Source organism: Nonomuraea sp. H19 (assembly GCF_052068215.1).
In the GTDB taxonomy this organism is placed as follows: Bacteria; Actinomycetota; Actinomycetes; order Streptosporangiales; family Streptosporangiaceae; genus Nonomuraea.
Genome location: NZ_JBQHCV010000011.1, coordinates 221507 through 277640 on the forward strand (window position 1 = coordinate 221507; position 56134 = coordinate 277640).

52 protein-coding genes, 1 pseudogene and 1 riboswitch (2 of these 54 cut by a window edge) are annotated in these 56134 nt (G+C 69.4%); of the genes and pseudogenes, 27 read left to right on the plus strand and 26 right to left on the minus strand.

The features are described 5' to 3' along the window. The 4 genes from ACTMTI_RS25560 to ACTMTI_RS25575 all read left to right on the plus strand — a co-directional run. On the plus strand, positions 1-246 hold the 3' portion of the coding sequence (locus ACTMTI_RS25560) for a hypothetical protein (RefSeq protein ID WP_441123035.1). The gene continues 117 nt to the left of window position 1, outside the view; only the last 246 of its 363 coding nucleotides appear in the window; the start codon falls outside the window, past its left edge; it ends in the stop codon at positions 244-246. 404 nt (positions 247-650) lie between these two features. Further along, the gene (locus tag ACTMTI_RS25565) at positions 651-1193 is read left to right on the plus strand and encodes an AAA family ATPase (protein ID WP_441123036.1); all 543 of its coding nucleotides are present in this window, start codon (positions 651-653) and stop codon (positions 1191-1193) included. Between the two features lie 247 nt (positions 1194-1440). Next, on the plus strand, positions 1441-1911 hold the full coding sequence (locus ACTMTI_RS25570; RefSeq protein WP_441123037.1) for a GNAT family N-acetyltransferase: 471 nt from the start codon (positions 1441-1443) through the stop codon (positions 1909-1911). A gap of 432 nt (positions 1912-2343) precedes the next feature. Then, on the plus strand, positions 2344-3039 hold the full coding sequence (locus ACTMTI_RS25575; protein ID WP_441123038.1) for a class I SAM-dependent methyltransferase: 696 nt from the start codon (positions 2344-2346) through the stop codon (positions 3037-3039). 202 nt (positions 3040-3241) lie between these two features. Here the strand turns inward: ACTMTI_RS25575 and ACTMTI_RS25580 are convergent, their stop codons facing one another. The 3 genes from ACTMTI_RS25580 to ACTMTI_RS25590 all read right to left on the minus strand — a co-directional run bounded on the left by ACTMTI_RS25580 (position 3242) and on the right by ACTMTI_RS25590 (position 5548). Further along, a complete protein-coding gene (locus tag ACTMTI_RS25580) occupies positions 3242-3928 on the minus strand; it encodes an SRPBCC domain-containing protein (protein WP_441123039.1) in 687 nt (228 codons plus the stop codon). A gap of 177 nt (positions 3929-4105) precedes the next feature. Next, positions 4106-4651 (minus strand): dihydrofolate reductase family protein, encoded by a 546-nt coding sequence (locus tag ACTMTI_RS25585; RefSeq protein ID WP_441123040.1) that lies wholly within the window; start codon positions 4649-4651, stop codon positions 4106-4108. Between the two features lie 195 nt (positions 4652-4846). Then, positions 4847-5548, minus strand: a complete 702-nt coding sequence (locus ACTMTI_RS25590; protein WP_441123041.1) for a helix-turn-helix domain-containing protein — start codon at positions 5546-5548, stop codon at positions 4847-4849. A gap of 446 nt (positions 5549-5994) precedes the next feature. Between ACTMTI_RS25590 and ACTMTI_RS25595 the strand changes: the two genes are divergently transcribed. After that, on the plus strand, positions 5995-6330 hold the full coding sequence (locus ACTMTI_RS25595) for a hypothetical protein (protein ID WP_441123042.1): 336 nt from the start codon (positions 5995-5997) through the stop codon (positions 6328-6330). Positions 6331-6728: 398 nt separating this feature from the next. Here the strand turns inward: ACTMTI_RS25595 and ACTMTI_RS25600 are convergent, their stop codons facing one another. The 5 genes from ACTMTI_RS25600 to ACTMTI_RS25620 all read right to left on the minus strand — a co-directional run bounded on the left by ACTMTI_RS25600 (position 6729) and on the right by ACTMTI_RS25620 (position 14544). Continuing rightward, complete coding sequence (locus tag ACTMTI_RS25600; RefSeq protein ID WP_441123043.1) at positions 6729-9614, minus strand: hypothetical protein; 2886 nt, start codon at positions 9612-9614, stop codon at positions 6729-6731. Positions 9615-10635: 1021 nt separating this feature from the next. After that, the gene (locus tag ACTMTI_RS25605) at positions 10636-11109 is read right to left on the minus strand and encodes a GNAT family N-acetyltransferase (protein ID WP_441123044.1); all 474 of its coding nucleotides are present in this window, start codon (positions 11107-11109) and stop codon (positions 10636-10638) included. 115 nt (positions 11110-11224) lie between these two features. Further along, the gene (locus tag ACTMTI_RS25610) at positions 11225-13087 is read right to left on the minus strand and encodes a PA domain-containing protein (RefSeq protein WP_441123045.1); all 1863 of its coding nucleotides are present in this window, start codon (positions 13085-13087) and stop codon (positions 11225-11227) included. A gap of 153 nt (positions 13088-13240) precedes the next feature. Next, a complete protein-coding gene (locus ACTMTI_RS25615; RefSeq protein WP_441123046.1) occupies positions 13241-14158 on the minus strand; it encodes a M48 family metalloprotease in 918 nt (305 codons plus the stop codon). Further along, entirely contained in the window at positions 14134-14544 is a 411-nt protein-coding gene (locus tag ACTMTI_RS25620; RefSeq protein ID WP_441123047.1) for a BlaI/MecI/CopY family transcriptional regulator, read from the minus strand. Before ACTMTI_RS25620 ends, ACTMTI_RS25615 begins: the two co-directional genes overlap by 25 nt. 182 nt (positions 14545-14726) lie before the next feature. Here ACTMTI_RS25620 and ACTMTI_RS25625 point away from each other — a divergent pair, with 182 nt between their 5' ends. Next, complete coding sequence (locus ACTMTI_RS25625; protein WP_441123048.1) at positions 14727-15266, plus strand: GNAT family N-acetyltransferase; 540 nt, start codon at positions 14727-14729, stop codon at positions 15264-15266. Here the strand turns inward: ACTMTI_RS25625 and ACTMTI_RS25630 are convergent. Continuing rightward, on the minus strand, positions 15259-15786 hold the full coding sequence (locus ACTMTI_RS25630) for a GNAT family N-acetyltransferase (protein WP_441123049.1): 528 nt from the start codon (positions 15784-15786) through the stop codon (positions 15259-15261). The genes ACTMTI_RS25625 and ACTMTI_RS25630 overlap by 8 nt on opposite strands. Positions 15787-15986: 200 nt before the next feature. On the opposite strand from ACTMTI_RS25630, the gene ACTMTI_RS25635 reads away from it, so the two are divergent. After that, positions 15987-16325, plus strand: coding sequence for a hypothetical protein (locus ACTMTI_RS25635; RefSeq protein ID WP_441123050.1), 339 nt, complete (start codon positions 15987-15989; stop codon positions 16323-16325). Positions 16326-16328: 3 nt separating this feature from the next. Then, positions 16329-18449, plus strand: coding sequence for a carbon starvation CstA family protein (locus ACTMTI_RS25640; protein ID WP_441123051.1), 2121 nt, complete (start codon positions 16329-16331; stop codon positions 18447-18449). Positions 18450-18480: 31 nt separating this feature from the next. On the opposite strand, the gene ACTMTI_RS25645 is transcribed toward ACTMTI_RS25640, so the two are convergent. The 3 genes from ACTMTI_RS25645 to ACTMTI_RS25655 all read right to left on the minus strand — a co-directional run bounded on the left by ACTMTI_RS25645 (position 18481) and on the right by ACTMTI_RS25655 (position 20343). Further along, positions 18481-18672: a hypothetical protein gene (locus ACTMTI_RS25645; protein ID WP_441123052.1), complete on the minus strand. Its 192-nt coding sequence runs from the start codon at positions 18670-18672 to the stop codon at positions 18481-18483. Positions 18673-18960: 288 nt separating this feature from the next. After that, positions 18961-19635 carry a TenA family protein gene (locus tag ACTMTI_RS25650; protein ID WP_441123053.1) on the minus strand — a complete coding sequence of 225 codons (675 nt, stop codon included), beginning with the start codon at positions 19633-19635 and terminating at the stop codon, positions 18961-18963. After that, positions 19624-19719: riboswitch (TPP riboswitch) on the minus strand. Its footprint overlaps the gene before it by 12 nt. Positions 19720-19734: 15 nt before the next feature. Beyond that, positions 19735-20343 carry a histidine phosphatase family protein gene (locus tag ACTMTI_RS25655; protein ID WP_441123054.1) on the minus strand — a complete coding sequence of 203 codons (609 nt, stop codon included), beginning with the start codon at positions 20341-20343 and terminating at the stop codon, positions 19735-19737. A 163-nt stretch (positions 20344-20506) separates the two neighbouring features. On the opposite strand from ACTMTI_RS25655, the pseudogene ACTMTI_RS25660 reads away from it, so the two are divergent. The 3 genes and pseudogenes from ACTMTI_RS25660 to ACTMTI_RS25670 all read left to right on the plus strand — a co-directional run. Beyond that, positions 20507-20587, plus strand: a pseudogene (locus ACTMTI_RS25660) (hypothetical protein); the annotation flags it as partial. 8 nt (positions 20588-20595) lie between these two features. Next, the gene (gene ligD / locus ACTMTI_RS25665; protein WP_441123055.1) at positions 20596-21327 is read left to right on the plus strand and encodes a non-homologous end-joining DNA ligase LigD; all 732 of its coding nucleotides are present in this window, start codon (positions 20596-20598) and stop codon (positions 21325-21327) included. A 108-nt stretch (positions 21328-21435) separates the two neighbouring features. Next, the gene (locus ACTMTI_RS25670; RefSeq protein WP_441123056.1) at positions 21436-22917 is read left to right on the plus strand and encodes a M28 family metallopeptidase; all 1482 of its coding nucleotides are present in this window, start codon (positions 21436-21438) and stop codon (positions 22915-22917) included. 125 nt (positions 22918-23042) lie between these two features. On the opposite strand, the gene ACTMTI_RS25675 is transcribed toward ACTMTI_RS25670, so the two are convergent. The 3 genes from ACTMTI_RS25675 to ACTMTI_RS25685 all read right to left on the minus strand — a co-directional run bounded on the left by ACTMTI_RS25675 (position 23043) and on the right by ACTMTI_RS25685 (position 25679). Continuing rightward, positions 23043-24560 carry a M28 family peptidase gene (locus ACTMTI_RS25675; RefSeq protein WP_441123057.1) on the minus strand — a complete coding sequence of 506 codons (1518 nt, stop codon included), beginning with the start codon at positions 24558-24560 and terminating at the stop codon, positions 23043-23045. A gap of 102 nt (positions 24561-24662) precedes the next feature. Continuing rightward, positions 24663-25274: a hypothetical protein gene (locus tag ACTMTI_RS25680; RefSeq protein ID WP_441123058.1), complete on the minus strand. Its 612-nt coding sequence runs from the start codon at positions 25272-25274 to the stop codon at positions 24663-24665. A gap of 24 nt (positions 25275-25298) precedes the next feature. Beyond that, a complete protein-coding gene (locus ACTMTI_RS25685) occupies positions 25299-25679 on the minus strand; it encodes an FAD-dependent monooxygenase (RefSeq protein WP_441123157.1) in 381 nt (126 codons plus the stop codon). On the opposite strand from ACTMTI_RS25685, the gene ACTMTI_RS25690 reads away from it, so the two are divergent. Beyond that, positions 25635-25832: a hypothetical protein gene (locus ACTMTI_RS25690; protein ID WP_441123161.1), complete on the plus strand. Its 198-nt coding sequence runs from the start codon at positions 25635-25637 to the stop codon at positions 25830-25832. The two genes, ACTMTI_RS25685 and ACTMTI_RS25690, sit on opposite strands and share 45 nt — an antisense overlap. 134 nt (positions 25833-25966) lie before the next feature. On the opposite strand, the gene ACTMTI_RS25695 is transcribed toward ACTMTI_RS25690, so the two are convergent. Next, positions 25967-26398 carry a MarR family winged helix-turn-helix transcriptional regulator gene (locus ACTMTI_RS25695; protein ID WP_441123059.1) on the minus strand — a complete coding sequence of 144 codons (432 nt, stop codon included), beginning with the start codon at positions 26396-26398 and terminating at the stop codon, positions 25967-25969. A 73-nt stretch (positions 26399-26471) separates the two neighbouring features. On the opposite strand from ACTMTI_RS25695, the gene ACTMTI_RS25700 reads away from it, so the two are divergent. The 7 genes from ACTMTI_RS25700 to ACTMTI_RS25730 all read left to right on the plus strand — a co-directional run bounded on the left by ACTMTI_RS25700 (position 26472) and on the right by ACTMTI_RS25730 (position 33532). After that, positions 26472-26849 carry a VOC family protein gene (locus tag ACTMTI_RS25700; RefSeq protein ID WP_441123060.1) on the plus strand — a complete coding sequence of 126 codons (378 nt, stop codon included), beginning with the start codon at positions 26472-26474 and terminating at the stop codon, positions 26847-26849. A 159-nt stretch (positions 26850-27008) separates the two neighbouring features. After that, the gene (locus tag ACTMTI_RS25705) at positions 27009-27779 is read left to right on the plus strand and encodes a hypothetical protein (protein WP_441123061.1); all 771 of its coding nucleotides are present in this window, start codon (positions 27009-27011) and stop codon (positions 27777-27779) included. Next, the gene (locus ACTMTI_RS25710) at positions 27772-28059 is read left to right on the plus strand and encodes a hypothetical protein (RefSeq protein ID WP_441123062.1); all 288 of its coding nucleotides are present in this window, start codon (positions 27772-27774) and stop codon (positions 28057-28059) included. Before ACTMTI_RS25705 ends, ACTMTI_RS25710 begins: the two co-directional genes overlap by 8 nt. Next, a complete protein-coding gene (locus tag ACTMTI_RS25715) occupies positions 28059-28205 on the plus strand; it encodes a hypothetical protein (RefSeq protein WP_441123063.1) in 147 nt (48 codons plus the stop codon). The genes ACTMTI_RS25710 and ACTMTI_RS25715 overlap by 1 nt, the downstream gene beginning before the upstream one ends. Further along, positions 28198-28794 (plus strand): hypothetical protein, encoded by a 597-nt coding sequence (locus ACTMTI_RS25720; RefSeq protein ID WP_441123064.1) that lies wholly within the window; start codon positions 28198-28200, stop codon positions 28792-28794. Before ACTMTI_RS25715 ends, ACTMTI_RS25720 begins: the two co-directional genes overlap by 8 nt. Before the next feature lie 6 nt (positions 28795-28800). Further along, positions 28801-29103, plus strand: a complete 303-nt coding sequence (locus ACTMTI_RS25725) for a WXG100 family type VII secretion target (RefSeq protein ID WP_103961595.1) — start codon at positions 28801-28803, stop codon at positions 29101-29103. A gap of 4 nt (positions 29104-29107) precedes the next feature. After that, positions 29108-33532, plus strand: coding sequence for an RHS repeat-associated core domain-containing protein (locus ACTMTI_RS25730; protein ID WP_441123065.1), 4425 nt, complete (start codon positions 29108-29110; stop codon positions 33530-33532). Between the two features lie 442 nt (positions 33533-33974). On the opposite strand, the gene ACTMTI_RS25735 is transcribed toward ACTMTI_RS25730, so the two are convergent. Further along, positions 33975-34880, minus strand: a complete 906-nt coding sequence (locus tag ACTMTI_RS25735; protein WP_441123066.1) for a LysR family transcriptional regulator — start codon at positions 34878-34880, stop codon at positions 33975-33977. A gap of 111 nt (positions 34881-34991) precedes the next feature. Between ACTMTI_RS25735 and ACTMTI_RS25740 the strand changes: the two genes are divergently transcribed. Both ACTMTI_RS25740 and ACTMTI_RS25745 read left to right on the plus strand, forming a co-directional pair. Next, positions 34992-35789 carry an alpha/beta fold hydrolase gene (locus tag ACTMTI_RS25740; protein WP_441123067.1) on the plus strand — a complete coding sequence of 266 codons (798 nt, stop codon included), beginning with the start codon at positions 34992-34994 and terminating at the stop codon, positions 35787-35789. Positions 35790-35791: 2 nt separating this feature from the next. Next, entirely contained in the window at positions 35792-36256 is a 465-nt protein-coding gene (locus tag ACTMTI_RS25745; RefSeq protein ID WP_441123068.1) for a hypothetical protein, read from the plus strand. A gap of 154 nt (positions 36257-36410) precedes the next feature. On the opposite strand, the gene ACTMTI_RS25750 is transcribed toward ACTMTI_RS25745, so the two are convergent. Together ACTMTI_RS25750 and ACTMTI_RS25755 are read right to left on the minus strand one after the other, a co-directional pair. Beyond that, a complete protein-coding gene (locus tag ACTMTI_RS25750) occupies positions 36411-37004 on the minus strand; it encodes a hypothetical protein (RefSeq protein ID WP_441123069.1) in 594 nt (197 codons plus the stop codon). A gap of 263 nt (positions 37005-37267) precedes the next feature. Beyond that, a complete protein-coding gene (locus ACTMTI_RS25755; RefSeq protein WP_441123070.1) occupies positions 37268-41458 on the minus strand; it encodes an FtsK/SpoIIIE domain-containing protein in 4191 nt (1396 codons plus the stop codon). Between the two features lie 161 nt (positions 41459-41619). On the opposite strand from ACTMTI_RS25755, the gene ACTMTI_RS25760 reads away from it, so the two are divergent. Further along, complete coding sequence (locus tag ACTMTI_RS25760; RefSeq protein ID WP_441123071.1) at positions 41620-42144, plus strand: sigma-70 family RNA polymerase sigma factor; 525 nt, start codon at positions 41620-41622, stop codon at positions 42142-42144. Next, on the plus strand, positions 42141-42836 hold the full coding sequence (locus tag ACTMTI_RS25765; protein ID WP_441123072.1) for an anti-sigma factor family protein: 696 nt from the start codon (positions 42141-42143) through the stop codon (positions 42834-42836). The genes ACTMTI_RS25760 and ACTMTI_RS25765 overlap by 4 nt, the downstream gene beginning before the upstream one ends. Here the strand turns inward: ACTMTI_RS25765 and ACTMTI_RS25770 are convergent. The 7 genes from ACTMTI_RS25770 to ACTMTI_RS25800 all read right to left on the minus strand — a co-directional run bounded on the left by ACTMTI_RS25770 (position 42787) and on the right by ACTMTI_RS25800 (position 53539). Further along, positions 42787-45111 carry a hypothetical protein gene (locus tag ACTMTI_RS25770; RefSeq protein ID WP_441123073.1) on the minus strand — a complete coding sequence of 775 codons (2325 nt, stop codon included), beginning with the start codon at positions 45109-45111 and terminating at the stop codon, positions 42787-42789. The two genes, ACTMTI_RS25765 and ACTMTI_RS25770, sit on opposite strands and share 50 nt — an antisense overlap. After that, the gene (locus ACTMTI_RS25775; RefSeq protein WP_441123074.1) at positions 45108-46781 is read right to left on the minus strand and encodes an ABC transporter permease subunit; all 1674 of its coding nucleotides are present in this window, start codon (positions 46779-46781) and stop codon (positions 45108-45110) included. The genes ACTMTI_RS25770 and ACTMTI_RS25775 overlap by 4 nt, the downstream gene beginning before the upstream one ends. Continuing rightward, the gene (locus tag ACTMTI_RS25780) at positions 46778-47998 is read right to left on the minus strand and encodes a hypothetical protein (RefSeq protein ID WP_441123075.1); all 1221 of its coding nucleotides are present in this window, start codon (positions 47996-47998) and stop codon (positions 46778-46780) included. Before ACTMTI_RS25780 ends, ACTMTI_RS25775 begins: the two co-directional genes overlap by 4 nt. Further along, positions 47982-48542 (minus strand): ATP-binding cassette domain-containing protein, encoded by a 561-nt coding sequence (locus tag ACTMTI_RS25785; protein WP_441123076.1) that lies wholly within the window; start codon positions 48540-48542, stop codon positions 47982-47984. The genes ACTMTI_RS25780 and ACTMTI_RS25785 overlap by 17 nt, the downstream gene beginning before the upstream one ends. A 282-nt stretch (positions 48543-48824) precedes the next feature. Next, the gene (locus ACTMTI_RS25790) at positions 48825-49193 is read right to left on the minus strand and encodes a hypothetical protein (protein WP_441123077.1); all 369 of its coding nucleotides are present in this window, start codon (positions 49191-49193) and stop codon (positions 48825-48827) included. Positions 49194-49297: 104 nt separating this feature from the next. Continuing rightward, positions 49298-52744 (minus strand): tetratricopeptide repeat protein, encoded by a 3447-nt coding sequence (locus tag ACTMTI_RS25795; RefSeq protein ID WP_441123078.1) that lies wholly within the window; start codon positions 52742-52744, stop codon positions 49298-49300. Positions 52745-52846: 102 nt separating this feature from the next. Then, the gene (locus ACTMTI_RS25800) at positions 52847-53539 is read right to left on the minus strand and encodes a response regulator transcription factor (RefSeq protein ID WP_441123079.1); all 693 of its coding nucleotides are present in this window, start codon (positions 53537-53539) and stop codon (positions 52847-52849) included. 177 nt (positions 53540-53716) lie between these two features. On the opposite strand from ACTMTI_RS25800, the gene ACTMTI_RS25805 reads away from it, so the two are divergent. The 4 genes from ACTMTI_RS25805 to ACTMTI_RS25820 form a co-directional block, all read left to right on the plus strand. Continuing rightward, positions 53717-53968, plus strand: coding sequence for a MoaD/ThiS family protein (locus ACTMTI_RS25805; protein ID WP_441123158.1), 252 nt, complete (start codon positions 53717-53719; stop codon positions 53966-53968). Between the two features lie 70 nt (positions 53969-54038). Next, complete coding sequence (locus ACTMTI_RS25810; RefSeq protein ID WP_441123080.1) at positions 54039-54704, plus strand: LmeA family phospholipid-binding protein; 666 nt, start codon at positions 54039-54041, stop codon at positions 54702-54704. A gap of 109 nt (positions 54705-54813) precedes the next feature. Next, entirely contained in the window at positions 54814-55326 is a 513-nt protein-coding gene (locus ACTMTI_RS25815) for a sigma-70 family RNA polymerase sigma factor (protein ID WP_441123081.1), read from the plus strand. Further along, on the plus strand, positions 55323-56134 hold the 5' portion of the coding sequence (locus ACTMTI_RS25820) for a zf-HC2 domain-containing protein (RefSeq protein ID WP_441123082.1). It continues 4 nt past the right edge of the window; only the first 812 of its 816 coding nucleotides appear in the window; the start codon lies at positions 55323-55325; its stop codon lies off the right edge, out of view. Before ACTMTI_RS25815 ends, ACTMTI_RS25820 begins: the two co-directional genes overlap by 4 nt.

Genomic DNA, 56134 nt, shown 5'->3' on the forward strand with positions numbered 1-56134 from the left:
ACGTCGGTTCTCTTCTCCATCGACCCTGCGGCAGGTGAGGCGTACATCAGCCTCTATGCGAACGAGAAGGAGATCGCTCATGTAAGCAGACTCCGGCCTCTCGGGCGGCTCTCCGTTGACGGGCACCAGCCAGACTATGAAGGTCTTACGTTGTGGTTCAGGGATGCAAGCGAAGAGCCCGTCAGGCTCCAAACCAAGCCATCGATCCGGCTGGCATGGGATGTGAACGGCCTCGGGGAGTGGTAGCACGCGTTACTGTGGCGCGCGTCGACGGGATGATCGTGGGCCATTAGCGGGCCACTGACCAGGGTGACGAGCGGTCGACCACGGTCACTCACGATCCCATCGCCACAGTCTGTGACCAGCAACGCCCTGCTACACATCGCGATCGGTGAGTTCCCGAACTGACGGCGCGGGTTCGATTCCCGTCACCCGCCGCACTCAGTACGAAAGCCAAGTCTGGCGTTGATTCCCGACCTGGCTTTGATCGTTTCCAGAGCCCTTTCGAGCTCCTATGCGCCTCAGGTGCCCGATCCGCCCGGATCTTGCTCGTCCTCTGACTCCAGCGCTTCCTCGGCGGCCTGCCGAGAGCGATCGCGATGTCCCAGGGTTGCACGGTTGGATCGCGGACGCGGCGATAAGGTCCAGGCGTGAACGATATTGCTGGTGGGGCTGAAGATGAACGGTTCTCGGATGGTTCGCAAGACGCGTCGGCGCGATCTGTCGTGATGATGTGTGGGATCGCGGGGTCAGGCAAGTCGACCTATGCACAGGCATTGGAACGACGCGGCTATGTCCGGCTGTCGATCGATGAAGCGATCTGGACCCGGTTCGGACGCGATGCTGCCGAGTTCGATCCGGCAGAGTACGAGGACCACAAGGCGGCTGCCGAGGAAGCATTGAGGAAGCGGCTCGTAGATCTGATGGAAGCCGGCCAACCGGTGGTCTTGGACTACAGCTTTTGGCGCCGGACGACTCGTGACTACTACAAGGCCCTGATCGAGAGTCATGGGTGTCGGTGGGAGCTGATCTATCTCAAGGCGAGCCCAGAGACGCTGCGCCAGCGACTGGCCGTACGCAACAAGCTGCACGGGGCCAACTCTGTGACCGTGTCCGAGGATCTCCTCAACAGGTACCTGGCCGGATTTGAGGAGCCCGTTGACGAAGGGCAGCTCACGATCACGCAGGACTGAGACGACCGATGGCGAGAGGCGTGCGACATCCTTCATGATCACGCCGACAAGAAGCGTGGTTCTTCGTGTCCGTTGCGTGGCCGTTCTCAGAGCGATTAGCGCTGGGCCTTGATCTTTTCTAGGATTGTTGATCTCGGCGTGCCATTAGCGTGCCTTGGAGGTCTGTCTGACAAACGATCAGCTGCTCGCTTCGCCTGGCGGGAGACTGTCGGGGATTGCCGCAACGCAGCGCGATAACATCACGATCGTGGCGGATTGGGAACTTCGGCCGGCTTCGGCGGCGGATGTCGAAGCTGTGGCCGAGGTGCGGGCCGTAGTGCTGAGGCCGGATCTCGAGCGGCTCGGACGATACGACGAGCAGCGGGTGCGGCAAAGGCTGAGGGACGGGTTCGCACCAGCGCACACCTGGATGATCGAGGTAGGTGGTGTCTTGGCCGGCTGCGTGGCGCTGCGGCCGGCGAAGGACACCTACTGGCTGGAGCACTTCTACCTGGACCCGGATTTCCAGGGCAGGGGCATCGGTTCTGCCGTGCTGCGCAGGCTGCTGGAACGGTGCGACCGCGAAGACGCCGTGGTCCGACTGAACGTGCTGCAGGGCAGTTCGGCCCGCCGACTGTACGAGCGGCACGGGTTCACGGTCGAGACCGAGGACGAGGTGGACGTCTTCATGGTGCGCGACCCGGTCTTCGGCTCGCCAACGTCCGGCGGGAACCAGTAGGCCAGGTGGATCGTCCTCATCATCGCCTGCCCGCTCGTGCCCCCGGGCGGAAAGCCGGTCCTGAGTGATCGTGATTGACCCCCCGTTACCCCTCTTAACGGCCCTTCAATGGTCCGGCGATAGCTCACTACCTGGCTTTTCGCACGGGCCGCGCACCCTGCCCGCACTGAGCTCATCCCGTCCGCCCGTCGACCCGGGACAATCAGGTCGTGGAGATGAAGCTCAGGCAAGCCCATCTCCGTGACGACATCCATCCACCGTGTACGGCTATCAAGGGCGACGCTCCGCGCCTCTACGCGGACCGAGCCTGGCCACACGCTGCGTGTGCGGCGTGGGGCCGCGTAGAGGAATCATCACCAGGCGAGGACGCCGTCCGCCGTCTCGGCTGAAACCTGCTAGAGATGAACTCGAGGTCACCGCGATGATGTCCCGATGCACAAGGCGACCGCTTACCATGACGCACTCGGCGACTTCTTCGCCAAGAACGCAGATACGAGCCCCTACAACGCCTACACCGACAGACCCGCAATGCTTCAACTCGCGGGTGATGTTTCCGGAGCCAGAATCCTGGATGTCGGCTGTGGAGCAGGTCACTATGCGGCCGAGCTCTCGGCCCGCGGCGCCCAGGTGGTGGGAATCGAGGGCAGCGCCACACTGCTGCGCCACGCGCAAGCACGCGTGAACGGCCAAGCAGAACTACTTCTCCATGATCTAGAAGAGCCACTCGGTTTCGCCGCTGACGCATCGTTCGACGGGGTGGTCTGCGCCCTCGTATACGAGCACGTCAGGAACCGTGTGCAACTGCTGGGCGAACTGCGCCGCGTCCTGCGACCAGGTGGATGGCTCCTGGTATCGACCACCCACCCCACAGCCGACTGGCGCCACTTCGGAGGCTCGTACTTCAGCCACGACTGGAGAGACCTGCCTCTCGGAGACAGCGGGCTCTCGATCCACTACCAGCGCATGCCATTGGAGACATTCTTGGGCGAGCTCTTGGCCGCAGGGTTCCTGCTGGAGCAACTGATCGAACCGCGCCCCACGACCAACCTTCGGGATATCGACGAAGCCGCCTACGACAAGCTTCACCAAGCGCCATGCTTCCTCGCCGTAAAGCTTCAGCGTCCTTGATCACAAGAGTCGTTGAGAAAGACTCATTCCCTGTTTACCATGGCCCGGGCTGTTCCAGGGGTTCATCCTGTACTACGCGAAGCGTCCGGGACGGGGCGCTGGGGCCACCTCTGCGATTGCGCCGGGCCTCGATGAATCAGCGCGGCACGGCACAAACCCCCGAGAAAGCTCGCCAAGCCGATCGTGTATCACCGCGGCGGGCTCACGGGTATCCCAGGATCGCCTGGGCCGTGAGGAGGGTTCCGTCACGGACGAAGGTGACGCTGACCTCCGTACCACCCGTATGCTCCCGGCAGAAGAGCCAGACGTCGGCGATGTCGAAGACCGGCGCGGCGCCGAGCCGGACGACGATATCGCCTGGGCACAGCGCGGCCTGGTCGGCGAACCCGCCGGGTGCCACGCTCACCACCTCGGGCCCGGCCGGTGTGTCGACCAGGTGTGCACCAAGCTCGGCCCTGAAGGTGTTCATACGGTCGAACTTGACGCCCGTTCGCAGGTAGAGATGCAGGCCCGCCAGGTTCTGGGTCCAACCGTGGCGGGTGCCGTCGAGATGTCCCCGCCATGCGGCGCTCTCACCGAATCCGGCCTCTTCGATGCGCACCACGGTGCCTTCGGCGGTCTCCTCGAAGCTCACCGTCGTTCGACGCTCGCTAGGGACCGCCGCGGGCGGCTCCAACCACACCAACCTCTTGTGCTCTTCCACCTGTTCGATCGACCAGGTCAATTCGCCATGACCAGGGATGGTGAACCTGATCCGGCCACCGGGCCGGATATCGCACTCCACGATGGTGCCGAGCCAAGCCTCCAGGTAATCAGGCGTGGTGAACACCTGCCACGCCTGCTCGACCCGCAGGTCGAGGACGAAGGTCATCTCGAAGACGCCACCCATGGCAGTCCTTCCGAGCCGAGAACGCCGATATCGATGTCGCATGCTTCAACGCGTGTGGACTGATCGGCTACTTCACGCCGACGGCGCTGACGTGGGGTTCATCGCGGGACGCCGTCATGGTTCGGAGTTCGTCATCGTGGCGGTGCCACTGTCCGCTGGATCGGGTGTCGGCATTGTTCAGCCGGCGTCCGGAACGTAGGTCAGGTTGAGCACGCCCGTCTGGAATGTTTCGGACTTGACCAGTTTCAGCGGGTGGGTGGGGGTGTCCTCGAACAGCCGCTGGCCATGGCCGACGACGATCGGGTGAACGAGCAGCTTCAGCTCGTCGAGCAGCCCGTTGGCAAGAAGCCACCGCACGGTCGTCGCGGAGCCGGACATCTGGATGTCGCCGTCGGTCTCCTTCTTGAGTTCGCGCAGCTTGGCCGCGACGTCCCCGGAGATGATCGTGGTGTTGTTCCAGTCCGCCTTCTCCAGGGTGCTCGACACGACATACTTGCGGACGTTGTTGAGGGACATGGCGACGTCTTGGTCGGTGTCCGTCGTCTGCCAGTACGCGGACCACTCCTCGTACAGCTTGCGGCCCATCAGCATCGCCGCCGCGCCCTGCATGCCCGCCTCGACTACGGCGCCCATCTCGTCGTTCCAGTACGGGAAGTGCCACTGGTCAGGCGACTCGACCACGCCATCCACGGAGATGAAGAAACTCGAGATGATCTTAGCCATTGCTCTGCTCCTTGGTCGTTGGGATTAAGAGGAGTGGTTCACAATATCGAGATGAGCAAGTCGATGACGATCTTGCACGCGCGGGCACCCGTCCCGTTGCCGGGTCGGCGCGCTCTTTGGCATGTTTCTCGGGCCGGTGCCTGGCTTGAGCCCGCCCCGAATGCCGCGACTGGGAGGTTATGTGGGAACGAGCGCTCAGGTCTTGTACAGAAGCGACAGCGGCTCCGACGGGTCCTGATCGATCAACTGCGTGGCGGTCCGCCCGATATAGCGGGTCAGCGACCGTGCCAGGTGCGGTTGGTCGAAGTATCCGAGCCGGTGGATCACGTCGTGGGCCGGCACACCCTCCTGGATCAGGATCGCGGCTTGCCTGGCACGATGAATCTGCCGGACGGCACCGCGGGTGAGCCCGGTCGCTGCCACGAAGCGCCGCTGGATGGTGCGTTCGGACACGTCCGGCGACGCGCCGCCAAGCACCGCGGCCACGATCGGGTCACGGACCAGAACGTCTTCGCGCACCAGTCGCCGTACGAACACTTCGGCATTGTCGTAGTCGGGACGGCGCCAGGTCGAACCCTTCAGCCAGAACGACCTGCGCGTGGCATCGGGAATCTCTGCAGCACCGTCGACGAGCCGATCGATCGGAAGATGCGGCATCGACGTGCCGAGTGAGAAGCTGATCCCGAAGAACGTGGCGTCTTCGGGAACGGGGGCGGGACTCGCCCTCGACTCCGGACCATGAACAGCCACGTTGACCTGACCGCGGTGCTCCCAGAAGACGAGATCCACATGGGTTACCGCAATCGACGTCATCCGGTTGACGTCATCGCTGCTGCTCCGCCACACACGCTCGATGTACGGCGAATCGGATGATCGGCTCTCGACCTCTAAGCCCATCCGAGCTTCCCCCTCGCTCCATTGGCCCTATCGGGGTCCTGCTGCGGATATACACGGGTGATCTTCCGCGTCCAGTGACCCTTCGTCCTCCTCGCTGCTTGAGTCTCCCAGCCGTACCCGCCGAGTCAAGGACGCCTGTGGGTGCGAAGGCGCACCGTTCTCCGTCTACTCCACGTAAGTGCCATCGGGGCGCATGACTCCCCGTCGTTGTCGCCGTTCTACTCCATGATCGCGAGTTGCTCGTGATCGCGACACGACGCCATCGTGACAGGTATTTCTTTGCGATCTCGGTAGCCATCTGCCCGTCTATGTCCGCAGAGCCGCCCTCCGTCGTGCCGTCGGCGTGCCAACGGTGGCCCCAGTCGCAGGCCGGCCCCGCTGTGAGCGGTGATTCAGGCAACTTCCGAGCCGATCGCGCGGGTTCGATTCCCGTCACCGCCCAAACTATGAAGGCGCAGGTCAGGAGCCGGATCCTCGTCAGAGCCTTGATCATTTCGGCAAGCTTGCCGATCTCCCGTCGCGAGCGTTCGCTCCGACAGCACATACTGGAGGGGATGAAGCCAGCCAGCGGCGCGCCCCGCCGTCACTTGCCCACAAGTCCCTTCAAACCGCCGCCCCCCGCCCCGCCTGCCGAGCGGTTCAGCGTGAACGACCAGGTGACCCATGATCGATACGGCCTTGGCGTCGTTATCGGGGTAGAAGACGAGGTCGCCGTGCTCGTCGATTTCGGATCGCGGCAGGAACGCATCACAACGCCATTCAACAAGCTCTACAAGCTCTGAGCCCGCTGCACTGCGGGGAAACGCACAGCGCGAGCGCATCCACGCCGGAGTCTGGCTCGCCCAGGCCAGCGTGGGCCGTGTAGAGAACTTTCTTCCTCGGTCCGGCCAAATGAGCACGGGTATGCCGCGAGGAAGCGTAGCCATGCCCTCCCGCGGGCCCGTTGCGTACCCATGCGAAGAGTGATCAGCGCGGGTTCCATTCCCCGTCACCCGCTCCACGGTGGACCAACGTCATTGAGTCGGGCACACCGCCAAGTTGCGCGACGGCTGGCGAGACTCCGCCATATTCAGCTTCGGCGTTCGCTTGCCGCGCGTGTGGCTCCAGGGTGGGGCGAGTGCCGGCTCTCGAAGATGGTGCGGAGCGTGGGGTCTTGAGCGGTCGCCCAAGACCCCGTACATCAGCCCTCCAGGTAGAGCACGACGGTGCTGAGGGGCGCGACGTCGATCGGGAGGCCGAGCCGGACGCGGCCCCCGGTGGAGAGATTGCGGGCGTATCCGGGTCCGGAGGTGTACAGGCGGCGGGAGCGCTCGCCGTCGGTGTTCATCCCGATCAGGTAGCGGCCATAGGAGCAGCGGTAGAACTGCGCGCGGCCGACGAAGAGCTTCTCGACGCCAGGGAAGGACACGCCCAGCGCGGGGTCGGGCACGTCGGCCGGGTACGGCCCGACCTTGAGCACCTCACCGGCGGCGGCCTGATGTAGCTCGGGGCCGGGCGGCGGGAAACCGCCGGGCGGGATGTGCGAGGCGGCCGGGTCGTTGATCGCGAAGTTGAAGCAGACCCAGTCCTGCTCGGTCCAGGTCTCCCCGGTCGGTGTCACATAGCTCTGCTGGCGGATGGTGGCGACCCGGTGGGTGTCGGGGGTGATGTGGTGGACCCGGGCCAGGTTGTTGACCGCCTGCCTGGCCCGCCAATAGAGCGAGGCGTAGAGGATCTCCCGGCCGTTCTTGATCGCGACGACGCCGTTCTCCTCGTCCGAGAAGACGAAGCTCGGGGCGTCCCAGTCCATGGGGAAACCGGCGCCGGAGTCGGGCCGCGCAGTGAAGGCGGGCCAGTCGCGCTGGACCAGTCGCAAGGCGGAGAGCCCGACACGCGCCCAGGAATGGGTCTGGAGCAGCCCGAGGTGGCCGAAGAACTGGTTGTCGGCGATCATGCGCTGCCCGCGCCCGGTCATGCCGCGGTCGTCGAATACAGCCGCCGCCATGAGGGAATGGCCGTCCCAGTCCACCCGCTGGGCGTAGGTGACGTCGCCTGGGTAGTGGTCGTCGCGCCAGCCGACCGCGGCCTCCAGCCGCATGGCGCGATAGCCGTCGTTGTCCACCTCGGGATAGCGGAAGACCGCCCGCGCGTTGATCATCTTGATCAGCTGGGCCTTGAGCTCCGGGTCCTCGACGCCGTCGAAGCGGGTGACCGCCTCGTAAAGCAGAACCAGCCAGCTGGTGATTTCGCCGTAGTTGCCGACGTAGCCCAGCTCCTTGGTCAGCCCCTTGCGCGTGGTCTGGTAGAAGTGCTCGCCGAGAATCTTGCTGGGCGTGCCCGAGGCGTCTTCCTTGCCGAGGAAGGGCTTCAGACCGACGGACTGGTGGATGTAGTCGCGGGCCTTCTCCTCGGTAAGGGGTGCCTTCGATGGATTTATCTGCATCAGCGCTCGGTTGCAGCGGTAGATACCGAGCGCGCAGATCATCACTTGGTTGCTGTAGTGCGGCATGTGCTGGCGCCAGTACGAGATGCTCTCGGTGAGCATCCGGGTGTAGGCGTCCCGCCGGATCGGCAGGTTGCCCTGGTCGGGTGGGGTGGCGCCGTCCAGCGGGGTGACATCGACGTCGTCGAACCAGGCGGTGCCGCCACCCTGGAGGCGCACGTCGAGCCGGAGCTCCGTGGCGGTGGCCGGGGTCGTCAGCTCGCCGATGATCTGCGTCCAGTCGTTGGTGCCGGTCGGGCCGTAGAACTTGTTGTCGGTTCCGACGATCTTCCCTGCCGCGTCGTAGAAGAGCACATCGAGGTAGACGCCGGGGGCCACGACGTTCTCGGTCTTCACCCACACGCTGTACCGGTGTTTGCCCTGGCCGATCAGGGTGCGGTTCTGCGCGGTGTTCCAGCCCGCGGCGGCGCCCGCGGCGGCAGTGATCTTGACTGAGCGTGTGCCGCTCCGCTTCACGGTGTCGTCCCAGAGCCATGTGGCGGCGCCGGCCCAGATGGCCGTGTTCCAGCTGGCGGGGGCCGTACCGCCGCGTTCGAAGCCGGGGTTGGGCGCGCCCACGGTCCGTCCGCCGACCGGCCGCTCCAGCCGGTCGCCGAGAACCTTTTCGAGCAGCACAAGCGTGTGGCCGACCTTCCCGAAGCCCTCCCACTGCTGGTCGGAGGCGGTCAGTACGGTGGGGTCGGTGAGCCACTTGGTGTAGCGGGCGTCGATGGCGGCCAGCACCTGGTCGATCGCGTCCGGGTTCTGGTAGGCAGGGCTGTCGGGATAGAAGTAGCCCTCCGCCAACCCTTGGTACGCCCAGGAGTCGAGGGAGGCCGGGTTGCCGTTGACCCAGTTGCGGTGTTCGGTCAGCACCCTGGCCTTGATCTTCTCCAGGATCTCCGGTCCCGGCTCGGGGCGGACAGGCACCGGAGGGACGGCCCCCTGGATGCCGTCTCCGGCGAAGTACGGCTCGGCGTGCGTGTAGATCCGGTAGAAGGGGCGGCTCGGATTGTTCATCGAGCGGTAGAACTCCTGGGTGTTCTGCCCGTAGCCCCAGATCCGGCCCATGGCGCGGATCTCCAGCGTGACCTGCTCCCGCTCCTTGGTCAGCGACTCGGGTAGCGGCAGGGTGTGGAAGTGGAAGCGGCCGGGGGAGTGGGCGTCCAGGCTGAGGATGTCGAGCGGGTCGACAGCGCCCAGGTGGTAGTGGCCAACCTGTTTGCCGTCGCAGAACAGCTGCAGGCGGGACTGGTCGCTCTCGCTCGCGGCCCGATCTCCGCCCCAGAGCTTGATCGTCACATAGGTGGTGTCTTGCGGCAGGCACTTGACGGTGAAGGCGATGGTGCCACCCCAGGCGCCCGCGGGATCCTGCGGATTGAGCACGCGGGCGGGCTGGCCCAGGGTGCCGGACACCACATCGGAGCGGTTCAGGCTCACCGCGTGAGCGGCCTCCGACGCCTCGTCGCCGAAGACGACCATGTCGAGCGGCGCGGCCGGCCGTAGGTATGAGGCGGCTGCCGCCTCGCTCGTCCACAACCAGCTGCCAACGGCCAGCGCCCCGGTGGAGGCGAGTACGGTCCTACGGCTGATCTTCTCTGTCATCGTGAGCTTCCTGTCGGCGAAGGCTGTCCATGAGCCCCCGCAGCGTCGGCACTTCAGCAGCGAGAGACAAGAACAGCGAGAGGGGGGTGATCGGTAGCAGCGAACTGGTGATGACCAGGGGCTGGTCGTGGCTTGGGCTCGGTGAGCGCCTGGGTGTTTCAGTGGCGGCAACCCCGATGTCAAGGGGAAGGTCGGCTCCTCGCCGCCGAGCATGAACAGCGGATGGTGGTCATCACAGAGCCCGATTCCCGGTGGAGAGGAGTGACGTCCTTCGGGCGGTCGACGGCGGGCTCGCGCTCGGCTGCGTCGGGCCGGAAGACCTGGGCGTGGTGGCGACCCTCCACCAGCGCGTCGGGTGCCGTTGCGGTCCGTCTCATTGCTGCCTCCAGCTATGGAAACCGGTGGCTGTGACGCTAGGGCTACGCACCCTCTACCACAAGCATTCGTTACGAGAGTGTTACTGGAGAGGTCCGTGAGATTGCGCAGCAAGGGCGGCTTGCTGGAGACCGTCCAGCTCGAACGTTGATGTGGTTACCGATGAATCCGAATCTCTCGGCCCGTTGACCCCGAACCTGATCGGCTCGTACGGTAGGCACCGGTTTCTATATTGCAGGAAAGAGGCTCGCTCGTGACCCACTACTAGGGGGCGCTGCTCGCCATGCGCACGACCATCTCGCGATGCACCAGAGGCACGCGACCCATCACATCCCGCATCGGCGCCAGGCCTGTGGACCCTGATCAGATGCAGACAGGTGGTACTCGCGGGAACCGGTTCGGAAGGCCGGCGCAGACCTGCGCGCCAAGGGCTCTCGGGAGGCGGGTGGCCTATCCGTGCGACGGTATGTGTTCCGGCCCCCGTGCATCGCCAAACGGCGATCTTATGTTCCAACTCGGCACGCAGGCCCCGGTCATGCGCGGGGCAGATGGGCCAGACCTTCCAGATCAGCTCCATCTTGGGCGGCGTCGGCGCCGGTCGCGAGCGCACCTTGCCTTTTGCTGACGGTGGCCGCGGTGCTCGCCGTCACGAGTGCCGCGTCAGATCCAGCACCCCGACCGTCTGGCCCCCGCTCTTCTCACCTGTGAGCTGGAACCCGAGCTTTCGGTAGAAGCCCTCTGGTCCGCCCTCTCCCGGCTCCCACGTGACGTACATCTGCGTGCCGCCCCGCCGCCTGACTTCGGCGGCCACTGATTCGACGGCGAAGCGGCCGACACCACGCCCCTGTGCGTCGCTTGCCACGTTGAGCCGCCACAGGCCGGACCGGAAATCGACCCCCTTGCCGTCCCAGTCGATATCGATGAAGGCCATGAGGAAGCCCACGGGACGGTCGCCGTCGAGGATGAGGCGTGGCCAGGCTATCTGCGGGTGGACGTAAGCCTCGGCCAGCGACTTCACCACCGGTGAGACGAAACGCTCCTGGTCGGGCCGGACTTTCACCGCGAGGGCCGTGTCAATGTTGGCGGGTGTGATGGGCGCAAGTCGGAGAATATTCGTCATCCAAGAACCATATGGGCCGGGTTCGCATGCCGTGTGCGGCCGCCGCCCCAGGGGCAAAGGGTGATGCCGCCCCGGGGGGCAGGCCCCGGGGCGGCATCAGCTTTACTTCGGGCGGTCAGTTCCCGGTGTAGCGGAAGATGTAGAGGCCGTGGTCACGGTCGCTGGCGGCGACGTACTCCTGACCGTTGTGCTCGAACACCTGCACACCCCAGAAGTTGTTGCCACCCTCTTCGATGAAGTGGCCCACTTCCTGGATCTTGCCGTCCACGATCCGCGTCACCCGGAAGCCCGCGGCGTAGTAGGAGAAGTAGGCGAGGTCGGCCTGTACGGCGGAGGTCGCCACCTCGTGCACCGACAGGTCACCCTTCCCGGTCGCGTACGCGGGGTCGTGCGCCTCGGGCACCGCGTACGTGTCGAGCTCGGCCATCGACTTGCCGTCGTACAGGTGCACGTAGCCCCAGCCGTCGAAGTACGACGAGAACGTCAGCGTGTCACCCGTCGTCCCCAGGGGTACCGGCAGTGACTGCGGACCGGTGCCGGCGAGGCAGGCATCGTTGTTGTACGGCTGGTTGAAGATGGCGAAGCCCTGGCTGCGCGGCGCCACTCCGAAGGCCGGGATGTCACCCTCGACGCTCATGCCGAGCGAGCCGTCGCATCCGTCAGTGCCGGTGCGGTTGAAGATCAGGACGGCGTCGTAGCCACCGGCCTTGATGACGCTGTCGACCTTCTCCGAGAAGGTGCACAGCCCTCGCTCCACCACGGCGATGTCGACGACATTCGGGTCCCCGGCGGGGACGGCGGGGTCGGCGGGCGGGGGGCAGGCGCGCCCGACGAACTTGCTCACACCGGTCAGCGTCTGCCCGGTCTCGAGCTTCTTGGTGCCATCGCCCTGGCCGGCATTGATCACCGTGCCGTCCGTGACGTTGGACGCTTTCAGCGCGAACGGTGAGAAGTCCTCGTCGGCGGCGAGAACGTACTTGTTGTCGAGGGTGAACTCGGCCTGGTGACCGTTGCCCTCCGGCCTGACCGTCAGCCCGCTCTCGAGCGCTTCCGTGTCGGGGTCGGCGAAGGTGCTGTCCGCCAGCAGGGAGATGTTCAGCGGGTCGGTGACGTCGATCTGGACGTAGCCGCCGTCCCAGTACGACAGCAGCATGACCTGCTTGCCGCCGATCTCCTTCACCACCATGTCGTGCAGGAAGACCTCGTCGAGGCCCGGCTGGGTGATGCCGGGGAACTTCTGGTCGAGGTCGTACTCCGCGATGACCCGGGGCTTCTTCGGGTTCGTGATGTCGAGGATGTCGACATCGTGGCCTTCCTCGTTGTCCACGATGACGGCGTAGGCCTTGTTGCCCGCGTCCCAGGCGAAGACGCTGTGGATCTCGTTGGCGTCCTTCTTGCCGGCGCCTGCGACGGTCTCGTCGCCGATGCCCACCGCGAGCGGGGTCGGATGCGCGGGGTCGGTGACGTCGTGGATGTTCAGCCCGCCGACCCCGGGACTCTCCTTGCACTTCTCGTTGTTCGTGACGAGGATGTCGCCGTTGAAGGCAGGCGTGTCGATGTGCAGGGCCTGCACGCCTTCACCCGGCGCGCTGCCCTCCTTCGCGACGATGAACGCGACTTCCTTGGGCTGCGCGGGGTTCTTGATGTCGACGACGTGCACGCCGTTGTACTTGCACGTGGCGCCGCCCCAGGCCGCGAGGTATGCGTAGCCCTTGTAGACGCCGACATCCGCGATCTTCTCCGGCTCGACGTTCTTCAGCGCGAGCTTGCTGATGAGCTCGACGTTGGCACTCGATGCGGGCAGATGGCCCTCGTCGCCGCCGTGCTGGTGGTGATTGTGCGTGATCTTCGCGTTGTCGATCGCACCGTCGCTGCTCGTCGCACCGTCATGCGCTAATGCGGACGGTGCGAGTGATACCAGTGTTGCGCCGGCAGCGATGGCTGCGGCTACCGCTAGGCGGCTGGCCTTGTGCCTCATAGGGGAGTATTCCTCCGTAGTGGTGGCAGAGGATGGCAGTACCGGGAACATAAGGCGCAATACCGGCGTTCCGGAAGGGTTCCTCCTACATTTCGTAGGAGACTTACAGGTAGCGGTGTGATTTGTCCGCTTTTATGGTGAGATGTGCATTTCTCAACATGGAAGCGGCAATCCCACCGCAACAATGACGACACCGAGGAGTGGGGGCATCGCCAGCGCTATCGCGGCTCCCATGCCGAGCCTGCCTGGCACCTCTCCCGATTCGAGGCGGGCGATCCGCTGATTCAGCAACTCCCGGGTCTCGCCGGCGGCGGCCAGGCCGCCGGGCGGGCCGGGCCTGAGCTCGAGCCGGCGGAGCGCGCCGATCACCGGGGCATGGCCGTAGCGGTGCGCGGCGGCGTCATCGGCCACCATCTCCACCAGCCGGGACAGCTCGATCCGGGCATGCCGGAGGGTCGCCGACCACGGCAGGGCCGCCTGCACCGCGTCGACCACCGCGAGCAGGAGGTGGTGCCGGCGCCGTAGGTGGGTACGTTCGTGCTCCAGCACCGCGCTCAGTTGGTCGGCGTCCAGCAGCTTCAAGGCTCCGGTCGTCATCACGATCGGCCGCGAACGTCGCGGCAGGCAGTAGACGAGCGGCGCGGCATGCTCTATCAGGCAGACGTCGTTCGGATCGTCCGGATATCTCGCGACCAGCCGCACCATGTCGTGGTGCCGTCGCCGCTCGGTGATCGTGCGGCGCGCGCGGGTCGCACCGTGGTACAGCGCCCGCAACAGCACCCCGCCGGACAGGAGGGCGAGCACTATCGTGGCCAGCTCCCCGCTGTGCGTGTGTCCCGGCACGCAGGAACGAAGGTGCTCGATCCAGGAATGCACCGGTCCCGGCGGCCAGGCGAGCACGAAGCACGTCAGTGCCAGCAGCACGACGACCACGCTTGCCACGACACCGGCCCACACCACCACTGCCACGCCAGGGCGGCGGCGCAGCCACCTCACCCGCGCGACTATCGGGCCGGCGAGGTGCGCCATCAAGAAGGCGGCGGCGATCAGTCCCGCGATGTTTCCGGCCATGGCCCCTCATCCCGCGTCGGGGCGCTCGCGCTCCGGTCGGCCAGCGCGTCGAAGAGCCTCTGTGCGTCCTCGGAGTCGACGCTCTCGGCGAACCTGGCCAGGACAGGACCGCGATCCGGCAGCTCTGACAGCGCGTCCAGCATCACGGCGACGATGTGCTCCTCACGCGACCGCACGGGTGCGTAGGCGATCGCCACGCCGGACCAGGCGCGCGTGACCAGGTCCTTGCGGGCGAGCCGATCGGTGACCGTCTGGACCGTCGTGTAGGCGAGGGGCCGTTCCCGGCCACGATTCACCTGCTCGAGAAGGTCACGGATCAGGAGCGGCCGGCTCGCCGCCCACAGGCATTCCATGATCGCCTGCTCCAGCGGCCCGAACTCCGCCATCTCGGCGTCTCACCTTCTCCAGGAGCGCCGCCATCGGCGCGTGATTACGACCCCCAAACGGTACCGAAACCACCTCAATACCCCAAAACTCCGCGGGAGGCACGGCTCCGCCGAGCCGCCGCGGGCTGGACCTGCGCCCAAAATCGTTTGACCGGCTCCGGGAAGATCGACACGATCACGAAGTGCACATCGAGTTTTCGAGGATCTCACCCGGCGACGCGGAATCCCTCGCCGACTTCCTGGCCGGTGAGGAATGGCCGTATCACGCGGGGACGCAGGACCGGGAGACGGTCAGGCGCCGGGCCGCCGAAGGGCTCTATGACGACGCCGAGACGCGTACGTTCTGGGTGCTCGCCGACGGGGAGCGGGCCGGGCTGGTCAAGCTGCAGGATCTGGCCGACGACACGCCCATGTTCGACCTGCGGGTACGGCACTCCTGGCGAGGGCGCGGCATCGGCACGCAGGCGGTGGCCTGGCTGACCGGTTATCTCTTCGGCGAGCTGCCCGCCATCACGAGGATCGAGGGCACGACCCGCCAGGACAACCATGCGATGAGAGCGGTTTTCCGCAAGAACGGGTACGCCAAGGAATCGCATTACCGGGAATCGTGGCCCACGCCGGATGGGACGTGCTACGACGCCGTCGGATATGCGATTCTCCGGCGGGACTGGATTTCCGGGACGGTTACGCTCCCGAATTGGGCGGACGAAAGCCTCACGTGAGTTCCGAGCTCAGCAGGCCCATCATGACGAAGTCGTGGCGCTCGCCTCTGGTGCGGAAGGCCTCCCTGCGCCGGCCTTCCGCCACGAAGCCGACCTTGGTGTAAGCGCGCATCGCCGCGGCGTTGTCCGCCACCACCCAGAGCGTCACCCGGTGCAGGCCCATTTCCTCGAAGGCGTACCTGCAGATGACGCGGAGGGCGTCGGTCGCGTAGCCGCCGCCCCAGCGATCACGCTCGCCGATGGCGATGCTCTGCAGCGTGGCCTCGCCGTTGCGGAAGTCCGTGTCGCCGAGGGCGACGTAGCCGATCAGCTTCCGGTCGTCGAGCGCTTCGATGCCGAGCAGCATCTGCTCGAAGGTGTTGCGCGGCCGGTTCGCGCCCTTCTCCATGTTCTGGGCGAGGGAGATGGGCGGCGCGCCGTCCATCCACCGGCCCACCTCGGGGTCGTGATACCAGCGCCACATCGCCTCGCTGTCGGCCGGCTCGAGGGCCCTGAGATGGACACGTTTCCCGGTCAGCATGAAGTCTCTCCTCATAGGTGGCCGGTCACATCTACCAAGAGCCTTGATCGGGACGCAAAGTGTTTTCGACCCGGTCACGGGCTACCGCGTTCTACGAGCGGGCGTTCGGCGCGCGCCGCAGCTTCACAGCGTTTCGAAAGTCACTACAGCGGGTAAGGCCGACATAAATTATCTGAGCTGCCTGGTTTCAGGAGCCACAGATGTCCCGGATCACGCTCATGCCCGCCGCTCGTGAAGCGCTGCGCGATGACGAAGTGGTGTTCTTCGACTGGCACGTGACGGGTCTCTGTTGCGCGGACGCGGGCGAGTTCTCGGTACGGCCGCTGCGCCGCTCCCGGTTGCCCCGGAAGGCACGCAGCCTCGAATCCGATCTGGTGTACGCCCATCCGACCGCCTGGGTGCATCTGGTCGAGCTTCCGGTCATGATCGACTGCCGCCCGCTGTGGCGCTGGCGGCGCTTCACCACGGATCTGCCGCCGGACGCCGGACTGCGCTGCTGCCTCGGGCGCCCTCTATATGGCCCGATGCATGGGAGGTAACCGGTGAAGCCGCGTTCCATCATCATCTGGACGGCGGTCGCCGTCGTCGGCGCCGTGGGCTGGGCCGTGCTCGCGCTTTCCAGGGGCGAGAACGTCAACGCGGTCTGGCTCCTGTGCGCCGCGCTCGGCTCGTACGCCATCGCCTACCGGTTCTACGCCAGGTTCATCGTGCGCAAGGTGCTGCGGGCCGACGACCGCCGAGCCACCCCGGCCGAGCGGCTCGACAACGGCATCGACTACCACCCGACGGACCGGCGGATCCTGTTCGGGCACCACTTCGCCGCCATCGCGGGGGCGGGGCCGCTGGTGGGGCCGGTGCTGGCCGCGCAGATGGGCTACCTCCCCGGCACCATCTGGATCATCGCTGGGGTGATCTTCGCCGGGGCCGTGCAGGACATGGTGGTCCTGTTCTTCTCCATGAGGCGCAACGGCCGGAGCCTCGGCCAGATGGCGCGCGAGGAGATCGGGCCGGTCGGCGGGGCGGCCGCGCTCATCGCGGTCTTCGCCATCATGATCATCTTGCTGGCGGTGCTGGCGCTCGTCGTGGTCAACGCGCTCGCACAGTCGCCGTGGGGTGTCTTCTCCATCGCGATGACCATCCCGATCGCCCTGTTCATGGGCTTCTACCTGCGAATGATCCGCCCGGGCAAGGTCGTCGAGACCACCGTGATCGGCGTCGCGCTGCTGATCCTGTCGATCGTGGCCGGCGGCTGGGTGCAGGAGTCGAGCTGGGCGCCGATCTTCACGCTGAGCCCGTCCGCGCTGGCGCTGTGGCTGATCGCGTACGGTTTCGTCGCCGCGGTGCTGCCCGTGTGGATGCTGCTGGCGCCGCGCGACTACCTGTCCACGTTCATGAAGATCGGCACCATCGTACTGATCGCGATCGGCATCGCCGTCACGTTGCCGCCGATGCGGACGACGGCGTTCACCGACTTCGCCTTCAGCGGCAAGGGGCCGGTCTTCGCGGGCTCGCTGTTCCCGTTCGTGTTCATCATCATCGCCTGCGGCGCGCTGTCGGGGTTCCACTCGCTGATCTCCTCCGGCACGACGCCGAAGATGATCCAGAAGGAGACGCAGGTCCGGCTGATCGGCTACGGCTCCATGCTCATGGAGTCCTTCGTCGCCGTCATGGCCATCACCGCGGCCTGCGTGCTGTCGCCCGGGCTCTACTTCGCGATGAACTCCCCGGCGGGCGTGGTCGGGGCCACCGTGGAGTCCGCCGCCCAGGCGGTCTCCACCATGGGCTTCGTGATCACGCCAGAGGAGCTGCGGGCCGCGGCGGCGGCCGTACAGGAGGAGACGCTGATCGCCCGGACGGGCGGCGCGCCCACGCTGGCCGTGGGCATCTCGCAGATCTTCTCCGGATTCCTCGGGGGAGCGGGGCTGCAGGCGTTCTGGTACCACTTCGCGATCATGTTCGAGGCGCTGTTCATCCTGACCACGGTGGACGCGGGCACCCGGGTGGGCCGGTTCATGCTGCAGGACACGCTGGGCAACCTGTGGAAGCCGATCGGCAGGGTGAGCTGGTGGCCGGGGCTCGTGGCGGCCAGCGCCCTCGTCGTGGCGGCCTGGGGATATTTCCTCTACCAGGGCGTCAACGACCCGCTCGGCGGCATCAACCAGCTCTTCCCGCTCTTCGGCATCGCCAACCAGTTGCTGGCCGCCGTGGCGCTCACCGTGGCCACGACCCTGCTGATCAAGAGCGGCCGGCTGAAGTGGGCCTGGGTGACGGCGGTGCCGCTGGCCTGGGACGTCGCGGTCACGCTGACGGCCAGCTACCAGAAGGTCCTCTCCACCGACCCCACGCTCGGCTTCTTCGCCCAGCGCGACCGCTACCAGACGGCGCTGGACCAGGGGCAGTTGCTCGCGCCGGCCAAGTCCATGGACGCCATGCGGCAGATCGTGATCAACTCCACCGTGGACGGCGTCCTGGCGGCGCTGTTCGCAATCATGATCATCATTGTGATCCTGGACGCGGCTCGCGTGTGGGTGAAGGCGATCAGGACGCGGGAGCCGCTGCCGAGCGCGGAGGCGCCGTTCGAGGAGTCGAAGATCGTCGCCCCGGCCGGGCTCATCCCCACCCGCGAGGAACGCGAGCTGATGGCCAAGGCCTCATCCGGCTAGAACTCCCTGATGATCCGGCTCAGCATGGCGTTCAGCTCGGCGAGGCCGTCCTCGCCGAGCTGGTCAGGGCACGCGGCGACGTCAACCGCATGATCCGCGACTCCTCGGTGCGGTACGCCGCGCTGCCGATCGGCGAGATCGTCGAGCGGATCCGCGAATCGGCCACCTCACGCCGCCGGGCGCCCATGACCAAGCCCCTCGACCCGCTCTTCGACGTGCTCATCCACGCTCAGGACATCTGCGTGCCGCTGGGCATCGCGCGCGCCATGCCATCGGAGGCGGCCCGCGCCAGTGCCGCCCACATCTGGGAGCGCGGCCGGCCCTTCTATGCGCAGCGGCGGCTGAGCGGGCTGCGGCTGGTCGCCACCGACGTCGACTGGGCGGTCGGCGCGGGCGACGTCGTGGAGGCGGCCCATCCAGGCGCTGCTCCTGCTGCTGAGCGGGCGACCGGCCGCGCTGCCGAGCCTCGCGGGGGCGGGCACGACGGCACTGGCCGCGCGCCTGTGACCGATCAGGGAGCCAGCCAGCGCGCCGTCGGCCAGGTCTCGCGCCGCCAGGCGCTGTCCCAGAACATCCACTCGTACGCCGCCGCCGTGCGGTACGCCGCGGCCATGGCCTCCCGGGTCGCCGCGTCCGCGGTGGCGGCCAGCCGGTCGGCGATGGCCTTGGCCTGCTCGACGGAGGCCGCGAAGCCGGGATCCGAATAGGTGGAGATCCACTTGCGGTACGGGTGATCGGGCGTGTCCCCGGTGCGCCGCAGCAGCGTCGTACCGACGTCCTGGTAGATCCAGAAGCACGGCAGCACCGCCGCCGCCAGCACCGGATAGGGTGCGGCGAGCGCCGTGGCCTGCAGGAACGACGCGTAGGCCAGGCAGGTCGGCGACGTGGCGATCCCCGCCGCGTCGGCGCCGAGCTCCGCGACGTAACCGGCGTGCAGCAGGCGCTCGGCGGCCAGCGCGGCGTGCGCGCTCTGCGCGAAGAACGCCGCGTCCGCCGGGTCCGTCGCCCGTGCCGACGCTGTCGCGAGGGCCTTGGAGAACGCCTCCAGATAGCGGCCGTCCTGCACGATGTAGAACGCGAACCGGTCGCGGTCGAGTGTGCCGGCGCCGAGTGCGACGTTGAAGGGGTGGTCGTGGATGGCGCTCATCAGGTCGGCCGTGCGCAGCCACATGTCATCGCAGAACATCGACGTCCCTCCGCTAGCGCTAACTAGATCAGGTTCGACGGGTGTGATCTCAGCCCGGGTCGCCGGGCACCCCGCGTCAACGGCCAACTGTAACAGGGCTCATTCGCGCGGTTCGGGCGGGAAGCCGGTCCAGCGCAGCTCGGCGGGCAGATGGCCCATGTCGTTGTAGGAGAGCACCGAGGAGGGGCGGTCGGGGGCGTACCGGATGACGGTCAGGGCGGCGTTGCAGTGGTTGAGGCCGAGCCAGCGCCACTTCGGGGCGTCCAGGGCGGCGCGGACGAGCCAGCCGATCAGGAAGTTGTGCGTGACGACCAGTTCGTGGCGGGTCCCCTCCGCCACGGGACCCGTGAACGCGCGCAGGGCCTCGGCGGCGAGCGCCGGGCCGCGCTCGCGTTCGTCTGCGGGGAACTGGCCGACGAAGCCGAGGAGGCGGTCGGCGTAGCCGGGGGCGAGCTCCTCCTTCTCGGGCACGTACGGGATGTAGTCCCCGGCGGCCTCGCTGACGTGCAGGGGGATGCCGGGCAGCCGCTCGCCGATCAGGTGGGCGGTCTGCGTCGCGCGGGGGAGCGGGCCGTGGTGGATGGCGGAGAGGGGGACGCCCTGGAGGCGCTCGCCGAGCAGTGCGGCCTGGCGGCGGCCGGCGTCCGTCAGGCCGCTTTCGTCCGGCGTGGCCTCGCCGTGGCGGGTGAGATACAGGAAACGGGTCATGATCTAGCCCATTGTTCCGGATATCGTAGGGCGAGTGACCAGCGATGAGACGCGTGACGGCGTGGCGCTGACCAATCTCGGCCAGCCGCTGTTCGACGGGGCGGGCGCGACCAAGCGCGACCTGGTCGACTACCTCGACGCGGTCCGCGACCGCATCATCCCGGTGCTGCGCGGCCGTGCGCTCTCGGTCATCCGGGTACGGCCCGGGCAGGAGCCCTTTGTGCAGAAGAACCTGCCCAAATACGCCCCCGAATGGATGGAGACCACCTCCCACTGGGCCGAGGCATCGCGTCGGCAGGTGACGTACGCGCGCTGTGCAATGACCGGCGAAGCCTGCTGTGGTTCGCCAACCAGAGGGCGGTCGAGTACCACCCGGCGCTGTTCGTCGGCGACCACCCCACGCACATGGTGCTCGACCTCGACCCGCCCGGGGACGACTTCGAGCTCGCCGTGCGGGGCGCCTTCCTGGTACGCCAGGCGCTGGACGACGCCGGGCTGGCCGGGGCGGTGAAGACCAGCGGGGCGAAGGGCGTGCACGTGTTCGTGCCCGTGGCGGCCGGGACCGCCATGGACGACCTGGCCGCGGCCACCCGTGCGCTGGCCGCGCGCGCCGAGCGGGTGGATCCGGCGATCGCCACCACGGCGTTCATCCGCGAGGACCGGGCGGGCAAGGTGTTCATCGACTCGACCAGGGCGGGCGGGGCCACGGTGGTGGCCGCCTACAGCCCGCGGGTGCGGCCCGGCGCGCCGGTCTCCTTCCCCGTGCCATGGTCCGACCTCGACCGCGTGGCGCCGCGCGACTTCACCGTGCACACGGCGGTCGGGTTGCTCAAGGACGCCGACCCGTGGGCGGAATCCATGCCCGCGCCGCAGCGGCTGCCCGCCGACCTGATCGAGGAGGGGCACACGATCCCGGTCGCGCGGGTGGCGGCGATGCACGAGGGCAAGCGCCGCGCCCGCGCCCGGCGCGGGGAAGTGTCGTGATTTTGCCGCATTAGTGGGTCTTCCCAGGCTCTCTCGCGCGGGTTACCTTCCGTTCGGCGAGGCTCGGGGGAATTGCCCGCCTTCCTGTCTCACAGGGGGAAGTCCCGTATGCGCAGAACCATCATCGTCCTGATCACCGCACTCTCCTTACCGCTCGCCATGGCCGTCCCGGCCCACGCCGGCGGCCTGGCCGACCTGTTCGCCAAGCTGCTGGTCAAGCAGGTCAAGGGCACGAACGTCAACAAGCACCTGCAAGCCCTGCAGGCCATCGGCACCGTCAACGGCGGCAACCGGGCGGCCGGCACGGCTGGTTACGACGCCTCCCGCGACTACGTGGCGAACAAGCTGCGCAAGGCCGGCTACAAGGTCACGCTGAATCCGATCAACTTCGTCGAGGGCTGGACGGAGAACGCGCCGCCCGTACTCGGCTCGTACGTGCCGAACCAGGACTTCTTCACCTTCCAGCCCTCCCCGGCGGGCGACGTGACCGCGCAGGTCCAGGGCGTGGACCTCACGCTGCCGCCCACCCCGGCGCCGACCTCGACCAGCGGCTGCGAGCAGTCCGACTTCGCCGGGTTCGTGGCCGGCCGCATCGCGCTCATCCAGCGCGGCACCTGTGCGTTCGCCCTGAAGATCCGCAACGCGGGCCGCGCCGGCGCCTCCGGGATCATCGTGTTCAACGAAGGCCAGGAGGGACGCACCGAGGCGTACCCACTGGACATCGGTGAGTGGCGGGCGGGGGTGCCCATGGTCTTCGCCGACTTCGCGGTCGGCAACGCGCTGGCGAGCACGCCGGGCGCGACGATACGGCTCAAGGTCGACGCCACGCTCGTGCTCGGCACCGATGAGAACGTGATCGCCGAGTCCCGCTTCGGCGACCCCCGCAACGTCGTGATGGCCGGGGCCCACCTCGACAGCGTGCTCGAAGGGCCCGGCATCAACGACAACGGCTCCGGCACCGCGGCGATCCTGGAGGTCGCCGAGGAGATGGCGAACTACCCGGTCAAGAACAAGGTCCGCTTCGCCTTCTGGGCCGCCGAGGAGATCGGCCTGCTCGGCTCCGACCAGTACGTCGAGTCGCTGTCCGAAGAGCAGCGGGACCGGATCCGGGTCTACCTGAACTTCGACATGGTCGCCTCGCCGAACTACGCGTACAAGCTCTACGACGGGGACAACTCCGACAACGCCGGAGCCCCGGCCGGTCCGCCCGGTTCGGCGGAGATCGAGAAGCAGTTGGAGGCCTTCTACGGGTCCCGCGACCTGCCTACGGTCGGGACCGACTTCGACGGCCGTTCCGACTACGGGCCGTTCATCGCGGTCGGGATCCCGGCGGGCGGCGTCTTCACGGGCGCGGAAGGCATCAAGACGGCCGAGGAGGCGGCGCTGTTCGGAGGGACGGCGGGGGTCGCGTACGACGTCTGCTATCACCAGGCGTGCGACACGATCACCAACGTGAACGCGACGGCGCTGGACGTGAACTCGGACGCGATCGCCGACTCCGTCGCCCGGTACGCCTTCAGCCTCCGCTCCATCCCACCGCGGGCACCGTCATCGAGGGTCGCTGCTTTGACAGCGGAAAGCGTCGGCTGACCCGACCGGCCGGGCAGACCCATGCGCCTGCCCGGCCGACCTGCCCGGCCGACCTGCCCGGCCGACCTGCCCGGGCGTCTGATGCGCCCGGCAGGAACGGTCTGCTCGGCCCGGCCCGCGAACGGCTACCGGGTGATCTTGACGTCGTCGACGCCGGCCTCGACCAGGGAAGCGCCAGAGGCGTCGGCCGCGTCGATGAGGATGCGGACCGTCTGGCCCGCGAAGGCGTTCAGGCTCGCCGAAGCGGTCGCCCAGGCGCCGTTGCGGTTCGTGGCCGCGCCGGTCTGGTTCAGCACCGTGGCCGTCGTCGTCCCCACCACTCGGACCCGCAGGTAGTCGGCGCTGGAGGAGTTGGAGCCGTGCGCCAGATACCACGACAGCGACAGGTTCAGCGGACCCGATGAAGGCAGCGTGATCGGGGGCGACTGGATCGAGGTGACGCCGCCGTCGACGTCGTACGCGCCCGCCGAGGAACCCGCCAACCTGCCTGTTACCAGGTCGTTCGTGCCGCTGACCGCGGTGCCGAGTTGCTTGGCGCCCGACGACGTGGTGGCCTCGGGGTCACCGCGCTCCCACTGCCCCAGGGTGGCGGTGTCGGTCGCGGACGGGTTCGCGGTCCAGCCCGTGACCGTCTCGAACGTGTCCTGCCAGACCACGACCGGCGGCACGGCGGTGCCGATCGTCCACACGGCGTGCGCGATCGCGTCGGCGTTCCGGTCCAGCGCCGTGTCGTTGATGTTGGCGGCCGTGTCGCATGCGCGGTGGTAGCAGGGGTCGAACGCCTGCCCGGCCGTGCCGCCCCACAACGCGGCCTGCGCGGAGCTCTTGATGCCTTCCGCGCCTGTGAACGTGCCGCCCGCCGGGATCCCGACCGCGATGAACGGCCCGTAGTCGGAGCGGCCGTCGAAGTCGGTGCCCCGGGTCGGCACCCCGATCGAGCCGAAGTAGTCCAGGATCGTCTGCTCCAGCGCCGCCGACCCCGCCGGGCCGGGACCCGAGCCGGTGCCGTCGGAGTTGTCGCCGTCGTACACGAAATATCCGGCGTTGGGGGAGCCGACCATGTCGAAGTTCAGGTACGCCTTGATCCGCCCGCGTTCCGCGGCCGGCAGGTTGTTGACGTAGAACTGCGATCCGCGCAGCCCCAGCTCCTCCGCACCCCACCAGGCGAACCGCAGGTGCTTGGCCGGCTGGAGTGCCTGCCTGGACACCTCGAGCGCACTCTCCAGAATGGCCGCGCTGCCCGAGCCGTTGTCGTTGATGCCGGGCCCGGCCGCGACGCTGTCGAGGTGGGCGCCGACCATCAGGACGTCGTCGGGGTTCCCGCCCGGCCAGTCGGCGATGACGTTGTAGCCGGTGGCGCCGTTGTAGGTGAAGGACTGGAGCGTCGTGGTGAATCCGGCGGCGTCGAGCCGCCCTTTGACGTAGTTCGCCGAGGCCAGGTAGCCGGGGCGGCCGTGCGCCCGGTTGCCGCCGTTGGCGGTGGCGATGGACTGGAACTCGGCGAGGTGGGCTTTGACGTTGGCCAGGGAGATGTCCGGCGGCGCGGCGGCGGCCCGGGCGGGGGCGGCCGGCAGGAGGGCGGTCAGGGATAAGGAGAGGATCGCGATGGCAGATCTCGTGCCGTTTTTCCAGGTGAGCGGCATGATGGCGCGTCTCCATCCGAGGTCGGGGGGTGGAAGATCCCGAGATGGTGCTGAATGGAACGTAACCCCACAAAAGGGGTTCGCCTAGGTGCCACTCGGACTCTATGAACCCACGGCGAGGCGGCCGGACCGAAGGGCGGTCACCACCTTCTCCGGACTGTCGGCGAAGAAGCGGATCGAGGTGGCCTCGGCGCGGCGGCCGAGCGGGCGGACGAGCGCGACAGGCTCGGTCAGCTCGATCGTGATATTGGTCTGCGAGGCGACCGCGACCCTCAGCTGCCCGTCCTTGATCGAGACCATGTGCTCCTCGTTGTAGTTGCGGCCCGTGTGCACGGTGGCGATCCGATCGCGGGGCACGCGCACGTCGAAGTACGCGCCGTACCTGATGCGCAGCTCATCCTCCGTGATGACGTGCGGCCGGGTCACGCACGCCCCGGCCAGCGCGACCCCGAACAGCAGCCCGTAGACGTCGGCGATCAGCACCGCGAACCGCAGCCAGGCCGGTACGTCCATCGCCACCAGCAGCAGGTCCACCACCACCGTCTCGACCGCCATCGCGAAGAGCATTAGCCACAGCATGAACGCCTGCTCCTTGGCGTACGTGACGACGGTCGCCCCCGCAGGGACGCCGTGCCGGCGGCGTACAACCCACAGGCCGACGCTGGCCAGGCCCTTCAGCTCGAACCCCACGACCCGTAGCGCGGCTCTGACCATCGGCTTCCTCTCCCTCGGGTGCGATCACCTCCATGAGACACATTGACGTCGCGTCAAGGTCAACCCGAGACATGCGTTACGAGCCCGGCGGAACCGTGTCAGTGGAGGATGCGGTGCAGGACGTGGACCAATCGGCCCCGGCCATCGCCGTGGACCGCTACCGCTGGCCCAGGGTGCACAGGATCGCGTCCATCGGGTCGTTCTCGGGATGGGACCTATCCTGGCGGCCTGGCTGCGCACGGTCAGATCGGCCAGTTCCAGGGCGACCGGTCGGCGCTCGGCCTCGTACGTGTCGAGCAGCGCGTCGGAGGTCCGGCCCGCGAGCATGGCGGCGATCTTCCACGCCAGATTGTGCGCGTCTTGAACCGCGGAGTTGGCGCCCAGGGCGGCGGCGGGCGGCCACACACGGGCGGCATCGCCGACGAGGAGGACCCGGCCGTCGCGGAATCCGTCGGCGGCGATCACGTAGCGGGCTCTGCACAGCACACGATCGAGGTCACCGGCACGCCCAGATCGGTGAGGGGGCGGCGGCCGGGCTCACCGGGCGATCCGGTCTAGGGGAGCCAAAAGGGGGAGCCAACACCCTCAGAGCAGGGACGACGGCTCTCGACGGCCTGGGGTGCCCATGCAGGTGCAAGGCTCCGACCACCTCAGGCCTGGTCAGATCCGCTTCCCCTGCCGTTGCGTCAAGGTCAAGCGCCGACCTCGTCGGCCAGGCGTGACAGGTAGGCCGCGAACTGCCGACGGTCGCGTTCGTCCCAGGAGGCGGTCAGCTCGTCGAAGGCGTGCCGCTGCCACTGCCGGGACCCGGCCAGCAACGCGTGCCCGCGCTCCGTGAGCCGCAGGGAGGCGCGGCGCCGGTCGCGTTCGGAGGTGGCGCGGGCGAGGTAGCCGGCCTCGACGGCGTCCTTGACCATGCGGCTGGCGCCCGAGTGGTCGAGCCCGAGCTGGTGCGCCACGGTGCCCACGGTCGGGGCGTCGCCGGTCTGGGTGTGTACGGCCTCCACGACCAGGATGTGCTGTACATGCCGCGGCTCCCCGGTCAGCTCGTGCGACGCCTGTCCGGCCCATCGGCGCGACCAGAACCGCACCAGCCGGAACAGGGCGGGCCCACCGTCGTTCATGATCGCATTTTACATGCGATGCGCACATATGATTGCATGCGAATCGCATATATTCGGCTCAAAAGGAGTCCTCGTGGCCATCGTCATGAACCATCTGATCGTCCCCGCCGCCGACCGGAACGAGGCGGCCGGGTTCTTCGCGGACCTGCTGGGGCTGCGGGTCGGCACGCCGGCGGGACCGTTCGCGCCGGTCCGCGTCAACGACGACCTCACGCTCGACTTCGACGACCGGCACAACCCCCAGCCCGGCCACTACGCCTTCCTGGTCGACGACGCCACCTTTGACGCGGTCATGGAGCGCCTCGGCCGCAGCCCGTCCATCGACTACGGCTCCGGGCCCATGAACGGCTGGGACCGGGAGATCAACCGTCTCGGGGGCGGCCGCGGCGTGTACGTACGCGACCCGAACGGCCACAGCTACGAGCTCTTCACCGCAGTCCCGCCCATGTGACCGGCCGCCCGAAAATTTCTCGAATTCGATTGAACCCGGCGGCGGCGAGCGGCGTACAACCTGGCGGAAAACGGCGCTCGCCGATGGCCGGAAGCATGGTTCACCTGGGCGAACATCGGCGTGCCCACCCTGCGCGACTCACCCGGCACGGGGATGGCGATGGAATTTCAGGGATGGACCGGCGGCCTGGCCTTACAGCCGCGCGATTACCTGGGGAGAGGCCGGCCACTGGCCGACGTCGTCAGGACGGCCGGACCGGTCAGGGGAGAGGCGCTCTACCTGCTGACGCTCGGCAGCGCGGCCACCATGGCCAGGCTGCACCTGGGCGGGATCGCGGGACTGCGGCTCAGCCCGGGCAACGTCATGATCGGGGCGCACGGGCAGGTGTTCTTCGCCCCAGGGCCGCGTGACAGCGAGTTCCCCTCGCGCGACGTGCGTGACTGGGCCGACGTGATCATGTTCGCGGCGACCGGGCGGCAGGCGGGGGAGGGCGAAGAGCCCGATCTCGACAGGCTGCTGCCCGCGTTGCGCGCGGTGATCGACGAGTGCCGGCAGCCCGATCCGGAGTGCCGCCCGACGGCCGTCGAGCTGGTGAGCATCCTGCTCGGCCGCTCCGAGCCGCCCCCCCGCGCCACGGTGGAGGAACTGCTGCGGGAGGCCGAGAACCGGACCAGGCCGTACGAACCCGCGCCCTACGAGGACGTGCTCGTGTCCACGCCGGTCTGGCGCGAACCGGCGTACCTGGCCGGTGTCGCGATCGGCGTGCTCATCGTCGCGTTCGCGGCGAGCGTCGTCATCGCGATCTCCAGCGGGGCGGTGCAGGCTTCGTCCGCCGACGCCTTCGAGGGGAGCGCCGTCACCTCGTACGAGATGAAGCCGACGGTTGGGAACGCTCCAGAACCCATCGAGGGAGAGGTCCGGAATGGCTGAGGAATTCACCGCCGACCGGCAGGAGGCGGCGAGCGTCTCGCGGGACCTCAAGTCCATTCGCGCGGCCCTGGACGGAGGCAAGATCGGCGCGCTCGACGCGCGGACCGGCTCGGCGAAGGTCGACGACGCGCTGCGGACGTTCTTCGAGGAGTCCTCGGACAACCGCGAGCGGATGAACCAGCTACTCGAGCGGGCGGCCGGGCTGCTCGACGCCCTCGTCGAGGGCACCGGGCAGCTCGACGGCTCGCTGGCGGACTCGCTGTCGACGAGGAGCGCGTGATGAAGGCGCTCGGACTCGGCGTCCTCACCGGCATCCTGCTCGGGACGATCGTGGTGTCGCTGGTGTTCGCGCTGACGGACCGGAACGTGCCGGCGAACGCTCGATCATCCCAGCCCGCGTACATGGAGGAGCTCTCCGATGGCTGATCTTCCCTTCGGGTTCACGGTACGGGTGCCCGAATCCTGGTACGAGTTCGACGTGTGGCGGGCCGGCCACAGCGGTGACCTGGCGCGCCTGGTGGACGCCCGGGTGGCGGCCAACCCGGAGCTGGCGCCCCACCGGTCGCTGCTGGTGAAGGTGCTGCGCGAGGTCGCCGACCTGGCGGGCCGGCGCGGCGCGGTTTTCGGCGCGGCGATGACCGACCACGCGGAGGACGTCGGCACCGTCCTCGCCACCCTCATGGTCCTGCACACCGGGGGATCGCCGGACCCGGAAGGCAACGCCGTCGAGGCCATCGCCTCGGGCATCATCGCGATCCCGCCCAGGCACGACACACCCGCCTGGCGCGACGTCGAGATCGTGGAGATCGACGCGGGCCGCGCCGTACGAGTCACCGGCGTCGAGTCCGGCGAGATCGAAGCGGTGACCATGCAGACCCTCATTCCCGTACCCGGCGGGCACGGCGTGCTGGACCTGGTGCTGACCAGCCCGCACCTGAGCCTGACCGAGCCCATGCTCGATCTGTTCGACGCGATCAGCGCCACCCTGGCCTGGTCCGACCCCCAAGGAGAGTGAACCGTCATGGCAGGTGGGACCCATCACCTCAGCTTCCCCCAGGTGGAGAACAGCGCCACCCGGCTGAACAAGGAGAAGGAGGACATCGAGAGCCGTCTGACCCAGCTCAAGTCGATGATCGACCAGCTCGTCAGCAGCGACTTCGTCACCGAGCGCGCCTCGGGCAAGTTCCAGCAGGACTACGACCAGTGGAACAACGGCGCCAGGCAGGTCATGCAGGGCCTGGAGGGCATGAGCCAGTTCCTCAAGACCGCCATCGCCAAGCACCGCGAGCTGGACGCCTCGCTCAGCGGCGGCGCGGGAGCGTGACGTCATGCCGGGCGGATGGGAGGTGCTCGGGCTGCCCGGCGACCCCGCGCCCGGGAACCCGGGCGAGGTTCGGGGACTCGCCGGCCGGCTGCTCAAGGAAGCGCAGCTCGCCGAGGACAACACGGCCAAGTTGACGGCGGTGGCGGGTGGCAGCTCGGCGTTGCGGATGCGCGGGGATTACGCGGCGCGGTACGCCGAGGCGCTGGGCGAGCTGCCCGGCGAGCTGACCAAGCTGGGCAAGGCGTACCGGGGCGCCGGGAACGCGCTGATGGCCTATGCCGGTTCGCTGGAGCAGGCCAAGACCCAGGCCGGTACGGCGCTGCGCCAGGGCCAGACGGCCGACGTCCAGTACCGGGGCGCGTTACGGGAGGTACAGGCGCAGCTGCCGGGCGCGGGCGCGGTGGGGAGCCTGGCGGAGGCGGAGTCGGCGGTCGGCGCGGCGGATCCGGCGGTGCAGGCGGCGGTGCGGCCGGCGGTGCAGCGGGCCCGCGCCGCCGACGCCGACCGGGCGCGGGCGCGGCGGATCGCCGATGAGGCGGCCCAGTTGCGCGGTGATGCCGAGAGCCGGGCGGTGCGGGAGATCGATCAGGCGCTGGCGGGCAGCGGCATCAAGAACAAGTCGTTCCTGCAGAAGGCGTGGGACGTGATCTCGACGCCGTTCCGGTCGTGGGATGACTTCGTGTCGTTCGCGGGCAAGGTGGCGCTGGTGGCCGGGCTGGTGGTGCTGGTGATCGGCACCGGCGGGCTGGCCGGGGTGGTGCTGGCCGGGGTCGCGGTGGCGGCCGGGGCGGTGGTGCTGGCCGACGCGCTCAACAAGTACCGCCAGGGCAGGGGCTCCTTGGGGCAGGTGGCGCTGGCCGCGGTCGGGGTGATCCCGGGCGGCAAGAGCATCGGCCTGCTGGCCCAGGGGGCCAAGGCCGTGACCGGGCTGCGCGGCGCCGCCGCGGCCGTCCGCGGCGGCGGAGGCACGCTGCTGGGACTCGGCGCGGCGGGGATCCGCGGCGGCCGGGCCGCCCTGGGAGCCGGGGCGACGTCGATCCGCTCGGCGATCCAGGCGGGCGGGTCGCGGGCCGGTGCGACGGCGACCGCGGCCTGGCAGCGCGGCCGGCAGTTCTTCAGCAAGGACCCGGTGCACTTCCCCACCGGTATCGTGCTGCTCCCGCAGACGGACGTGGACCTGCCGGGGGCACTGCCGCTGCGGCTGGAGCGCACACATCTGTCCAGCTACCGTACGGGGCGCTGGTTCGGCCGATCCTGGGCCTCGACCCTGGACCAACGCGTGGAGGCGGACGCCGAAGGCGTGTGCCTGGCCACCGCCGGCGGCGCCGTACTCGCCTTCCCGCATCCCGAGCCCGGCCAGGCCGTCCACCCCGACGACGGTCCCCGCCTGGCATTGCGCGCGGAAGGGACCGGCTACACGGTCACCGACCCGCACACCGGCCACACCACCCACTTCGCACCATTACCGCAAGAGGATTCGAAGGTGCTGCCGATCGCGGCGATCACCGACCGCAACGGCGACCGCGTCGACTTCCACTACACCGACGGCCTGCTCACCGAGGTGACCCACTCCGGCGGCTACCACCTGGACATCGAGACCGCGCACGGCCGCATCGTGGAGATCCGCCTGCGCGGCGCCGGCCAGAGCCTCGTCTCCTACGCCTACGACGAGGCCGGCGACCTGACCGAGGTGACCAACTCTTCTGGCCTGCCGCTGCGTTTCACCTACGACGACGACGGCCGGATGACCCGCTGGCACGACCGCATCGGCACCTGGTACGCCTACACCTACGACGGGGAAGGCCGCTGCGTTTACGGCACCGGCAAGGACGGCATCTTCAACACGGAGATCAGCTACGGGGACGGCGTCACCCGCGCGTACGACTCACTGGGCCACGCCACCACGTACCACTACAACGACCTCCTTCAGGTAGTCGCCGAGACCAACCCCCTCGGCCACGTAACCCGCTACCACTGGGACCACTACGACCGCTTGCTGTCGCAGACCGACCCGCTGGGCCGCACCGTGCGGTATACCTACGACGAGTTCGGCATGCCGCTTTCGATCAGCCGCCCGGACGGTGCCACTCGTCGCCACACCTACAACGACCTGCACCTGCCGGTCACTATCACCGACTACGACGGCAGCGTCCACGCGTTCGAATACGACGAGCGCGGCAACATCATCAGCGACGGCGACAGCCGCTTCACCTACAACCAGCACGGACACCTGGCCGCGATCACCAACGCCCTGGGCCACACCTGCAGCGTGCGAACGGATGCTGCCGGGCTGCCGGTGGAGGTCACCGATGCGCTGGGCGGGACGACCCGCTATGAGCGCGATGCTTTTGGGCGAGCCACCGCCATCACCGACGCCCTCGGCAACACCACCCGCTACACCTGGACAGTGGAGGGCAAGCCGGCCAGTCGCACGCTACCTAGCGGCGTGACCGAACGCTGGCGGTATGACGGGGAGAACAACCTCATCGAACACGTCGACGCGCTCGGCCGGGCGACCCACACCGAAGTCGGCTCCTTCGACGTGGCCACCGCACTGACCACCGCGGGCGGTGCCCGTCTGGAGCTCGCCTACGACACCGAGTTGCGCCTCGCCCAGGTCACCAACCCCCAGGGGCTGACCTGGCACTACACCTACGACGCGGAAGGCGACCTGATCCGGGAGACCGACTTCAACCACCGTACGCTGACCTACGTCCGGGACGCGGCCGGCAGGTTGATCGAACGCGTCAACGGGGCCGGAGAGTCCACCAGCTACACCCACGACGTTCTGGGCCAGGTCATCGAGCAGCGCTCGGAGGACCGCGTCACCACGTTCGCCTACGATGCGCTCGGCCGCCTGACCTGGGCGGTGAACCCGGATGCCGACCTGCGCATCAGTCGAGACGCTCACGGCAGGATCACCGCCGAAACCTGCAACGGGCGCACGCTCACCTCGGCCTACGACGCACTCGGCCGACGCGTACACCGCCGCACCCCCTCAGGAGCGGAAGCGGTTTGGGATTACAACCCGCGCAACCAGCCCAAGATGCTGCAGACAGCCGGCCAGACGGTCGCTTTCGCCTATGATCCAGCGGGCCACGAAATTGGTCGAAATTTCGGCACAAACGTCTCGCTGATTCATGACTGGGACCCCGACTCCCGCCTCCGCGCCCAGACCCTCCGCACCGGAAATCGGCTCATCCAGCGGCGCACCTACGACTATCGCCCAGACGGCCATCTCATTCAGATCGACGACCTGCTGTCCGGCCGCCGCCACTACGACCTGGATCCGGTCGGCCGCGTTACCGGTGTCCAGGGCGCGAACTGGTCGGAGCGCTACACCTACAACGCCGCCGGCCAGATCACCGACGCCACATGGCCGGCGTCGTCGGACGCCCGCGGCCCTCGCGCCTACACGGGGACAATGATCCGCCAGGCGGGCCGTACGCGATATGAGTACGACCGTCAGGGCCGGGTGACCCTCCGCCAGCAGAAGGGCCTGTCATCGAGACCCAGGACATGGCGCTACACGTGGGACGCCGACGACCGCCTGACAGGCGTCACCACGCCGGATGGCGCGACCTGGCGCTACTTGTACGACCCCCTCGGCCGCCGCGTAGCGAAAGAACGGGTGAACGGTTCCGAGCGTACGGATTTCGTCTGGGACGGCCTCACCCTGGCCGAGCAGACCACCGAGGACCGCACGACGGTATGGGACTGGATCCCCGGCACCTTCCACCCTCTCTCCCAGACAGAGCGCCGAGCCGATTCCCAGGAGTGGATCGATGAGCAGTTCTACGCCATCGCCACTGACTTGATCGGCACCCCTGCCGAACTCGTGGATCCAGACGGCAACCTGGCCTGGCGCACGAGGCAGGACTTGTGGGGAGCCTCGACCGACCTTGTCTCGACCGGAGCCGACTGTCCCTTGCGGTTCCCTGGCCAGTACGCGGACGAGGAGTCCGGTCTTCAGTACAACTACTTCCGTCACTACGACCCGGCCAGCGCTCATTACCTGGCAAGCGACCCCATCGGCCTCTCCGGTGGCTGGAACCCGCACGCCTACGTGGACAACCCGAAGTCATGGTGCGACCCGCTGGGGCTGAGCCCGTACGGGACCTCGATCTGGAGTTCGACGAGCAGCAGGACGTCGGTCGAGAACGCGTATGGTCACTGGCGCAGCCACGGGCGGGAATTCCCGCACCTGAACAACGCGAAGGAATATGTGGAGGAAGCGACGGGCTTCCTGACCGGCGGCCATCCGGGCACGCTCACCAGGCACCGGCCGAACGGCGACGTCGTTCGCTACAATCCGCAGACCGATCAGTTCGGCGTGCGGAACGCGCAGGGCGTTCCGCGAACATATTTCATACCGGACCCGCAGGTCCACGGATATCCGACCAATCTGGACTACTTCAATGCCCAATAATGGCAATCTGTACTGTCGAGTCTGCGGACTGCTTCAGAAGGGCCCGCCGTGGGGCGAGGACGGAAGAACGCCTTCGTGGGACATCTGCGCCTGCTGTGGAATTGAATTCGGCTATCAAGATGCCACGCCGGCGGGTGTCCTCCGAGCCAGGAACGCGTGGATCGCCAAAGGATGCCCTTGGTTTGACGAGCCGAAGCGACCTCCGGGTTGGCACATGGAAGAGCAGCTCGCGCACGCTCAAGACGTGGACGCGTGAGGGGCGCCTCGACCCGCCGGTCCAGAATGAGCCTGTCCGACCCCGTCCGGTGCGCCGCCGCTGAGGTCGAGACCCGGTGGTCTCAGGGCCTGATGGCCAGATCAGTAATGGCCGTCGCTTTCGTGCTCGACGTTTGTGAACTTGCCGGTTCGCAGGGCCTCTCTGGCCGAGGCCATCCGGGTGTGGTCACGAGGACAGCGCGTCGCGGATGACGGTGATCAACGTCTGCTGCAAAGGGGACAGGCGCTTGTCTGTGCGCCAGACGACGAAGACCGGCAGGCGCGGCTGGGTGCCGGCGATCCGGATCTCGTGAAGCGCGCCTGTGGCCAGTTCTGCGGCCACCGAGGCGCGAAAGAGCAGCGCGACGCCGAGCCCGGCGCGGACGGCGTGTTTGATCGCCTCGGGGTGGCCGAACTCGATGACCACCTCGCGGTCGGTGACGCCGAGTTCGGCGAGCGCTGTGTCCTCCAGGTCGCGCCGGATGGAGGAGCGCGGCGTGGCGACGAAGGGCAGCCGGGCCAGTTCCTCCACCGAGATGCTGTCGTTCACCGTGCCGGGCGCGCCGGCGAGCACGAGATCCTGGTGACCGGCGAACTGCCCGGTGAGGCCGCGGCTGTGGGGAATCCGCGGGGCGATCGGGACGGCCAGGTCGCACAACCCGGAGGTGACGGCCTCCCAGATCTGGTTCGGGTCGAACACGTGCGCCGCGATCCGCGCGCCCGGATGGGCCAGGGCGAAGTCGGTGAGGACGGGCGGCAGCAAGTAGCTGCCCACGGTCATGCTGGTGGCCACGGCCACGGCCCCCGCGGTGCCGCCGGCGAGGCCGGCCAGCTCGCGATCGAGCTCGTTGCCGCGGCGCAGTGTGTCGCGGGACCACCGGTAAGCGATGTGGCCCGCGTCGGTGAGCTCCAGGCGCTGGCCCACGCGGTGGAACAGCTCGACGCCCAGCCGTTCCTCAAGCGAACGGATGTGGCCGCTTACGACGGGCTGCGAGACATACAGGTGGGCGGCGGCGCGGCCCACGCCTCCCTGCTCCACGACAGCGCAGAAGACCTCGAGCTTGTGCAGGGAGATGCGGTTGTCTATAGCCATATGACTATGAGTATCGCAAGATATTCGTCTTTGCCCCCTGTTGTAGGTGGTCCTAGCCTGATCCAGGCATCCATTCCCGCATATGGGTCGCCTGCGGAAAGGACCTTCCCGATGACCACGTTCACCTACCACGGGGCAGACGGCCACCCGTTGCACGCCACCACGATCGGCGCCGACGGACCGCCCCTCGTCCTGCTGCACGGTGGCGGCCCCGATCATCACAGCCTGCTGCCGCTGGCCCGCCGCCTCGCCGACCTGCACACCGTGATCCTCCCCGACGTACGAGGCTACGGCCGGTCGGTCTGCGCCGATCCCGCCCGGCACACCTGGGACCAGTACACCTGCGACGTGCTCGCCCTGCAGGATCACCTGGGCATCCGGAGCGCCGTGCTGGGCGGCACGGGCCTGGGCGCTACCGTGACCCTGCGTACCGCGCTCGCCCACCCGGACCGCGTCCGCGCCGCCATCCTGATCGGCGTTGAGGACATCGAGGACGACCAGGACAAGGAGGCCGAGACCGCGTTCCTCGACGCGTTCGCCGCCCGAGTGCTCGCCGACGGCGTCGAGGCGGCCTGGGCGCCGATCCTGGAACGGTTCCCGCCGGTCATCGGCGCCATGGTGCGCGACGCGATCCCGCGCTCGGATCCGGCCAGCATCGCCGCGGCGGCGGCCATCGGCCGCGACCGGGCCTTCCGGGGCCTCGACGAACTCGCCGCGATCAGCTCGCCGACTCTGGTCATCCCAGGAACCGATCCGCGCCATCCGAGGGAGCTCGGCGAGCAGGTCGCCGGGGTGCTGCGCAGGGGCCGCCTCGCGCCGGTCGCCGTCTCGGCCGACCTGCACACCGCCGACGACCTCGCGGCGGCGATCGTCCCGGCGATCCGCGCCTTCCTCAGCGACCCTCGCTGACCATGGAGAACGGCACGCTGCTGGTCCGCGATGGACACCTCTACACCGCCGACGAGAGCGCGCGCACCCACCGGGCGGGTTCGGTGCTGGCCGTGAACGGGCGGATCGTCGCGGTGGGCGAGACACCGACGGTGGACCTGGCCGCCGCCGCGCTGAGCCGGCGAGAGCGCGCCAGTCTGCGCACGATCGACGCGAGCGGGATGCTGATCCTGCCCGGCTTCGTCAACGCGCACTGGCACGAGGTGCTCGCCAGGGGCCTGTCCCAGTTCGGGCCGCAGGATTACCTGCCCGGCCGGCCCGGCACCGCGTCCGGGGTGACACTCGGGCTCGCTGTGAGCGTCGGCGGGCTCAGCGCCCCCGCACTGGGCGCGGCGGCCGAGGCGTACGGACCTCAGGGCGTCTTCACCATATTGTGTCTGGTCCCGGTGGCCGCCGTCATGCTGGGCCTCTTCCTCCCCCGCGAATGACGGCACAAGCGGACGATGCCCCCAGGTCCGGGCATCCGCGAAGGTCGGCGCGGGCGCCGGCTGGGGGAGACCAATCGTGATCAAACAGCCAGGCCGGCAAACGTCCAGCTCAGCAGGTTACTGCGGAAGAGCTACACCCATCGCGTTCCGCTTCTCAGTTGCGGACCAGCGGCGCGGCGAACCACTGCTGGAGCAGGCTGCCACCCTTGCAACTGCCGACGCCCACCTCGGCGTTGCCCCGCACGTTGGGCTGAGCGCTGGTCAGGCACTTCTTGGTGGCGAAGTTCTGCATCCTGAAGGCGTCCTTGAAAGGTGCGGGCGCGTCGTTCGCCAGCTTGAACGCCCACTTCTGGGTCTGCTTGCCACCCACGCACCGGGCGACGAACAGCCGACCTGCGCTGTCGGCCTCCAGACACACGGTCTGCCCGCGCACGAGCTTCCTGCTGACCAGCTTGCCGCCGTTGATGAAGTTCCACTGCTGCTCGACGTCGTTGCCGCCGCGGGCGAACCTGCTGAAGACCTGGCCCTTGCCGCTTGCGCCGACGTCGCCGACCTCCAATGTCAGGTTGGTCTTGCGGTTGCTGATGTTCAGGGTGCCGGCCGGCGGTGCGGCGGCCACCGACGCGGCGTCGGCGGAGGCGGCCATGGGGGCGGCGGCAGCCGCGGCGACCAGGGCCGCGCTCATGGCGCCGAGCGCCGCGCCACGCCGGAGGGTACGGGCGGCGCCAAATGACAGGGCATGCTTCATGGTCTTTCTCCTTGTGGATCATGACAAAGCGTCCGCCGTGCCATGGAGGTCGACTGATCTGGCCACAGCCCCGCATCACTAGTGGGAGCCGGCAGGGCACGAACCTAGGCACGGGCACTGTCCACTCTCCAAGCCGGTTTCTGACCAATCGATGCTCGACCGACCAGCCCGTCCCAACCCGGCCCTCCAGGTGCCGCGCCCCGGCCGGCATCCGCGCGCGCCGGCCATCGCTCGAGGGCTGATGAGCACTTCTCGGACGATGACTACATGGAGGAGATCTGGATCAGGTCGAGTCGCCGCGACGTGGCCAGGTAGGCCCGTCCGGGCGGCCCCGCGAAGAACTGGTCGGGCTCCAGGTTGATGCCGTGCTCGCGGGCGACCACCCGGTTCGCGGGCGTGAGCAGCAGCCGGGTGCCCGCGCGAAGGACCTCGGTGACCTCGGCCGACAGCGATCGGCGATGGCCCTCAAGGAGCGGCGTGGCGTCCCCGGCCAGGATCAACGCGCGCCGGCCCAGGTCGGCGGGGGCGAGGATGTCCTGCAGGAGGGTCGGCAGGGTGTCGAAGCCCTGCTCCCTCGGCGTGATCGTGAGCTGGTCGAAGTCGTCGACGATCACGGCGTGGGGGGTGCCTTCGAAGGCCGCGACGGCCTCCCGGAGGTCGGCGTCGGTGAAGGAGGTGCCCGCCAGCGTACGGGCGCCCGGCAGCGAGCGGAGCAGCGGTGACCGGGGCGGGGCGACTGCCAGGACGTTCACCCCGGCTCGCAGCAGTCCCGTGGCCATGACGAGGGCGGCGTTGCTGCGGCCCGAGCCCGGCGGCCCGGACACCAGCACCAGATGCGGTCCGGCGCCGAAGAGGTCCAGGGCGACGGGAAGGACGTCAGGGCCGCCGACGCCGATGGGAATTCCCTCCGCGCCGCCGGCCGCGCCTCCGACCGGGCGGCCGTCCGCGCCGCGGCCGACCGCGCTCAACGGGATGGTCACGGGCAGCGGTGGGAACGGCTTCGGCAGCCGCCCCTCCGCGCGCACCGGCATCACCTGCTCCGGCGGCAGGCAGATCTGCACGTGCAGCCCCGTCGCGGCCTCGATGGCCCGCCCGGGCAGCACCGGCGGCGACACCATCCCTGACGCGAGGTAGGCCCGCCGCGTCTCCTCTCGCGGAAACGGCAGGAACAGCCGCTGCGAGAACAGATCAGGCGTCTTCCCCCGCAGCATGTCATGCCCGCCCACGGCCACCACGTGGATCCCGACGGGCGGCCCGCCGGCCACGATCCCCCGCACCGCCACCAGCAGCGGCGTCTCGAAGAAGTCGGGATTGCCGCGATCCTCGAAATACTCCCACCCGTCGATCACCAGCACGATGACCGGATGGTCTTGGGCCCGCGACAGCCGCCGCCGCTCCACCTCACCTGCCAGCCACGTCACGATCCGCCGGATGCGATCGGGCTCGCCGGACCCCGCGACCGCCCCGCAGTGCGGCAGAGACGCGTACGCCGCCAGCCCGCCCGGCTGGTTCTCGATCACGTACACCCACGCCTGAGAGGGAGAGAACCGCGAAGCCAGACTGGAGATCAGCGTCCGGACGAACGTGGTACGCCCCGACTGCGGCCCTCCGGCCACCATGAGCCGCTCGGTCCCGCCCAGGTCCAGCGCCCTCGCCGGCTGAGCCTGGTTGGCCGGATCGTCGACCAGCCCGTACGGCACCCCGCCCCCGGAAGCGATCGAGGCCAGCGACATGGCCGCGGGCAGCGGCGGCAGCAAGGGACGGAACGGCGGCTCGCCGGGCAGCCGCCGCGCCGCCTCGAGCACGGCCGCGATGGCCAGGTCCTGGTCGGTACGCCCCCGGGCCGGCGAGGACCTGAGCGAAGGACGCGGCAGGCCGAGCGCCGGCCACGGCAGCAGCCGGGCCGTGGCCGGGGCGGCGCCGGCGGGCGGCGGGTCGCCCAGGTATCCGCTTTGGAAGAGCTGCGGCGTGCGCTGCTCCCCGCCCACCCGCATGATCATGCCCCGCCCGCGCAGCCGGGACGGGATCGTGGCAGCGTCCGGCACGCCCAGGACCTCGGTGCTGTCCGAGGGTTCGTTCTGCCGCAAGGTGATGCGCAGGGAGATGTTGTTCTTGAGCTCGGGCGACAGCTTGCCCTGCAACGACTGCGTGGCCAGCACCAGGTGCATGCCGAGCGAGCGCCCCTTGGCGGCCACGTTGACCAGCTCGCGCAGGAAGTCGGGCGAGCTCTCCAGCACGCGGGCGAACTCGTCGAACACCATGACCAGCCGGGGCAGCCGCCCGCCCGCGTCCCAGTAGGCGTCGATCTCGCCCCCGTAGCGCGCCAGGATCGCCTCCCGCCGCCGCACTTCCGCCCGTACCGAGGCCAGGACGCGCCGCGCGGCGCTCTCGTCGAACACGTCGGCCGCCGTGTCGCCGGTGGAGCGGATCAGCCCCACCACGTGCGGGCAGTGCTCGAACGGCAGGAACGCGCTGCCGCCCTTGAAGTCGACCAGCACCAGGTTCAGCTCGTCGGGCCGGTTGGCCAGCAACAGCGAGGTGACGAGCGTCTGCAGCAGGATGCTCTTGCCCGCGCCCGTGGCCCCGCCGAGCATCGTGTGCGGGCCGTCCGCCGCGAGGTCCACGGTGACCGGGCCGGAGCCGTCGGCGCCGATGGCGACCCTGGTGGTCGGCCCCGGATCGGTGCTCCAGCGGGCCAGGACCAAGTCGGCGTCGGGCACGCCCAGGCCCAGCACGTCCAGCAACCGCACGGAAGCAGGGATCACGCTCTCGGCCCTGGCCAGCGTGAGCCGGTCACGCATGGGCGCCACCGCGCGGGCGATGCGCTCGGCGGCCTGCTCCCCGAGGCTCTCCGGCTGCACGAACACCGGCAGGCCCTGGCGGCCGCGGGTGAGCAGCATGCCGGTGCCGTCCAGTTCGCACACGCCGCGGCACTCGTTCAGGCTGCGCTGGTCTGCGCAGATGACGTACACGCCGACCGACGGACCCTCCCTCAGCACCTCTTTCATGCCGGGGATGTCGCGTAACGCCCGCGCCCCGTCGAGGACGACGACGACGTCCTCGCCGAAGCGGCGATCCCGGACTTTGAGGCGCTCGGTGACCAGGTCCTTCAGCTCCTCGATCCGTGCCGTCCTGGTCTCCGGCGTATTGCCCACCAGGCACGGGACCGGCCCGTCCGGGCTGAGGTGCGGCAGCCAGCGCGCCCAGGCCAGGTGCTCGCCCCCGGACGCGGTGATCAGGACCAGGCGCAGCTCGTCGGGCGCGCGCAGCGTGCCGAGCTGGACCAGCAGCCAGCGCAGCAGCGCGTCCACCGGATCCGGCGGGCCGATGACGCCGAGCACGCCGATCTCCCGCAGGTCCACCGTGACCGGAACCCCGCGCAGCACCGGCTCGCTGAATCCCGGCCACGGCTCCCCGTCGAACTGGATCGTGGCCGGCTCGTCCGCCACGCCCACCCGCAGCGTCAGCCCGTCGGGGGAGTCCGCGTTGCGCGGCCACAGCCCGGGACCCTCGTGGGTGGCGGCGAAGGTGAGATCGACCTCGTCGGGGGCGACGACATGGCGAAGCCACTGCTCATGTACGACGTGCCGGCGAATCCGTTCGGCGGTTTCCCGCTTACGCGAGTCAAACTCACGTTCTTTCTTCCTGCGTTGGCGCCCCTCGACCCACTGCGTGGCAAAGAACGTGACGGGCGTCAATATCCCGAAGAGGAGAAAATACGCACTTTTCAACAGGATCGCCATGGCGATGGAAATCGGCAGCGGCAGCAGCGACGAAAGCAGCGCGACCGCGATATTGCGCTGCGGTGTCTCGTTCCTGGGCAGCGCGATCCTGGCCGCCGGGACCGCCGGGGCGGGCGAGAACGCCCGGTCGAAGTCGAGCCGCCCGTCCTTGGCCCGCATGGTCCTGAGCCGCGACGGCGGCAGCGGCGCCCACCGCAGCCGGTCGTCGCCCACCTGCAGCACCCCGTCCGGCCGCAGCACGGCGGGCTCGCCCACGACGACCTCGTCCACCAGCGTGCCGTTGCGCGAGCCGAGGTCGACGACCGTGGCCTCGCCGGTCCACGACACCTCGAGGCGGGCGTGCCGCCTGGACACCCGCTGGTCCCGGAGCAGGCCGATGTCGGTGTGTTCCCGGCCGATGACGTGGCTGCCGGGGGTGAGCCAGAACACCCGGCCCGCGTCGGGCCCGGCGAACACGCGCATCGCGCCGGCGGCGGTGAGCGGCCGCCAGGGCTGGGTACGCTCCGGCTCGCCGACGCTGATCGTCGCCCCCGGCGCCAGCGGGCTGCCCGCGACGGTGGCCTCGGGGTCGAGCTTTTCGGTGCCGACGAAGCACGGCCGCTCCTTGACAGCGACGGGCAAGGAGCGCAGCAGCGAGCCGATCGTGGTCTCCGGCTCCGCCGTCACCTCGACGTCGAGCTCGGTGGCGGCTAAGGGGTCACGGATCGTCAACCGGATGATCATAATCCCCTCTCCAGGGGACTCGGCACGATTTATCGTCTGAAGTTAGTCGTACGCCCAGAGGCGCAAACGGCCCCGCCGGTAGCTAGAGTAATAACTCCAAATCAGCGCGATATTTCATGATATCCGCAGCGCAAGGAGTCGGCCCCCTTGTGAATCACCGCGTAACGGACGAAGCCATGGTCCGAGCCCTCTATCGTGAATACGGCGCCCAACTGCTCGCCTTCGCCATCCGGCTGACGGGCGGCGATCGCCGCTGGGCCGAGGACGTCGTCCAGGAGACCCTGGTACGCGCCTGGCGCAACCTCCACGACCTGCGTACCGAGTCCGGCTCGCTGATGCCCTGGCTGGCGACCGTGGCCCGGCGCGTCGTCATCGACAACCGCCGCCGCTCCGGCTCGCGCCCCCTGGACACCGTCGAGGAGATCCCCGAGCGGGCGCAGGCTGTGGCCGCTGAAGACGAGCGCCTGTTACGCGAGATCGTCGTGACGGAGGCGATGCTCTCGCTCTCGCCGGCGCACCGCCAGGTGCTCACGGAGACTTTCCTGCTGGACCGCTCGTTACAGGAGGCGGCGGAGACCATCGGCGTGCCCGTGGGCACGGTGAAGTCCCGCGTGTACTACGCCATGCGCGCGCTGCGCGTCGCACTGGAGGAAAGGGGGGTGATGCTGCCATGACGGAGGTGCATCACGAGGACGTGGCCGCGTACGCGCTCGGCCTGCTCGACGACGAGGAACGGGCGGCGTTCGAACGCCACCTGGCCGGCTGCGCGAGCTGCGCGGGCGAGGTGGGGATGTTCACGGAGATGGGGGAGCTGATCAAGAGCGTGCACCCGGACGACCTGCTGCCCAGCCCACCCGATCCCCAGGTCGAATCCCTCCTGGTACGCCGGGCCGCCAAGGAACGCCGTCGCCGCCGGATCCAGCGCACGTTCATGAGCGCCGCCGCCTGCGTGCTGATCGGGTCCGGCGTCTTCCTCGCGGTCAACTCGGCGACCAGTGGCCCGAACCCCGACAGCATCCACGGCCCGGCCCGCGAGCTCCTCCTGACCGGCAGCACCTACTCCGCCACCGATGCCGCCACCGGCACGTCCGCCGTCGTCGGCCTGGAGGACAAGGGCTGGGGCACCCATGTCGCGCTGGAGCTCAAGGGCGTCAAGGGACCGCTGCAGTGCCGTCTCGTCGCCTTCGGTGACGACGGCCGCTCGGAGGTCGTCGCGAGCTGGGGCGTACCCGACAAGGGGTACGGCGTGCCCGGCTCCCCGGACCCTCTGGTGCTGCACGGCGGCACCAGCCTTCCCCAGTCCGACCTGAACCACTTCACGATCGAGACCATCGACGGCCGGCTGCTGGCGACCATCGCAGTGTGACGAGCTTCAGGTGGCGCAGGGCCTTCCGCAGCTCGCTGACCTGCTGTGGCTCCGCGATGCCGTCCCAGGGGGCGAGCGCCGCCAGCCCGGCCGCCCGGTGCCGGACGGTGTGCTCGGGCCGCAGCCCGGCCAGGCGCAGGTGCGCCAGCGCGGTGCTCACCCCCGCCGGGGGCAGTCCGGCCAGCGCGTCGTCCAGCAGCGCCGCCACCTCCTCCGGCACGTGCTTGGGATCCTCCAGCAGCGCCCCCGCCCGGTGCACGAGGCAGCGCGCCCGCCCGATCCCGTCGGCGGTCTCGGCATAGAGCCGCTCGGCCTGCTGGAGGTGGGAGCTCGTGTCGAAGACCAACCCCAGGTAGAGATGCGCGAGCGCGAGCAGCTCATGAGCGTGCGCCTCCGCGCCGCGGTCGCCGGCCCGCCGCGCCAGCTCCAGCGCCTCGAACAGCACCGCCCGGGCGTCGGTGTAGAGGCGGCCGGCCTCGGCGCCCAGCCCGTCGTGATCGAGCGTCTGCCCCCGGCGTAAGAGCAACGCGGCGACGTTGATCATCCGGATCGCGTGGGCGGCAGTGTCGCCTCCGGAGAGCGCCTGACCGTAGTGGACCAGCGCGGACTCGACGGCGGTGAACTCGTCGCGGCTCGCCAGCAGCAGGACGGCCGCGTGCCCCAGATGCAGCTCCGCAGGCCAGGACTGCACCCTGACCCGCAGCTCGGCCGCCTGGTTGAAGTGCTGGCGCGCCTTGCGCGGGTCGCCGGAGGTGAGCAGGATCGCGCACTGCCGCAGCTCGGCCGTGGCCCGCACGTGATCGTCGCCGAGCGCCTTGGCGGCCTTGGCCAGCGCCTCAGCCGCGCGCAGCCGGTCCTCGTGCCGCTGTTCGAGCCGGAACCACGAGTCGAGCGCGTCGGCGATGCGCCCGAGCGCGCGGCTGGTCTTGGGCACGGGTCGCCCGCGCGTCAGCACCTGCAGCAGCACCCGGTCCTCGATCGCGAACCAGGTGCGGGCGTCGTCGCCGGGCAGCCGGGCGGCGAACGCGTCGGCCTGCTCCGCGAAGTGCTCCACCAGCCGCCGCCAGGCCGCGGCCTCCCGGGGCGTGCTCTCGGCCCCGGCGTCACGGTACGCGCCGGTCACCCGTACGCGGGTCATCCGCACGTTCTCGACGAGGCCGAGATCGGCCAGCTCCTTGATCGCGTCGTCGGCGGAGGGCACGCCCAGCAGCGCGGCGGCGGCCTGGTGATCGACCTCGGCGACGGGCAGCCTGGCCAGCAGGATGAGCAGTTGCTTGGCCGTCGGCCTGAGCTGCTTGACGCTCAGGTCGAGGACGAAAGCGAGCTTCTCGTCGATGGAGAGCCTCTTCAGGTCGTCGACCACGGCCCGCAGCGGGATCTTCGGGTTGCGGGCGAGCCAGCGGCCGATCCTGACGATCTCCGCCGGGCTGCCCAGGCACGCGTCGACCAGCGCCGTCGCCTGCGGGTCGTGGCCTGCGTGCTCGTCGCCGAGGTGGCGGGCCAGCAGCTTGCGTCCGGCCTCCAGGTCGAGCGGGCCCAGCTCGATCGGCTTGATGTGCTGCGGCAGCTCGTCCGGCAGCGGGCCGGCGACCACGATGTGCGCGCCGGGCACCCGGGGCGGCAGCCAGGCGACCTGGCTCCAGGTGCTGACGTTGTCGAGCAAGAGCACCCGGCCGGTACGGCGGAGCGCGTCGATGACGTGCGACGTCGCGTCCTCCGGCTCCTGGATGGCGCCGGGCGACCGGCCGAGGGTCCGCAGCACGCGCTGGGCCACGCTCAACGGCGTTTCCGGATGGTCCCGGTCCGGGCCGCGTACGTCGGCGTACCGCTGCTTGCCGTCGTCGTCGGCCAGCTCCCACACGCCCCGGATCGCCACTGCGGACGTGCCCATCCCGACCGGTCCGCGCACCACGACCAGGCCGCTCTCGGCCGCCCGTTCCCTGATCAGCTCCAGCTCGGCAGCCCTGCCGACGAGGTCGTCGCCGGGGTCGGGAAAGGGCAGGCGTCTTGGGAGCTCGGGAGCGGGCTCGCGGCGACGGCGTAGGGAGCCGGCCAGCCAGCCGGTCGCGACGGGCGGCGCCAGGGCCATGAGGGCGAGCGCCCAGAGCGGCACGCCCTCGACCAGCTTCTCGATCAGCTGCCCCTGCAGCAGGAGGACCACTTCCCCCGCCGTCACCAGCCCGATGATCCCCAGCTCGGGCAGGTGCGCCCCGGCCCGGCGGAAAAGCCGCGACAGCCGGAATCCCAGCCAGTCCTTGCGCGAGAAGTCGGTCATCGCGTCAGCCCTCGATACAGCCAGCGCGCGGTGAGGGCGACCACGGCCACGGGCACCGCGGTCGCGATCACCGACTGGGCCGTCAGCGTGCCGGCCGCGCTCATGAAGTGGCGCGACTGCTCCAGCAGGATCAGCGGCAGGTGGTCGCCCGACGGCCAGTTGAGCAGCAGCCCGACGATCGTGTCGTTCCACACCAGCACGAACGCCAGCACGCCGGCCAGCACCACGGCCGGACGCGCCTCGCGTACCACGTGCAACAGGTCCGAGCGGTGCCGCGCGAGCATCGGGGTCGTCACCCGGGTGAAGGCGCCGTGCAGCACCAGCACCGCCAGCGGGATCACCAGCGCCGCGTGCACGATGGCCAGCGCCGGGGCGGTGCCGACGAGAGGGCTGAGCCGCTGCTGCAGCGGCACCGCGAACGCCTGCGGCGGCAGCGCGGCCAGCGCCACCGCGACCAAGAGCGCGGGCCGCCAGGCGCGACGGGGCAGCAGGTGCTCGTGGGCCAGCACGTACGCGGCCGGCACCGCGGCCACCAGCACCAGCCCGACGACCACGACGGCACGCAGGAACGTGGTGCCGAGCACGCCGGTGAAACCGGTGTCGGCCAGCACCTCCCCGTATGAGCCGAGCGTCCACGGGCCGCCACTCCACCATCCCGACAGCGCCACCGCGACCGGGTCGCGCAGCGAGGTGAGCACCAGCACCGCGAACGGCAGCAGCCACAGCACCGCGACCACCGCGCACAGCAGCCAGACGCGCCGGTCACGCCGGGGCGCGGGCGCGGCGACCGGCTCCGGCCAGTTGACCCGGCCGCGCAGCCCGCCGAGTGAGGGCACCGCCAGCACCGCCACCAGCAGGGACAGCACCACCGCGAGCGCCGCGGCCCGCGGGTGGCCGAGATCGCCGTGGTGCCGCCACCAGAACAGCCCGCCGCCCTCGACCTCGGCCTGAATCGACCCAGGCGCGCCCATCAGCACCAGGTCGAAGACGCGAGCCGCCGCCACCAGCGCGAACAGGTACGCCAGCGCCGCCGGACCGGCCAGGGCCGGCGCCACGACCGACCACAGCCTGCGCCGCCGGCCGACGCCGAACGCCCTGGCCACCCGCAGCAGGTTGGTCGGCAGCCGGGCCAGCGCCTCGTGGAAGACCAGGAACGCGACCCCGGCCCACTGCCACACGAACGCCAGCCCCATCACCAGCCAGATCCAGATCGGGCCGAGGAACGCCACGTCCGTGCCCAGCACCGCGTTGACCAGGCCGCGCCGCGGGTTGGTGTCGAACAGCAGCCGGAAGACCGCGCCCGTGGTGAGCGGTGAGACCGCGGCCGGCAGGACCAGCAGGAAACGCAGGCCACCTCCGACCACCGGGCCCGCGTTCCGCGCCAGCCACGCCAGGCCGAGCCCCACCGCGCACACGACCACGGCCAGCGCCAGCCAGATGAGCGAGTTGCCGAGCGACTGGAGCACCTGGCCGTTGCTCAGCACGTCGTAGCCGGGGAGGCTGATGAACACGGTCACGCAGAGCGGGATCAAGATGACGCCCGCCGACAGCAGGACCGCGAGCAGCAGATAGAGGGACGCGCGCCAGCGGCCGAGCCCGTGCCTGACCACCGGGATCCGGGCGTCGTGGTACGGAGCCACCTCGAACAGGAAGGCGTTCCGCTCCCTCATAAGGCGCCCTCCTTGCTGCCCACGACGAGCTTGTCGCGGGCGTGGCCGGCGGCCGTGGCCGGGTCGACCAGGCCCACGACGACGTCAGAGAACAACTCGGTCAGCACCCGCCACAGCCCGCGCCCGTCGCCGCCCTCCAGAGCGCCGATGAGCCCGTCGGACAGGTCGTAGTGGGCGTTCCTGGGGGCGAGCAGTTCCTGCGCGGGGCCGCGCAGCATCGGGTTGGTCGGCAGCGTGAACGGCGTCAGGAAGCCGCCGTCGTCGATCCAGTCCGTCAGCGCGTCGCGCGCGCCCGCCGTGCGCCGCCTGGTCAGCCAGTTCACGAACTCGATCGCGTCGGCCCCGTCCTTCATCGCCACCGCCACGTCCCCGCCGACCACCAGCGGCGGCGCGTTCCTCCCGTAGGCGGGGAAGCGGAAGTGCTGCGCGGTGATGCCTTTCGCCGCGTAACGGTCGATGACCGGCAGGGCGAAGTCGGGTGCGGCCACCAGGTCGGCGGTGCGATGGGCGAAGACGTCGAGGATCGAGTCGTGGAACTGCATCGTGAGCGCTCGCCTGCCCTGGTCGGGCGTGAATGCCTCGCGCCAGATCGTGGCCAGCAGGGCGAGTGCCTCCTTCACCGGCGCCGCGCCCCACGCGTCCGGATCGACCCGCCCCGCGACGGGGAAGAGCGCGTCGTACGCCCCGGGGGCGTAGGCGAGCAGGACGTTCTCGAACCAGTCGCTGAGCACCCATCCGTCGGCGGCGCCGATCGCGAGCCTGCCGCGGGCGGGCCGCCAGGTGGCCAGGTCCGCGGGCGGCCCGGACTCGCCTGCCCGCTGCCAGACGAGCGACTTGTGCGCGATCTTGAACCAGGCGCCGAGCTGGGCCCCGCCACCGTATGGCGTCACGAGCGCGCGCCAGAACTCGGGCTGCACATGATCGCCGGTCCACGGCTTGATGCGGCGCTGGACCTCCGGATCGAAGAGCAGACCCAGCCTGGGGATCACGGCCACGTCGGGGAGGACCTCTTTGGCCGGGCCGCGCAGCAGGGCGGCGATGTTGTCGCCCGCCGAGTAGACGCTGACCCGCCTGCCGGGGTATTGGCCGACCACGTCGTTGAAGCGCCGCAGCTCCTCGCCGCTCCAGACCACCGCCACGCGCAGCCGGTCCGCGCCGCAGCCCGCCAGGGCCAGCGCCGGGATCGCCGCCAGGAGCGCCCTACGGCTCAGGGACATCGATGATCTCCCAGAACAGCGAAGGGGAAGCCAGGCTGGCCACCCTGGTCCTGTCGTCGGTGACGACGAGCACGGCCAGACCGGGATCGGCGCCCAGCGCCGCGCTCACCGCCGCGTGGCAGGGCCCGCAGCCGGTGCGGTCCTCGACCACCATGACCTTGACCGGCACCAGCCTGCACAGGGTGCGGGCGAGCGCGACGCCCAGCCGCTCGTCGTGGGCCAGCTCGTGCGGCCGGGAGCGCAGGAAGCCCTGGATGTCCATCCGCCTGGCCATGAAAGCGACCCGGCCGTGCACGAACGACGGCGCCAGGTCGTCACGCGCGGCCAGCGCGAGGTTCTGCTCGACGGTCAGGTGCGGCAGCAGCCCGGCGCCCGCGGGGACCAGCCCGATCTCGCGCTCGGCCGGCAGCCACATGGTGATCTCCTGCCCGCCGACGATGATCCGGCCGCCGACCGGCATCTCCAGGCCGAGCAGGAGATCGGTGAACGCGTCGGCCTCGGCGCAGTCGGCGGCCACCACCACGGCCGCCCCGCCGGATTCCACGGTCAGCGGGTAGCGCGACAGGCGACGGCGAGTCCCATGTGTTTCCCACGTGAGGTCAGAGAGCTCGAGAAGTGGCACGTCAGCAACCGCCGTCAACTCCGGATGTCGTCCCCGTTCCGGACTTGACGTTTTCACAAACGGTGAGTCACGGCAACGCGATTGACCAGACCCACCAAGCGCATCCAGGCCTCCGGCCACTGGGTGCACGGCGGATGTGAGCGACGGCGGGGCGTCACCCGGCCCCCATTCCAGGGTGACGCCCGGCCGCCGGCCGAGGGGGCGTCAGCCCAGCATCAGCGCCGTCACGAACTGCAGCAGGTGCCAGGCCACGTAGGCGCCCACCGAGCAGAACGCCCACTCCTTGCCCCGCCTGATCCTGGACACCCAGCGCAGTTCCTCGACCGGCTCCTTCCGTACCCTGATGGTCCCGGTCACCAGGTACGCCGACGTCAGCCAGGCGAGCCATGACCCCGTGATGAGCCCGAGCGAGAGGGCGAGCAGGATCTCGGACCCGTCCGGCATCTCCCAGGGGGAGAGCTGCCGGGTCCAGAGGGCGAGCACCCCGGCGAGCAGCGCCACGGTGATTCGCCGGTCCTTGCGTGCCTGTCGCTTGAGCCACTGTAGGTCTCGTCGTAGATGGTTCTTGAGCATCCGGATCACCTCCGTGGCGATTAGCTGGTTAGCACCAGCTAACGGGAGGATCCGGCGAAGATCTGCGACCTCAACCCCGAGAATTCACGACTTTTGGCGGTGTTTCAGGCTGTTTCCCGAAGCTCTTCCGTCACCCGCTGCGCTTCGAAGACGTCCCCCACGTCTTCGAGCGTCCGCACGGCCTCGGCCAGATATCCGATGGCCGCACGCCGGTCGCCGAGCCTGGCCGAGATCAGCCCCAGCGCGCGCAGCGCACAGCCGAGATCCCGCCGGGTCCCGCATCCGAGGTGCACGTCCCTGGCCTGCGTGGCGTAGACCAGCGCCTCCTCGCACCGGTCCAGGTCGAGCAGGATCATGGCCAGCGTCGTGAGCGCCGCCGCCCACCGGTCCGTGGTCCCGGTCTCGTTCTGCAGCTCGGCGGTCTCCCTGGCGGGCTCCAGCGCCGCGGCCGGCCGGCCCGCCGTGTGCAGCGCCTGCGCGATCGACAGCAGCGCGCTGGCCCGGTTGTCGCGCAGCTCCTCCCTGATCGCCAGCGACGCCTTGGCCGCCCGCAGCGCGGGCTCGTGCAGCCCGAGCGACAGGTACGTGTACGCCAGCGTCTCCTGCACGTCCGCCTCCACCCGCCGGTTCCCCATGCCCTGCACGATGTCGAGGGCCTCCAGCGCGTACACGAACGCCACCTGCGGCAGCCCCTGCCGCCGCCGCACCCTGGCGAGCCTGTTGAGCATCCGGGCCTCGACCGGCTCGTCGCTGATCACCCGGCTGATCGTCAGCGCCTGGTTCAGGAAGTCGTCGGCCCGCAGGTAGTCCGACAGCCGCCAGTGCACCAGCCCGATGTCCCCGAGCGTCTCGGCCTTGCCCTGCTCGTGGTGGAGCTCGACCTGGATGGCCAGCGCCTGCTCGTAGTACGCCAGCGCCTCGTCGTACCGGGAGCCGTTGCGCGCGATGCGCCCGAGCGCGCACAACGCCCGCCCGCAGCCGTACTGGTCGCCGGTCGCGGTGTAGCCGGCCAGTGCCCGCTCCGCGTCGCGCCGCGCGTCGAGCGGCAGCCGCAGCAGGTCGTAGATCTCCGCCAGGCAGAGCAGGGTCTCCGCTTCGGCGTGCTCGTCGCCCAGCTCGTGGCAGATCGACAGCGCCTCCAGGCCCTCCGACAGCGCCGCGTTGGGCTCGCCCAGGTTCTGCTGCACCCTGGCCAGGATGATCAGGCTCTGCGCGGTGCCCCTGCGGTCGCCGATCTGCTCCCGTACGTCGAGCGCCTGGCCCGCGTAGTGCAGCGCCAGCTCGTACCGCTCCTGGGACAGGTGCAGCCGGGACAGGGTGTGCAGGCAGCTCGCGACGCCGGTCAGGTCGCCGATCTCCCGGTAGAGGCCGAGCGCCTCCTCGCCGCACTTGAGCGCGTCCTCGCTGTTGCCGGCGATGCCGTGCACCTCGGCCAGGTCGTTGAGCGCGCGGGCGCGCCCCACGCCGTCCTCCAGGGAGGTGTAGTCGGCCAGCGCCTCGCTGATGAACCGGGCGGCCAGGGTCGACGGCCCTATGTCGCGGTGGATGGAGCCCAGGTTCCCCCGCATGAGCGCGATCGCCCGCCGGTTGCCGACCTGCATGGCCGACGTCAGCCCGGCCTGCTGGATCTCCAGGTTGTTCTCGTAGTAACGCAGCCGCCGGAACGGCTCGAACACGGCCTCGGCGAGCCGCCAGGCCATCCCGTACGCGCCGCTCTCCTCGGCCAGCCGCACGGCCGACACCAGCGAGCGCCGCTCGGCCTCGAACCACTCGCGCGGCGTCGCGGGGTCGGTCGCGACGGCCAGGTAATGGTCGAGCAGCCGTGCCCTGGCCTCGCGCACGCCGGCCTCCGCGTGCCTGCCCAGCTCCCTGGCCAGCCGCTTGACCAGGTCGTGCACCCGGTAGCGGGGCCCGGGCAGCGGCTCGACCAGGTACGCCCGATGCAGCCCCTCCACGGCGGCCACGGCCTCGTCCACCGGCACGCCGAGCGCGGCGGCCAGCACCTGCGGCGTGAAGTCGCGCCCGGGCACCAGCCCGACGTGCCGGAACGCGCGCCGCTGCGCCGGGCTCAGCGACTCGTACGCCAGGTCCAGCGCCGACCGGAACGCCTCCTCCGGGTCGCCCGCCATCACCGGGTCGGGCCTGCGCAGCTCCCGCACCCGCGACTGCACGCTCATCCCGGGGTTCTCGGCCAGCTTGGCCGCCGAGATCCGCAGCGCGAACGGATGGTACGAGCACAGTCTGGCCAGTTCGGCCAGCGCGTCCCGGTCGGCGGCCCGCGGCGAGTTCTCCCCGAGCACCGCCACCAGCAGTGCCACCGCGTTGCCCGGATCGAGCACCGGCAGGTCCATGAGGTCGGCGTGCCCGGTGGCCCGCAGCGGCGCCATCCGCGTCCTGCTGGTCACCAGCGCCACGCAGTCCTTGCTGCCCGGCAGCAGTGCCCGCACCTGGGCGGGATCGGCGGCGTTGTCGAGGACGAGCAGCAGCCTGCGCCCGGCGATCCTGCTGCGGTACAGCAGCATCAGCTCGGCCTCGTCGGCGGCGGGCATGTGCTCGCCGATGCCGAGCGAGCGCAGGATCTGGCCGAGCGCCTCGGCGGAGGTCATGGGCGGCTGGCTCGGCGACTGGCCGCGCAGGTCGATCATGATGTGCCCGTCGGGGAACCGGTCGGCGTGCAGGTGCGCCCAGTGCGTCACCAGGGCGGTCTTGCCCACGCCCGGCAGGCCCTGCACGACCATGGTGTTCGTGCGGCGGGGCCGGTCCAGCCAGTTGGTGAGCAGGTCGAGGCTCTGCTGCCGCCCGGTGAAGTCGGGCACGTCGGCGGAGAGCTGGCGCGGCTTGGGGACCTCGCCGACCGGCAGCGGCTCGGCCACGGCTCCGGGGCGGGTCAGGAACGGCACGACGCGGCCGGTCCACGGCTCCGACAGGTGCTCCCAAGGGCCGGCGGCGTCCCGCAGCGCGGGTGGGTCGGCGATGCGCAGCCGCCGGTAGCCGGGGCGTACCAGCCAGCCGCGCTGGACCCACTGCGTGAGCTGGCGCTGCACCACGTCCGGCGAGCTGCCGACCAGGTCGGCCAGGGTCTCCATGGACAGCGGCGGGGCCGACTCCGAGGCCAGCGCGTACCGCTCGTCGAGATGCAGCAGCCACACGGCCAGCCGGGCGGCGACGGGGGCGCGGGCGAGCCCCTCGTGCCTGCGGGCCGCCACGTTCCTGGCGAACAGCTCCTGCACCAGCGCGGTCGCCACGGCGGGGGTGGCGGCGGCGTGCTCGCGCAGCCGCCGCAGGTCGATGGGCCAGGCGCGGACCTCGGTCAGCGCGTCGACCTTGACCCGCTCGCTCGGGCTCCAAAAGGCCAGCTCGCCCACGAGGTCGCCCTCACCGCGCAGGTCGTGGATGGCCTCGCGGTCCCCGGCCGGGGTGTATTCGCGGGCGTAGCCGTAGTCGAGCACGTAAACGCGGTTGGCGGGCCGCAACGGCGAGCACATGGCCTCGTTACGCCGGAAAACGCGCGGCCTGGCGCCCTCGTCCACCAGCGACCTGAACAGCCCCACCCCGACACCACCAATCTGGGGACGGCGGTGTCCTCTATATGACAGACGTAAACAGACCCAACGACTATTTGTCACATCGGGTGGGCCCCGCTGTCAATCGCCTCAGACGTGTGCCGGGTCCGTGCGGTCGGGGACGAAGCGGTAGCCGACGTTGCGGACGGTTCCGATCAGCGACTCGTATTCGGTGCCGAGCTTGGCGCGCAGCCGCCGGACGTGCACGTCGACCGTCCTGGTGCCGCCGAAGTAGTCGTAGCCCCAGACCTCCTGCAGCAACTGGGCGCGGGTGAAGACCCGGCCCGGGTGCTGCGCGAGGTATTTCAGCAGCTCGAACTCCTTGAACGTGAGGTCGAGCACCCGCCCGCGCAGCCTGGCGGTGTAGGTGGCCTCGTCGATCGCCAGGTCGCCGCTGCGGATCTCGTCGGGCACGTCTTCCGCGGCCGCCTGGGAGATGCGGCCGGTGGCCATGCGCAGGCGCGCCTCGACCTCGGCCGGTCCCGCGCTGTCGAGCAGCACGTCGTCGACGCCCCACTCCGCGGTCATGGCGGCGAGCCCGCCCTCGGTCACGATCACCAGCAGCGGGCAGTCGATGCCTGTCGTGCGGATGAGCCGGCACAGGCTCTTGGCCTGCACGAGCTCCTTCCGCGCGTCCACGAGGACGGCGTCGGCCGGGGGTGCGTCGATCAGTGCGGACGCCTCTGCGGGTGCGACGCGGACCGAGTGGAGCAGCAACCCCAGCGCCGGGAGCACCTCGGCGGATGGCTCGAGGGCGTTGGTCAGCAGGAGCAGGTTGCTCATTACGGCCTCCTCAAACGCGCAAGGACCCGGTGGCTACGTCGCCCAGGTCCTGTAGGGGAGGATATCCCACGAGCTAGTCGCGTCCATTGCGCGTCCACCAGGTGAACAGCGCGTCTCCTGAAACAACCTTGTTAAGGGCGGAGCACAATGGATCTCGGGCAGATTGTGAGGATGGCAATGGCCACAGGAAAAATACGGTATTGGGCCGCCGCCAAGGAAGCGGCGGGCGTCGCGGAGGAATCGTACGAAGCGCTCACGCTTGGTGAACTCATGACCAAAATCACACAAAATCGTGCACAACTGGCCCAGGTAGTGAGGCGCTGCTCGTTCCTCGTGGACGGCTCGCCGGTGGGCAAGCGGCCGCATGACGAGGTCGTGCTGGGCGACGGCGCGGTCGTGGAGGTGCTCCCGCCGTTCGCCGGCGGGTGATCGAACGCTTTGCTGGGGAAGAGACATCCCAATCGATAGGCTCTTGCCCCCCGCGTAGACAGGGAGCCCTATGCGCAAGCTGATCGTTTTCCTGATCCTGCTGGTCGTTCTCCTTGTCGCCGTCGACAGGGTCGCGGTTGCCGGGGTCCAGCGCGATCTGGCGAACAGGATCGCGGCCGCCTCCAATCTCAGCGGCACGCCGACCGTGACGATCGAGGGCATCCCGTTTCTCACTCAGGCCGTCTCCGGGCACTATCCGGAGGTACGGTTCGATCTCGGCACCTTCACCTACGGAGGCGTGCCGGTCAAGAACCTGCGGGGAGCCGCCTACGACGTGACGGCGCCCCTGGCCGACGTCCTGCAGAACCGAGCCAACATCCGGGCCCGTCGCGTGACCATCAGCGGCACCCTGACCAGGGCGACGATCGACAAGCACGCGCCGCGCGGCATCAAGATCGGCGGCAACGGGCAGCGGCTCACGGCGTCGGGCGAGGTGATGGTGGGAGCGAACAAGATGAAGTTCAACGCCGAGATGCGGGTGGAGCTGGCCGACGGCGGCATCAAGATCCAGGCAGAGAAGATCGAGGGCTTGCCCGCCCAGCTCGCGCCGCTGGTCTCGTACACGATCCCGTTCAAGGGGAAGCTGCCCTTCGACGTGAAGGTGACCGGGATCAAGAGCGTGGCCGAAGGATTGGAGTTCTCGGCCGAAGCGTCGGACGTGCCTATCCGTGGATGACATCGAACCGGTCCGTCCTCCCGTACGTGATGAGGAGCGTGAGGGAGCGGAGCGAGCGAGCCAATCGGCACAGCAGCGCAGTGCTCACGGGGCCGACGAAGGAGGGCCTGTGAGCGCAGCCGGCACCGCCGACGAGGAACTCGTGAGGACCCTCTTCGACGAGCACGCCGGGCCACTCTACGGATACGTGCTGCGACTGACCGGTGACTCGGGACGGGCGGAGGATGTCGTGCAGGAGACGCTGTTGCGGGCCTGGCGGCACCCCGATGCCCTTACCGACCGGCCGATCCGCGCGTGGCTGTTCACGGTGGCTCGCAACCTCGTCGTCGACCAGCATCGCGCCAAGAAGGCCCGGCCGCAGGAGACCGGTGACGAGGCGCTGGCCGTCCTGCCGGCCGAGGACGACCTGGAGCGCGCGGTCGAGTCGTGGGCGGTGGCCGAGGCGTTGGCCGCGTTGCGGCCCGAGCACCGCGAGGTGCTGATGGAGGTCTACTACCGGGGGCAGTCAGTGAAGGAGGCGTCGGCGACGCTGGGCATTCCGCCGGGCACGGTCAAGTCGCGCACCTACTACGCGTTGCGCGCGCTCAAGCTCGCGCTCGAAGAGCGGGGGCTGGCGCCATGATGACGTGCGAGGAGGTACGCCTGTCCCTGGGCGCGCACGCCCTGGGCGCGCTCGACCCGGACGAGGCGCTGGAGATCGACAACCACCTGGCGACCTGCGAGGTGTGCGGTGCCGAGCTGCTGGAGCTCGACGGCGTGGCCGCGTTCCTGGGGAAGGTGTCCGAGCGCGACGTCCAGCTCGTCGCCAGCCCTCCGCGCCAGGTGCTCGACCGGCTGCTCAACGCCCGCGCCAAGCGGAGCAGGCGGGGCCGGCTGCTGCTGGTCGCCGCTGCCTCCGCCGCGGTGCTGGGGCTCGGTGGCACGATTTGGGCCGTGCTCCAGGACAGCATGCCCGCGCCGCAGACCGCGGCGTCGGCGCCTTTGACCACGCGGTCGCCGGCGCAGGAGGACGCGCCCAGAGTGCTCCAGGACAACGACCAGGCCCCTCAGGCCGAGCTGCGTCCCGCGGAGTCGGCCAAGCCCACGCCGAGGGCCAGCATGACGCCCGTGTCGCCCAAGAAGGCGGTCGCCGGCCGCGAGTTCAAGGGCACGGACAACGGCTACAGCGCCACCGTGATGGCCTGGCCCGTCAACGGCGGCACGGAGGTCGGCGTGCAGGTCGGCGGCGTGCCGATCGGCACGAGGTGCCGGCTGGTCGTCGTGGGCGCGGACGGGCGGCGCGACTCCACCGACAGCTGGGTCATCAGCCGCAAGACCTACGAGGACGACACCGCGGTCAAGAGCACGATCTCGCTGCGCATGCCCGACATCTCCAGGTTCGAGATCGTCGACAGGTCGGGGAAGGTCCTGGTCGCGATCAACGTGCGGAA

Coding starts and splice junctions, on each gene's coding strand:
- ACTMTI_RS25745 (WP_441123068.1), top strand. CDS start 35,792: ATGGAGAACGGCACGCTGCTGGTCCGCGATGGACACCTCTACACCGCC.
- ACTMTI_RS25800 (WP_441123079.1), bottom strand. CDS start 53,539: ATGAGCAACCTGCTCCTGCTGACCAACGCCCTCGAGCCATCCGCCGAG.
- ACTMTI_RS25580 (WP_441123039.1), bottom strand. CDS start 3,928: ATGGGTGGCGTCTTCGAGATGACCTTCGTCCTCGACCTGCGGGTCGAG.
- ACTMTI_RS25610 (WP_441123045.1), bottom strand. CDS start 13,087: ATGAGGCACAAGGCCAGCCGCCTAGCGGTAGCCGCAGCCATCGCTGCC.
- ACTMTI_RS25715 (WP_441123063.1), top strand. CDS start 28,059: ATGAAGGCGCTCGGACTCGGCGTCCTCACCGGCATCCTGCTCGGGACG.
- ACTMTI_RS25595 (WP_441123042.1), top strand. CDS start 5,995: ATGAAGGCGCAGGTCAGGAGCCGGATCCTCGTCAGAGCCTTGATCATT.
- ACTMTI_RS25790 (WP_441123077.1), bottom strand. CDS start 49,193: ATGCTCAAGAACCATCTACGACGAGACCTACAGTGGCTCAAGCGACAG.
- ACTMTI_RS25655 (WP_441123054.1), bottom strand. CDS start 20,343: ATGACCCGTTTCCTGTATCTCACCCGCCACGGCGAGGCCACGCCGGAC.
- ACTMTI_RS25805 (WP_441123158.1), top strand. CDS start 53,717: ATGGCCACAGGAAAAATACGGTATTGGGCCGCCGCCAAGGAAGCGGCG.
- ACTMTI_RS25770 (WP_441123073.1), bottom strand. CDS start 45,111: ATGACCGACTTCTCGCGCAAGGACTGGCTGGGATTCCGGCTGTCGCGG.
- ACTMTI_RS25675 (WP_441123057.1), bottom strand. CDS start 24,560: ATGCCGCTCACCTGGAAAAACGGCACGAGATCTGCCATCGCGATCCTC.
- ACTMTI_RS25765 (WP_441123072.1), top strand. CDS start 42,141: ATGACGGAGGTGCATCACGAGGACGTGGCCGCGTACGCGCTCGGCCTG.
- ACTMTI_RS25735 (WP_441123066.1), bottom strand. CDS start 34,880: ATGGCTATAGACAACCGCATCTCCCTGCACAAGCTCGAGGTCTTCTGC.
- ACTMTI_RS25590 (WP_441123041.1), bottom strand. CDS start 5,548: ATGGGCTTAGAGGTCGAGAGCCGATCATCCGATTCGCCGTACATCGAG.
- ACTMTI_RS25615 (WP_441123046.1), bottom strand. CDS start 14,158: ATGGCCGGAAACATCGCGGGACTGATCGCCGCCGCCTTCTTGATGGCG.
- ACTMTI_RS25750 (WP_441123069.1), bottom strand. CDS start 37,004: ATGAAGCATGCCCTGTCATTTGGCGCCGCCCGTACCCTCCGGCGTGGC.
- ACTMTI_RS25635 (WP_441123050.1), top strand. CDS start 15,987: ATGTCCCGGATCACGCTCATGCCCGCCGCTCGTGAAGCGCTGCGCGAT.
- ACTMTI_RS25575 (WP_441123038.1), top strand. CDS start 2,344: ATGCACAAGGCGACCGCTTACCATGACGCACTCGGCGACTTCTTCGCC.
- ACTMTI_RS25645 (WP_441123052.1), bottom strand. CDS start 18,672: ATGAGCACGTCGAAGAGCGGGTCGAGGGGCTTGGTCATGGGCGCCCGG.
- ACTMTI_RS25670 (WP_441123056.1), top strand. CDS start 21,436: ATGCGCAGAACCATCATCGTCCTGATCACCGCACTCTCCTTACCGCTC.
- ACTMTI_RS25680 (WP_441123058.1), bottom strand. CDS start 25,274: ATGGTCAGAGCCGCGCTACGGGTCGTGGGGTTCGAGCTGAAGGGCCTG.
- ACTMTI_RS25740 (WP_441123067.1), top strand. CDS start 34,992: ATGACCACGTTCACCTACCACGGGGCAGACGGCCACCCGTTGCACGCC.
- ACTMTI_RS25780 (WP_441123075.1), bottom strand. CDS start 47,998: ATGTCCCTGAGCCGTAGGGCGCTCCTGGCGGCGATCCCGGCGCTGGCC.
- ligD (WP_441123055.1), top strand. CDS start 20,596: ATGGATGGAGACCACCTCCCACTGGGCCGAGGCATCGCGTCGGCAGGT.
- ACTMTI_RS25695 (WP_441123059.1), bottom strand. CDS start 26,398: ATGAACGACGGTGGGCCCGCCCTGTTCCGGCTGGTGCGGTTCTGGTCG.
- ACTMTI_RS25630 (WP_441123049.1), bottom strand. CDS start 15,786: ATGCTGACCGGGAAACGTGTCCATCTCAGGGCCCTCGAGCCGGCCGAC.
- ACTMTI_RS25620 (WP_441123047.1), bottom strand. CDS start 14,544: ATGGCGGAGTTCGGGCCGCTGGAGCAGGCGATCATGGAATGCCTGTGG.
- ACTMTI_RS25585 (WP_441123040.1), bottom strand. CDS start 4,651: ATGGCTAAGATCATCTCGAGTTTCTTCATCTCCGTGGATGGCGTGGTC.
- ACTMTI_RS25725 (WP_103961595.1), top strand. CDS start 28,801: ATGGCAGGTGGGACCCATCACCTCAGCTTCCCCCAGGTGGAGAACAGC.
- ACTMTI_RS25810 (WP_441123080.1), top strand. CDS start 54,039: ATGCGCAAGCTGATCGTTTTCCTGATCCTGCTGGTCGTTCTCCTTGTC.
- ACTMTI_RS25605 (WP_441123044.1), bottom strand. CDS start 11,109: ATGACGAATATTCTCCGACTTGCGCCCATCACACCCGCCAACATTGAC.
- ACTMTI_RS25730 (WP_441123065.1), top strand. CDS start 29,108: ATGCCGGGCGGATGGGAGGTGCTCGGGCTGCCCGGCGACCCCGCGCCC.
- ACTMTI_RS25600 (WP_441123043.1), bottom strand. CDS start 9,614: ATGACAGAGAAGATCAGCCGTAGGACCGTACTCGCCTCCACCGGGGCG.
- ACTMTI_RS25650 (WP_441123053.1), bottom strand. CDS start 19,635: ATGTTCTGCGATGACATGTGGCTGCGCACGGCCGACCTGATGAGCGCC.
- ACTMTI_RS25775 (WP_441123074.1), bottom strand. CDS start 46,781: ATGAGGGAGCGGAACGCCTTCCTGTTCGAGGTGGCTCCGTACCACGAC.
- ACTMTI_RS25720 (WP_441123064.1), top strand. CDS start 28,198: ATGGCTGATCTTCCCTTCGGGTTCACGGTACGGGTGCCCGAATCCTGG.
- ACTMTI_RS25710 (WP_441123062.1), top strand. CDS start 27,772: ATGGCTGAGGAATTCACCGCCGACCGGCAGGAGGCGGCGAGCGTCTCG.
- ACTMTI_RS25705 (WP_441123061.1), top strand. CDS start 27,009: ATGGAATTTCAGGGATGGACCGGCGGCCTGGCCTTACAGCCGCGCGAT.